Below are 56,767 nucleotides of genomic sequence, written 5' to 3' on the forward strand. Positions count from 1 at the left end.
CGCAGGATACGGCCGCCCTCGCCGCCGCCGCCGAACGGCTGCTGGCCGATCCGGAGACGCGCCCGCGCAGCATCGTCTTCGCCACCCGCGATTTCGGCCTCGACACCCTGAGCTATTCCGACGGCGGAGGCGGCTACGCCCGCCAGGACGGGACCGTGGTGGCGCGCTGGGCGGACAAGTGGGAGCGCCCCGAGGCCTGGCTGTTCGACCTGCATCACCACCTTCTCTCCGGCGACACCGGCGAGATCGCCGCCGGTGTCGCCGGCCTGGCCGGGCTGGGCTTCGTGGTTACGGGCCTGATCCTGTGGTGGCCGCTACGCCGGAGCTTCGAATTCCGGGCCTGGCCGAAACGGATGGCGCGCTTCCCCATCCTGCGCCATCACCGCGACTGGGGCGCCCTGCTCTCGCCGATCCTCGCAGTCTCGCTGATCACCGGGACCATCATGATCTTCCGGCCCGTCGCGGATCTCGTCCTCGGCCCCGGCGCCGCCGCCGAGGTGACCGCCGCGTTCAAACCACCGCCGCCGCACAAGGCCGCCCTGGCCGACGCCCCCGACTGGGCCGGCATGATCGCCACGGCGCGGGAGCTCTATCCCGACGCCGAGGTGCGGATACTCTCCCTTCCGCGCGGCGACGCCGGCTATGTCAGCCTCAGGATGCGACAACCTCGGGAATGGCTGCCCAACGGGCGCACCACGCTCTGGTTCGCCGCCGACACGGGCGAACTGGCCCACGTCCGCGACGCGCTGAAGCTCGCGCCCCGGGCCCAGGCCTACAACGCCCTCTATCCGGTCCATGCGGCCAAGGTCGGCGGCCTGCCCTATCGCCTGGTCATCACCTTGTGCGGTCTCGCACTGGGCGCCTTCGGGACGCTGACGGTCTGGACGTTCTGGTTCACCCGGCGAACACCGAAACGCCGGCTTGCCCCGGCGTGAGGTCTGGAGGACCGTGTCGCCCGCGCCTGACACCATCGTGAACGCCGCAAGGGCGGCGCTTGTTTTCAAGCTCGGCCAAGCCGGGGCAGGATGGGGGCAAGGAGTCCAGCGTATGCGTCCGATCTCGATCTTCGCCGTAGCGAGCCTCGTCGCGGCCGGCCTCGCCGTCGCCCTCCCGGCGGCCGCCCAGCCCCAGCCGCGCGTTCCGTCCATCGTCATGGATCACCTCCGGGGCCTGGAGGCGCGATGCCGCGCCGCCGGAGGCCAGCCGGGAGGCGGGCGGTTCATCGTGGCGCAGGATTTCACCGGCGATCGGCGGCCTGACTATCTGGTTTCGGAAGGCGACTACGTCTGTACCGGCCGCCCCAACCTGTTCCGCGAGAACGGCGAGGCGCGGGTGGACATCTTCGTCACCAACCCCAGCGGCCAGGCCCCGCGCGTGTTCTCGGACAAGCTCATCGGTTTCCGCGTGCTGGCGGGAACGCCGACCAAGATCCAGATCGCCCGCCGCGGCGCCCTCTGCGGCGCGGGCGCGGGCCCGACGACGCAATGCGCCACCCAGCTCGTGTGGAACGGACAGTCGTTCGGCGCCGGTGTCTCGGTGAGCGACGCCGACCGCGCCGGTCCTGCGGCCGCCGCAGCGCCTGCCGTTAGCGCCTCGGGCGCAGCCCCGGCCGGCGAGACCGAGACCGCCTTCCTCGCGCGCTGCCGGAAGGAGCTGATCACCCGCGACGCCGGCGCCGCCCGCTGGGCCGACGAGGAGTGCGGCGATCGCTGGAAGCATATCGTGGCGTCCCGTCCCGCGGCCGATGCGCTGATCGCCGCCCTGCCGGCTCCGGGACAGCGGCCGTCCGCCGCCGAACTCAAGGCCCGCATGACCGGCGTGCGCTGGGCGGCCCAGGCTCCGCGGGGCATGCTCGCCACCGGCCGTCTGGGCGGGCTCGAGGCGTTCGTCGAGGGCGTCGGCGCGCCCACGGGCATCGGCGTCTCATGGAACGCGACCGGCGCGGAAATCCCCTACGACGTGGTGGGCGCGCTGCGGACGCGCGGCGTCCAGGTCACCGAGATGGCGTGCGAGAAGCAGGGCGTCGGCGAAGGCGAACGGCGCTACGCGGGCGTCCTTTCGGGCCGGGCGCCGTTCACGGTCACGGTCAGCCAGCGGACTGCGCCCACCGGCGCCGCCATGAGCTTCTACAGCGCCACGCTGTCGTTGGACGGTCGCCATCCCGCGCGCGGGAGCACAGCAGGCTGCGACTTCTAGCGTCGGCCGCCCCTTCCCGTAGCTTGGGACCGCCAAACTTCGGCCCGCTGTCTCCGGCAAACCCCGTCTCGTCCGGCATGACCGGCCCCAGACCGCATGGCAAGCCTTGGAGCCCCTCATTTCCCGCACGCCGCCCGAGGGTCAGGATGGCCGCCTCTCCGCCGCCATAGGCGTCGCGCGCGTGTTGTGCGTCCTGGGGATCGTCTACGTCCATGCCTGGACCGGACTGGACGGCGCGGCCCTGGCCCGGCTCAATGATACGTCGCAAGGCCTGATGCGGTGGGCGTTGATCGAACTCCTGGGCCGGGGCGCGGTCCCCCTTCTCAGCATCATCGCCGGGTGGCTGGTCGCCGCGTCGCTGGCGCGGCGGGGATGGGAGACGTTCCTCGCCGACAAGGCGCGCTCGATCGTCGCGCCGATGGTCCTCTGGAACGCCCTGGCGATGATCCTCGTGTCGGGAGCGGCCTTCGCCGGGTGGATTCACGCCCCGACGCCGTCGAGCTGGTGGTGGACGATCGACGAACTCTTCTGCCTGGCCACCCCGAACGATATCAACGTCCAGACGCCGTTTCTGCGCGACCTCTTCGTCTGCATGATGCTGGCGCTCGGACTGGTCCGGCTGCCCAGCCCCGCACTGCTGGCGGTCGCCGGCATCACGCTCGCCTGGTCACTGTCGAGCATCTCGTTCCTGCTGTTGCTGCGCCCCTCGATCCTCCTGTTCTTCATCCTCGGAATCCTGGCGCGCCGGCACGGCTTCGCGATTCCTCTGGCGACCACGCCCCTGCGCCGGGTGACGATCGCCTATGTCGTCCTCGCCGGTCTCCAGGTCTGGCTGAAGACGTCCGGGATCGACGCCGGTGTCGATCACCCCGCGTTGCTGGCCGCCGTCGATCTGGCGACGCGATTCACGACCGCGCTGTTCTTCTGGTCACTCGCCTGGCGCCTCGCGACCAGCCGGGCCGCCGACACCCTTCTGCGCCTCGAACCCTACGCTTTCCTGATGTTCTGCTCCCACCTGATCCTGATGTGGCTGACGGGACCGGCGATCGGGGCGCTGACCGGGCCGCTGGGATCGCCCCTCTATCCTGCGTTCCTGTTGCTTCAGCCACTGCTCGTCCTGGCGGCGACACGGCTCCTGGGCGCCGGCCTCCAGGCCGCAGCGCCGCGCGCGGCGAAGCTCCTCAGCGGCGGCCGGCTCGCTTCCGCCGCACGGACATAGGGCGTGACAGGCTGGCGACGCCCCTCTCGCAGGCCAAGCATCTCCCAGCCGGGCTGGTCGGGCCATCAGCCAGGAAGAGCCAACCTTGGAATCGTGGCGGAGAGGGAGGGATTCGAACCCTCGATACCCTTGCGAGTATGCCGCATTTCGAGTGCGGTGCTTTCAACCACTCAGCCACCTCTCCGACGGGCTGCGCGGCGCGGGGTCACCGCGCCGGCTGAGCGAGCGGCGGAACTAACCCATCCATCCGCGGGGGGCAAGCGGCGGATCGTCACCCGCGTTCCGCCCCGACCCGGCCCACTCCAACCCGGCGCCCGACGATGAACTCTGGCGGCTCGCGCATCCGCCCCCACGACTTCACCGTAACAACGCCATCTGGCACGGCCCGTGCAGCGTGGCGGCCGAAGTGCACGCGTATTGTCTCAAACCGGAACGGGCTCCGCTGGGGGGCCGGCTCAATGACACGGACCTGAAAAAATGAAGATCCGCAATCTCCTGCTCGCCGCCGTCGCCGTTTCGGCCATCGCCGGCACGGCGTCCGCCGCGGTCTCGGTGAACGTGACCAGCTATTTCGACCCCGACCTGCTGCCGACCGGCCAGGTGCTGCTGGCCGACTTCAACGACCCGGGCAACCCCGAGGCCGTGCTGCTGGCGGGCTACACCCTGCAACTCAACGGTGCGACTGTGGGCGTGGGCGAGGGCGACGCCGGCTATTCCGGCACTCTGCCGAACAACTCGACCAACTATCTGACGGTCCCCGGCGCCGCCACGGCGACCTTCACCTCGGCCTCGGGCTTCAAGGCCTTCAGCCTCTACATGGGCTCGCCCGACACCTACAACTCGATCCGCTTCATCGGCGACGGGTTCGACGAAACCGTCTCCGGCGCCAACCTGTTCGGCGGCGACTCCAGCCAGGACTGGAACTGGGGCGCCCGGGTCAACTTCAGCTTCGGCGGCGCCGTGGTGAAGCAGGTCATCCTGAGTTCGGGCGCCAATTCGTTCGAAGTCGACAACGCCGCCGTGGCCGCTGTGCCGGAACCGGCCACCTGGGCCATGATGATCATGGGCTTCGGCGCCGCCGGCGCGGTGCTGCGTCAGCGTCGCCGCATGGTGGGCGCGACCTTCGCGTAAGCATTCCGAGTGTGCCCGTCGGCCGGCTTCTCTCCCCGGCCGACGCTTCCAGGACCCCCCGCCAGAGCCCGGCGGGGGGTTTCTCGTCTTGGGTCAGTCGCCGTTGCGCACCAGGTCGAAGAACTCCTGGCGTGTGCGGGGATCGTCGCGGACGTCGCCCAGCAGAGTGCTCGTGGTGAGTTTCGAACCTGGCGTGTTCACGCCACGCATGGTCATGCAACTGTGCTCGGAGACGATGACGACACCGACGCCCTTGGGCTTGAGCACCTCCTGGATCGCCTCGGCGATCTCGGCGGTCAGCTTTTCCTGGATCTGCAGTCGCCGCGCGAAGCCGTGGACCACGCGGGCCAGCTTCGAGATTCCCACCACACGATCGTTCGGCAGGTAGCCCACGTGCGCGCGTCCCAGGAACGGTAGCATGTGGTGCTCGCAGAAGCTCACCACGCGAATGTCCTTGAGCAGCACCAGCTCGTCGTATCCGCCCACCTCCTCGAAGGTGCGCTCCAGGTAAGCGCGAGGATCGGTTCCATAGCCGGCGAAGAGTTCGCCATAGGCCTTCACCACACGACGCGGCGTGTCGAGCAAGCCCTCGCGATCCGGGTCGTCGCCCGCCCATTCGATCAGCGTGCGCACCGCGGCCAGGGCGTCGGCCTCGGTGGGCTTGCCCGTCTTGTCCTCAGCCATCGTTCCTCCGGCTTCAAAGTCTCAAACGAACGGCCCCGGCCAAGGTTCAGAGGTGCGTGACAGCTTGGGCCGGGATCACTAGGTTCCGCGCCTTTCCGACCCCTCACATCCAGTTTAAAGGCTTGGCCATGGCCGATGACGCGACCGCCCACTCCGACGTCCTGAACGCGACCGCCCAGGGACAGCTCAAGAGCATCATCGAGCGCGTGGAGCGGCTCGAACAGGAAAAGGCCGAGATCGCCGAGCAGATCAAGGAGGTCTTCGCCGAGGCCAAGGGCAACGGCTTCGACGTCAAGGTCCTTCGCAAGGTCATCCGCATCCGCAAGCAGGACCGCGCCAAGCGCCAGGAAGAGGAGGCGATCCTCGACCTCTATCTCTCGGCGATCGGAGAGATTTGAGGAAGAAGCCTCCCGCTTCGCCCCTCGAGGCCCGGAAGGCGGCGACCCGGCGCGCCGCCCTCAACGCCCTGAAACGCGCCCGCCGCGCCGCCGACAAGGCCGGCGTCGAACTCTCCGACTGGGAGGGCGAGTTCCTCACCGACGTGGGCGAGCGGGTGAAGACCTACGGCCGCGCCTTCGGCGATCCCGAGAAGGGCGCGCCCGGCCAGGCGCTCTCGCTGATGCAGGCCCGCAAACTCAAGGAGATCACCGCCAAGGCCAAGGGCGTCGCTGCGCCGGGCCGCCCCGCCCGGCGGCGCCCGCCGAAGACCTGAACGCGCGTTAACCGGCCTCTTTCACCAAGTCTTCGGCGCCCGCGCGCTAAGCTGGCGCGGATGGTGGCGTGTGGAGAGGCCTTGACGGTCCGGAACACCCTGATGGCGGCGCTGGCGCTGTGCCTTCTGGCGGGTCCCGCCGCGGCGCAGAGCGGCGGTGCGCACGCCCGCTTCGCCGCGATCATGGACGAGGTGTTCGGCCCGGGCGCGTGGCGGATGACCGGCGGCTATCGCACCCCCGAACGCGAAGATCAGCTCCGAGCCCAGGGCGCCGCCACCGTTCGCCCGGGCGGCGTGTCGCGCCATTCCCTGGGCACCCCGGCCGCGCCGGGCGCCTATGATCTGGTGGTGGCCGGCCTCAGCCCGCATGAGGCGGCGGAACGCCTGCGGCGCGCCGGCGCGCCCTTCGCCCGTTACCAGCCCAAGGGCGCCCACGGGACCCAGGGGGCGCATCTCCATCTGGAACCCTGGTCCTTCGATCTGCGCGCGACCGGTCCGGTCGGATGGCCGCCGATCCTCCAGGCCCGACACACCCCGTCCCGATCGCATCGCGCCGACGTGACCCCCGGCTTTCCCGTCGTGACCGAAGGGCTTCGCCGCACAGCCCGCGCCCCGGAGGTCGACGTCGCGGCGGAGCCGGCCGTGGACGCCTCCGCATCGCCGCTGTTGGCGGTGCTTCGGGTCCGCGCACTGGGGGACGATCCCGACGCACAGATCCGGCTCGCACGGGCCTACGCCGAGGGTGACGGCGCCCCGAAGAATCTCGCCGAAGCCATGACCTGGCTGGAACTGGCCGCCGGCAATCCCAGGGCCACCGCCGAGGCGCAGACGGAAGCCCGCAACGCCCTGGCGCGGATGAAACGCCGCCGCCAGGCCGACCGCGACGCCGACCTCCTTCATGTCGCCCAGGCCGGACCGGGCCAGGGAAGCGTCACCTCGGGTCGTCGGGGCGTCATCGTCATCCCCTGACAATCGTCGCGCCCTATTGTCAGGCCCTGCGATCCCGGCCTTCTTTCGGGGCATGACCCTGAGGATTCTCCTCGTCGCACCGATGGCGCTCGCGATGTCGGCCGCGGCGGACGCCGCCACGACGGACCAGACCTGTCGCCTCCCCGCGCGGGTGGAGCCGGCGCCGGCCCGGCCCACGCCCGCCCACGAGGTTTCGCGTACGCGAACAGATCACTATCAGCTCGCCCTGAGCTGGTCCCCGGAATGGTGCCGGGGACGGTCCGACCGCCTCCAGTGCCAGGACAACAGCTTCGGGTTCATCGTCCACGGCCTGTGGCCCAGCGCCAGCCGTGGGCCCAATCCGCGCTTCTGCGCGCCCGCGCCGCCGCTGGACGCCGCCACCGTTCGCCGCCGGCTTTGCATGACGCCCTCGCCGACGCTGATGCAGCATCAGTGGGCCGCGCACGGCGCCTGCGGCTGGCGCAGCGCCGAGGCCTATTTCGACCGGACCGCCGCCCTCTGGTCCGAACTGCGGCCTCCGCGCCTCGCGGCCCCCACAATGACCGCGGGCCAGATCCGCGAGGCCTTCGTCGCCGCCAACCCCGGCATTCCACGCGCCGCGCTCCAGGTCCGCGTCGCCGCCGGCAACCGGTTGAAGGAAGTGGGGATCTGCTACGACCTGACGTACCGTCCCACCGCCTGCCCGCGCGGCGTCGGAACGCCCGACGGCGTCGTCGTACGCATCACCCCCCGACGGGCGTAGAAGGTCGGGCAGTCACGAAAGGCACGAACGGCCACAAAGTGAGCCGCCCGCCGACTCAGGCGGCGTCGGCGTCCGCCTCGCCGGCGCCCTTGACCAGGCCCTCCAGGCCTTGCTCGCGGACCTTGCGGTACAGGGTGGAGCGGCCAATGCCGAGACGTCGGGCCACTTCGCTCATATGGCCGGCGTAGACCTCGATGGCGAGCTGGATGAGGTCGCGCTCGATCTCTTCCAGAGTCCGCAGATGGCCCCGCCCGTCCAGGATCCGCACAGGCTGGTCCGCAGCCGGGACTCCGCCGTCCGTCGATGGCGTCGGCAGGGCCGGCGTGGACGCTGCGGGAGCTACCGGCGTCTCGAACTCGGGTGGCGGAGCCGCGACACCCGAGATCGCCGGGAAGTCGTAGGGCTGAAGATAGGGCGCGTCGGACAGGACGATCGCGCGATAGACCGCGTTTTCAAGCTGGCGCACGTTGCCCGGCCAGTCGTAGGCCGAGAGGCACGCCAGGGTCTCCGGCGCGGCGCCCACCACCGATTTGCCCTCCTCCACGTTGAAGCGACGGACGAAGGCGTCCAGCAGGGCGGGGATGTCGTCCTTGCGCTCGCGCAGCGCCGGCGCTTCGATCGGGAACACGTTCAGGCGGTAGTAGAGGTCCTCGCGGAACCGGCCTTCGGCCACGGCCTGGGAAAGGTCGCGGTTGGTGGCCGAGACGATGCGCACGTCCACCTTGATCGAACGCTTGGCGCCGATCGGGTCGATCTCGCTCTCCTGCAGCGCGCGCAGAAGCTTGACCTGGATGTCCAGCGGCAGTTCGCCCACCTCGTCCAGGAACAGGGTGCCGCCATTGGCCTCCTGGAACTTGCCCAGATGCTTGTCTGTGGCGCCGGTGAAGCTGCCCTTCTCGTGGCCGAACAGGATGCTCTCGACCAGGTTTTCGGGGATGGCGCCGCAGTTGACCGCCACGAAGGGCTTGCCGGCCCGGTCGGACGAGCCGTGGACGGCGCGCGCGATCACCTCCTTGCCGACACCGCTCTCGCCGGTGATCAGGATCGGGATCGAGGACTTCGCCGCGCGCTCGCCCAGACGCTTGACCATCAGCATGGCCGGCGAGGCGCCGATCAGGTCGTCGAAGGTGGTGCGGCCGTTCGCATGCTTCTTGAGCCGGTCCACCTCGCGCTGGAGCGAGCCCATCGAGAGCGCGTTCCGGATCGAGACGATGATGCGTTCGGGACTGGCGGGCTTCACGAAGAAATCGCAGGCGCCGGCCTGCATCGCCTGCACGACCGTGTCGATCCCGCCCGTGGCGGTCAGCACGATGACCGGCTGGTTGAAGCCGCGCGCGCGCATCTCGACCAGAGCGTCCTGGCCGGGAATGCCGGGCATGACGAGGTCGAGAAGGATGACGTCCACGCCGGCTCCGGCGTTGAGATGCTGGATCGCCTCGTCGCCGCTCTGGGCGTGAGCGACCGCGAACCCTTCCCGTTCGAGAACCGCCTGGATCAGGCGGCGCTGCGTCGGGTCGTCGTCGACGACCAGGACCGTTTTGGCCATATGAAAACACCCACCGATTGGGCTCTCGCCTGTTCTGGGCGAGGCCTCGTTCTTGTCCCCCTTTGGTACAGGGCAAGGGTAAAGGCGGCGTTTCGCAACCCTGAGTCAGGCGTTAACGGGCGTGGTTTCCAAGTCGGCCCCCACCCCGGCGCTCCTGTGCAGGTATGCCAAGGCCGCCGCCCGAAAAGTGGCCCCTGGATTCCGGTCCACTTTGGCGCCATGTGGCGCCATGAGCCCGCGCCGGATCGGTCCCGCCTCCCTCAGCCGCCTGCTCGGCGCGTGGCGCGCCGAGCGTGGGTCGGCCTATCGCCAGCTCGCCGACAGCCTGCGGCTGCTGATCCTCGACGGCCGCCTGCCGCTGGACGTGGTGCTGCCGGGCGAACGCGAACTGGCCGCGACCCTGGAGATCAGCCGCACCACCGTGACCGCCGCGCTCGCCCGCTTGCGGGACGACGGCTTCCTCGAACGCCGCCAGGGCGCCGGCGCACGGACGCGCCTGCCCGCCGGCCCAGGCGATCGCGGCTCGAGCCCCTTGATGCTGGGTCCTTCGACCGAGGGGCTGCTGGACCTGGGCGCCGCCGCGCCGCCGGCCTCCGAGGTGGTGCCCCAGGCGTTCGCCGCGGCGTTGGGCGATTTTCCGGCGCACCTGTCGAACCACGGCTACCTGCCGCTGGGGCTGCCCGTGCTGCGCGCCGCCATCGCCGCGCGCTACGGCCGCCGCGGCCTGCCGACGCATCCCGACCAGATCATGGTCACGAGCGGGGCGCAGCACGCCCTGGCCCTGATGCTGCGGCTGACCTGCGGGCCGGGCGACCGGGTGGTGATCGACCATCCCACCTATCCGCACGCCATCGACGCCATCCAGCGCAGTTCCTGCCGCCCGGTCCCGGTGGGCCTGCCCGGCCAGGGCTGGGATGTGGACGGCGTCGCCGCCGCCCTCCGCCAGGCGGGGCCGCGGCTGGCCTATTTCATCCCCGATTTCCATAACCCCACCGGCCAGTGGATGGGCCTCGATACGCGCGCCGCCATCGCGGCGGCGGCGGCGGCCTCGCGCACCGTCGCCGTCTTCGACGAAACCCTGATCGACCTCGCCCTGGACGGGCCCGTGCAGCCCTACGGTTTCGAGGAGCCCGAGGGCCTGGTGCGCCTGGGATCGATGGGCAAGAGCTTCTGGGGCGGCCTGCGCCTGGGCTGGATCCGCGCCGACGCCGCGACCATCCAGGCTCTGGCTGCGCGCCGCGTGTCGCTGGACCTCGGGACCCCGATCCTGGAGCAGCTCGCCGCCGCCCGCCTGCTGGCCGACGACGAACCGGCGCTGACCGCCCGCCGCACGATGCTGGCCGAACGGCGCGACGCCTTGCTGGCCGCCGTGCGCACCCATCTGCCCGACTGGCGCGTCACCCGCCCGGCGGGTGGCCTGTCCCTTTGGGCCGAACTGCCCGCCCCTGTCTCCAACGCGCTGGCCGCGACGTCGGAGCGCTTCGGCGTACGGCTGGCCGCCGGGCCGCGCTTCGGGGTCGACGGCGCCTTCGAGCGCTTCGTGCGCCTGCCCTATACGCTGCCGCCGAAGGATCTCGCCGAGGCCGCACGCAGGCTCGCCCAGGCCTACGCTCGCCTGCGGCCGACGCCGGGCCAGCCCCGCCTGACCGCCGGCGCCGTCATCTGAGGCGGCGCCCGCCGCCTGCGTTCCGCCGCGACAGGCTTGCGGGGGCCGGCGCGCGGGGCATAGTGCGTGCCGGAACGCCGATCGCCCGAACGAAATCGGCTGCTGGGGAGGGCTGCATGAAGATCGTCCGTCGGGGTGTCGCCCCTCTGGGTATCCGCCTGGGCCTGGCGCTGGTCGCCGCCGCGAGTCTCGCGGCCTGCCAGAAGCCGGCCGGACATGTCGACAGCGAGCGCCTTCTGGCCGCCGCCGCCAACGCCGAGTGGCTGTCCTACGGCAAGGATTATTCCGAGCAGCGCTTCAGCCCGCTCGACAAGGTCAACGCGTCCAACGTCAAGGACCTGGGCCTGGCGTGGTACGCCGAGTTCGACACCGACCGCGGCCAGGAGGCGACGCCCCTGGTGATCGACGGCGTGCTCTACACCTCCACGGCCTGGTCCAAGGTGTTCGCCTTCGACGCCAAGACCGGCGAGCGCCTGTGGGCCTACGATCCGCGGGTCGAGGGCGCCAAGGGCTTCGACGCATGCTGCGACGTGGTGAACCGCGGCGTCGCGGTCTGGAAGGGCCGCGTCTACGTCGGCACGATCGACGGGAGGCTGGTGGCGCTGAACGCCAAGACCGGCGCGGTGGACTGGGAGGTCCAGACCACCGACACGTCCAAGCCGTACACCATCACCGGCGCGCCGCGGGTGGTGAAGGACAAGGTTCTGATCGGCAACGGCGGCGCCGAGTACGGCGTGCGCGGCTACATCTCGGCCTATGACGCGGCTACGGGAAAGCTGGCCTGGCGCTTCTTCACCACGCCAAACCCTACCGGCGCGCCCGACGGCGCGGCCTCGGACAAGGTGATGGCCGAGAAAGCCGCGGCCACCTGGAGCGACGGCGCCTGGAAGGAGACCGGCGGCGGCGGCACCGTGTGGGATTCCATGGCCTACGACCCCGAGCTGGACATCATGTACTTCGGGATCGGCAACGGGACGCCCTGGAACCACATGAAGCGGTCGGGCGGGAAGGGCGACAACCTCTTCCTGTCGTCGATCCTGGCGTTGAAACCCGACACCGGCGAGTACGTCTGGCACTATCAGACGACGCCCGGCGAGAGCTGGGACTACACCGCCACCCAGCACATCATGCTGGCCGAACTGAACATCGACGGCCAGCCACGCAAGGTGCTGATGCAGGCGCCGAAGAACGGTTTCTTCTACGTGCTGGACCGCGCCACCGGGAAGCTGATCTCGGCCAAGAACTACGTGCCGATCACCTGGGCCACCCACGTCGATCTGGCTACCGGCCGGCCCGTGGAGACCCCCGGGGCGCGCTATGAGAAGAACCCGGTTCTGGCCCTGCCGGGACCGCTGGGCGGCCACAACTGGCAGCCGATGGCGTTCAGCCCCAAGACCGGCCTCGTCTACATTCCGACGCAAGCCACGCCGTTCCCCTATACCGACGAGAAGGGCTTCGCCGTCCGGGCGGGCGCCTGGAACACGGGCACCGACTTCCTGGCCAATTCCCTGCCCACCGACCAGGCGCAGATCAAGGCGATGATGGCGGCGATCAAGGGCACGCTGGTCGCCTGGGACCCGGTGGCCCAGAGAGAGGTCTGGCGGGTGGAGCATCCGCACTTCTGGAACGCGGGCGTCCTGTCGACGGGCGGCGGCCTGGTGTTCCAGGGCAACGCCCAGGGCGAGTTCACCGCCTATGACGCCGCCAAGGGCGCCCCGCTCTGGACGGCGAAGACCGGCAACGGCGTCATCGCCGCGCCGATGACCTATGAGCTGGGCGGCGAGCAGTATGTGGCGATCATGGTGGGCGCCGGCGGCGGCGGTCAGATCTCTGCGCCCGGCCTGATGCCTGCGCGACCGCGCCTGCCGGGGCGGCTGCTGGTGTACAAGCTGGGCGGAACGGCCAAGGCGCCCGAGTTCCCTCAACCCGCCGCGCCCGCCATCGACCTGACGCAGGTCGCCTCCACCGGCGACGTGAAGAACGGCTTCGCGCTCTACCACCAGAACTGCCAGGTGTGTCACGGACCGAACGCGTCGGGATCGTGGCTGCCGGACCTCAAGGCCTCGCCCATGCTGCTGACCGCCGACAACTGGAAGGGCGTGGTGATCGACGGCGCCAGCGCCAGTCGCGGCATGGCCGGCTTCTCCCGCTTCTTCGACGCCAAGGGCGCCGAGGACATCCGCGCCTACGTCATCCAGGAGGCGCGAACGGCCCAAGCGGCGGCGGCCAAGGCCGCGGCCCCCATGGCGGCGGCGGGCCGATAGTCACGACGGCGCAGAGCGCGTCGTCCAGGTGACGACGCCCACGCCCGCCAGGATCAGGGCGAGCGCGGCGAAGGCCGGCCAGCCGGGCCGTTCGCCCAGCGCCGCCATGCCGAGCGCGGTGGCCAGGCAAGGGGCCAGGTAGATGGACATCGACATGAAGAGCGGCCCCCGCCGCTGGATCAGGAAGACGTAGCCCACCGTCGCGAGGCCGGTGGAAAAGACACCCAGGGCGGCGACCGCCAGCACGGCGGGCCAGGGCGGCCATGTGTCGGGGATCGGATCGAGAAGGGGCGCCGCCGTCAGGGCGAAGACCAGCGCCCACAGGCACATCATCAGGGCCCCCGCCGTCGAGGACACCTCGGGCGCGCGGCGGGTCGCGATGTTGGCCACGGCGTAGAGCGCCGCCCCGGACAGCGCTGCGACGACCGCCGCCGCCTCCACGGTCACGCCCCCGACCAGCCGCGGCGCCACCAGCGTCACCAGCCCCGCGAACCCCAGGCCGACGCCGAAGGCCTTGCGCCAGCTCAGCCGGTCCCCCGCCACGAAGAGATGCGCCAGCAGGGCGGTGAAGATGGGCGAGGCGCCGTTGCAGATCGCCACGACGGCCGAAGGCAGCTGCTGCGACGCGTAGGCGAACAGCACGAAGGGAAAGGCCATTCCGAAGAAGCCGATGAGAGCATAGGCGCGCCACGCGGGATGCCGCAGCGACGGCAGGCTCTGGCGCTGGAGGACGAGCACCACGGCCAGGGTGGCGGATGCGATGGCGATGCGGCCCACCGTGTTCCAGGCCGGATCGATGTGCGCCGTGGCGACCTTCAGGGCGGCGAAGCCCGAACCCCAGATGACCACCAGTGCGGCCAGCACCAGCCAGTCGAACGCGCTTCCCCGCATGGTTCCGTCCCCCAGGCCCCGGTTGGATCATATCGCCGCAGGCGCCGCCATGGCCGCTTCCGCGGAAACCGGCTTCCGCGACGGCGTGGACGTGCATTCCGGAAAACTTTTGCTTGCGCTCGAGATCAAACGAGAGCTTTTGGCGCGCGGGCCACGCCCCCCCAACGGGGCGCTGCCCATCTGCAAGGATGGGAGACATCGCAATGACCACCACGCCGAAGCCGGCGCTTCGCCCGGCTCGTCCCGAATTTTCTTCCGGCCCGTGCGCGAAGCGCCCCGGATGGACCCCCGAAAATCTCAGCAACGCCGTCCTGGGCCGCTCGCATCGCTCCAAGCTGGGCAAGGCGCGACTGAAGGACGCCATCGATCGCACCCGCGCGGTGCTGCAGGTGCCGGACGATTTCCTGATCGGTATCGTCGCCGGCTCGGACACCGGCGCGGTCGAGATGGCGCTGTGGTCCATGCTGGGGCCGAAGCCGGTCCAGCTCCTGGCCTTCGAGAGCTTCGGCAAGGACTGGGTCACCGACGTGACCAAGCAGCTCAAGATCGCGGCCGAGGTCCTGGACGCGCCCTATGGCCAGCTTCCCGACCTGAGCAAGGTTCGCAAGGACGCCGACCTGGTCTTCACCTGGAACGGCACGACCTCGGGCGTGCGCGTGCCGAACGCCGACTTCATCTCCGCCGACCGCGAGGGGATCACCATCTGCGACGCCACCTCGGCGGCGTTCGCCCAGGATCTCGACTGGGCCAAGCTCGATGTGGTCACCTTCTCCTGGCAGAAGGCGCTGGGCGGCGAGGCCGCGCACGGCGTCCTGATCCTCGGCCCCCGCGCCGTGGCCCGCCTGGAAAGCCACACCCCCGCCTGGCCGATGCCCAAGCTGTTCCGCATGACCAAGCCCAACAAGGAAGGCGGGGGCGGCAAAGTGAACCTCGAGATCTTCGAGGGCGCCACGATCAACACGCCCTCCATGCTCTGCGTGGAAGACGCCATCGACGCCCTGAAATGGGCCGAGAACATCGGCGGTCTGGCCGAGATGCGCCGGCGCGCCGACGCCAACCTGGCCATCCTCGCCGACTGGGTCGCGAAGACCCCGTGGGTCGAGTTCCTGGCCGAAGACCCGGCCGCGCGCTCGAACACCTCGGTCTGCCTGAAGGTGGTCGATCCGCGCGTCACCGGCCTGCCCGCCGACGCCCAGGCCGACTTCGCCAAGAAGCTGGCCTCGGTGCTGGAGAAGGAGGGCGTGGCCCTCGACATCGGCGGCTATCGCGACGCCCCTCCCGGCCTGCGGATCTGGTGCGGCGCCACGGTGGAGACGTCCGACGTCGATGCGCTGACGCCCTGGCTCGACTGGGCCTTCGCGTCCGTCGCCGCCGACCTCGCCACCGCCTGAACCGCCGTGCGTCCTTCCCCTCTGCGGGAAGGACCGACGGAGGGTGAAAAAACGCCCACTGTCACCCGCGCCAACACACACACACCTCGCCCCCGCCTCTGAGAGAGAGGGGAGATGGAGCCCGACATGCCCCGCGTTCTCATCGCTGACAGCCTCAGCCCCGCCGCCGTCGACATCTTCCGCCAGCGCGGCGTCGACACCGACATCAAGACCGGCCTCTCGAAGGACGAGCTGATCGCCGTCATCGGCGACTACGACGGACTGGTCGTCCGCTCGGACACCAAGCCCAACAAGGACGTCATCGCCGCCGCGAAGAATCTCAAGGTCATCGGCCGCGCCGGGATCGGCGTCGACAACATCGACATCCCCGCCGCCACCGCCGCCGGGGTGGTGGTGATGAACACGCCCTTCGGCAACTCGATCACCACGGCCGAGCACGCCATCGCGATGATGTTCGCCCTGGCCCGCCAGCTCCCCGCCGCCGACGTCTCCACCCAGGCCGGAAAATGGGAGAAGAGCCGGTTCATGGGCGTCGAGCTGTACGCCAAGACGCTGGGCCTGATCGGCGCCGGCAACATCGGCGGGATCGTCGCCGACCGCGCCCTGGGCCTGAAGATGAAGGTCGTCGCCTACGACCCCTTCCTGTCCGAGGAACGGGCCGTCGAGATGGGGGTCGAGAAGGTCGAGCTGGACGACCTGCTGGCGCGGGCCGACTTCATCACCCTGCACACCCCGCTCACCGACAAGACCCGCAATATCCTGTCGGCCGAGAACCTGGCCAAGGCCAAGAAGGGCGTGATGATCATCAACTGCGCCCGCGGCGGCCTGGTGGACGAGGACGCCCTCCGCGCGGCCCTGGAGAGCGGGCAGGTCGGCGGCGCCGCCTTCGACGTGTTCGTGAAGGAGCCCGCGAAGGAGAACGTGCTGTTCGGCGCGCCCAACTTCGTGGCCACCCCGCACCTTGGCGCATCCACCAACGAGGCGCAGGAGAACGTCGCCCTGCAGGTGGCCGAGCAGATCAGCGACTACCTGCTGACCGGCGCGGTGACCAACGCCCTGAACAGCCCCTCGGTCACGGCCGAGGAGGCCCCGCGCCTGAAGCCTTTCGTGGCCCTGGCCGAGAAGCTGGGCGCCCTGGCCGGCCAGATGCTGGACTACGGCATCAAGGCCGTGGACATCGCCTTCGAGGGCGAGATCTCCAAGCTGAACACCAAGCCCATGAGCGCCGCCGCCCTGGCCGGCGTGATGCGGCCCATGCTGGCCGAGATCAACATGGTCTCGGCGCCGGCGGTGGCCAAGGAACGCGGCGTGACCGTCTCGGAAAGCCGCCAGGAGGAGTCGCCGATCTACGACAGCCTGATGCGGATCACCGTGACCACCGAGAAGGGCCGGCGTTCGTTCGCCGGTTCGGTCATGGCCGGGGCCCCGCGGATCGTCGAGGTGAAGGGCATGGAGCTGGACGCGCCGTTCCTGCCGCGCATGCTGTACGTCAACAACCTGGACAAGCCCGGCTTCATCGGCGCCCTGGGCGGCCTTCTGGGCGAGGCGGGCGTGAACATCGCCACCTTCAACCTCGGCCGGATCGACGCGAACGACGACGCCATCGCCCTCGTGGGCGTCGACCAGGAGCCGTCGGCCGATCTGCTTGAGAAGATCCAGGCGCTGCCGCACGTGAAGGAAGCGCGCGTCCTGCGCTTCTAGCCGCCGCTCAGCGCCCCGAAGATCAGGACCTGGTCGCCGCCCCCGACGGGGGCGGCGACGGTTCGGGCTTCGTCCGGACCCACGAAGATCCGCATGTGGCGACGGATGCGATCCTGTTCGTCCACCACGCGGAACTTCAGGCCGGGAAACCGGAGGTCCAGGTCGTCGAGCACCGCCGCCACCGTCGCCCCCTCGGCCATCACCCGCGTGGCGCCGTCGGTATAGGCGATGAGCTGCGAGGGGATCGAAACCGCGATCATGGCCGGAGCGGGACCGCCACGACGGAATAGATTTCGGGGAGGTGGGCGGCGACCTGGCGCCAGGTCCCGCCTTCGTCGTCGCTCATCCAGATCTCGCCGCCGGTCGTGCCGATGTAGAGGCCGGCCGGCGCACAGGCGTCGCCACAGAACGCCTGGCGCTTGACGGTGAACCATCCCTGCTCGGCCGGGAAGCCGCGGTCCTGCCGTTCCCACGTGGCGCCGCCATCACGGGTGCGGTAGGCGGCGGGCCGACCGCCGGGGCTGACGCGGGGCCACACCTCGGTTCCGTCCATGGGCCAGACCCAGGCGGTGTCGCGGTCGCGGGGGTGGGGTACGACGGTGAAGCCGATATCGCCGATGTCGGCCGGCATGGCCTCGCCGATCCGCTCCCATCGTTCGGCGGGACGGTCCAGGCGATAGATCCCGCAGTGGTTCTGCTGCCAGATCCGATCAGGGTCCGACGGCGCCAGGGCGATATAGTGGCTGTCCTGGCCGAATTCCGGATACGGGTCGGGCAGGAAGTCGCAGCGGACGTTCTGGTTCAGGGGTCGCCATGTAGCGCCCTGATCATGGGTTTCGAGCACCCCGGCCGAACAGGTGGCCAGGTACATGTGCCGGGCGTCTCGAGGGTCGATCACCACCTGGTTCAGGATGGCGCCGTCCGGCGTGCCGCCCTCGGGCGGGAACCAGTCCATCGCCCGAGGGTGCAGGTTCAGGCCCTCGACGCTCTCCCAGGTGTCGCCGCCGTCGCCGCTTCGGAACAGCGCGGGGGGCGAGACGCCGGCCCACCAGACATCCGGTTCGGACGCGTGGCCCGGCTCCAGCCAGAAGGAATGATTCACGGAACGGCCATGGGGGTCGCCTTTCGGGAAGGCCGGCGGCCGCGTCGCCTCGGCCCAGGTCGCGCCACCGTCGGTCGAGCGCAGGATGGTGGGTCCGAGGTGGCCGGTGGAGGCGGCCATCAGCATCGTGCGGCCGTCACGCGGGTCGCGGACGAAGTGGTTGATGATCTGGCCCAGGAACAACGGCCCTTCCACCGACCATGATCGGCGGGCCGTGTCGCTGCGATAGATCCAGGCGCCCTTTCGGGACCCGACGAGCAATTGGATCGCGTGAGTCATCTGGAACCTCCCAATCCCAGGACGTTCGGGCGGAGCCTAGTCCGACAAACCCGGACAGCGGAAGCGCAGTTTCCGGACCTTGACTCCGGGCGCGCGAAGAATAGAACAAAAGACGAACAATCAGGAGTCTTTCTTTCATGGCCCAGGGGCCCGCGCCGCGGATCGCAGACCTGGCCGCCCGGATCGCCAGGATCGAGGGCGGTGCGCGGCCGGATGCGGGCGTCATCCCTCTGGGCGTCCCCGCGATCGACGCCTGCCTGCCGGGCGGAAGCCTTGGAGGGAGAGGATTGCCGCTGGGCCGCTGGCACGAAGTGGCCGCCGACGGGATGGAGACCGAGCTTTCGGCCGCGCCCGCCCTCTTCGCCGGCCTGGCGGCCTCGCCTCTCGCCCGGCGGGGCGAGGCGGTCTGGGTGTTCCGGCGCGACGACCTGTGGGCGCCGGGGCTGGCCGGGCTGGGATTTCCCGCAGCACGCCTGGTGCAGGTCTGGGCGCGGGACGAGGCCGAGGTGCTGGGGGTGATGGAGGACGCCCTGGCGACGCCCGGGGTCTCGGTGGTCTTCGGCGAGGCCGGAACGATCGACCTGACGGCCGGGCGCCGACTGCAACTGGCCTGCGAGCGACGGGGATCGACCGGCTTCGTCCTCGACCGACGCCCCTTCGGCGGAGAGGCGAAGCGACTGGGACCGGGGACGGCGGCGGCTACGCGCTGGCGGGTGGCCTCGGCCCCGTCCGCGCCGCCGGCCGAGGGGGTCGGCCTGGGCGCGCCGCGTCTGGCCGTGACGCTGGAACGGTGCCGGGGCGGGCGGCCCGGCGCCTGGATTCTGGAGGCCGCCTGCGTCTACGGCGGCGGGCCGGGCTTTTACAGGGAGGCCTCGGATGACACGCATCCTCTGCGCCTGGTCGCCCCGCTGGGCGATCGCCAACTGGCGACGGCGGGCCGCCGCGCGGCCTGAAGCCGCGTCGCCCAAAGCCCCATCGGCTGACGCGGAGACGCCGTTCGCCCTGGTGGAGACCGTTCGCCAGGCGCGGCGGCTGGCCGCCGTCGATCACCGGGCCGCGGCCCTCGGCCTGCAACCGGGCCAGAAACTCACCGACGCTCGCGCACGGGTTCCAGGCCTGATCGTAGCGCCAGCCGAACCCGAAGCCGACGCGGCGGCCCTGGAGGCGCTGGTCGACTGGTGCGTCCGCTATTCCCCGGCCGTCGCCGCCGATCCTCCGGACGGTCTGTTCCTGGACGTGACCGGCGTCGCCCACCTGTGGGGCGGCGAAGCGGATCTGATGGCCGATCTGCGGGCCCGGCTTTTCGCGAACGGCCTGCCCTTCCGCCTGGCGCTGGCCGACACGCCCGGTGCGGCCTGGGCCCTGGCCCGCCACGGCCGCGACGGGACCATCGCGCCGCCGGGGGAACAGGCGGCGCTCCTGGCGCCGCTGCCGCCTGCCGCCCTGCGGCTCGAACCCGAGGCCACGGCCCAGATCGAACGTCTGGGCCTAAGCCGGCTGGGACAACTCCTGGACATCCCCCGAGCGCCGCTGGGACGACGTTTCGGAGCTCGCACCCTCATGCGGCTGGACCAGGCGCTGGGCCGAGCGCCCGAGGCCTTGAGGTTCCGACGACCGCCGACCCCTTGGATGGCGCGGCTGGCCTTCTTCGAGCCCGTCTCGGCGCCCGAGGACATGGCCCGGGTGACACAGGACGTGGTGGCCGAACTGTGCCGCCGCCTGGAAGCCGGGGGACGGGGCGCACGGCGCTTCGCCCTCGCCTTCCACCGGGTGGACGGCCGGGCGCTGCCGCTCGAGGCCGGGCTGTCGCTGGCCGGACGCGACGCGGCGCGGATCGCCCGGCTGTTCCAGCCCCGTCTGGAGACCGTGGACCCGGGCTTCGGCGTGGAGGCCATCACCCTGTGCGCCTATGAGGTGGAGGCCGTCCAGGCTCTCCAGACTCGGATCGAGGCCGGCGAGACGCCGGCGGCCGAGGACGGGCTGACTCCGCTCGTGGACCGCCTGGTCAACCGCCTGGGCGCCGACCGGGTCTGGCGCGCCGCCCCGATGGAAAGCCACATCCCGGAGAAGGCGGTCGCGCGGATCGCCGCGATCGGAGCCCGGACCACGGCCGCGCCGTGGGATTCCCGGACGCCGCGGCCCGTGCGCCTGTTCCGTCGGCCCGAGCCTCTGGAGGGCGTCTACGCCCTTCTCCCCGACGACCCGCCGCGTCGCTTTCGCTGGCGGGGTCGCGTCCACGACGTCCGCCGCGCCGAAGGCCCGGAACGGATCGGCGAGGACTGGTGGCTGCGCGACATCGAGGACGTCTCGCCCGTTCGCGTGCGCGACTACTACCGGGTGGAGGACCAGGACGGCGCCCGCTTCTGGCTGTTCCGCGCCGGTCTCTACGCCGACGCGGGCGCCCCTCCGCAATGGTGGATGCACGGGGTGTTCGGATGACCAAGCCCTCCCGCCGCCCCGACGTTCCCGAGCGCCAAAGGAGACTTCATGAAACCCAGGATCAGCCTGATCACCCTCGGCGCGCGGGATCTGCCGCGCATGATCGCCTTCTACCGCGACGGCCTGGGCTTCCCGACCCACAACTACGCCCCGGGCGACGACATGGTGATGTTCCGGATGGAGGGAACGTGGCTCGGCCTCTTCCCACGCGAGGAACAGGCCCGGGACGCCCAGGTGTCGCCGGACGGCTCGGGGTTCGGCGGCGTGGTGCTGTCCCGCAACGAGCCTTCGAAGGCCGAGGTCGACGCCACCTTCGCCGAAGCCCTGGCCGCCGGGGCGACTGCCGTGAAGCCGCCGCAGGACGTCTTCTGGGGCGGCTATTCCGGCTACTTCGCCGACCCCGAGGAGAATCTCTGGGAAGTCGCCTGGAACCCCTTCACCGACCTGACGTGAGCGGGCGGCTTCCTCTCATTCCAGGAAGGAGCGCGGGCCACGAACCCCCACGCAAAACACGAACAGGTCGTGGCGGGGTGCGCCGGCGTCCAGTCCTGCGAGGCCGCGAAGCGGCGCCTCTCGAACGTCAGGGAGCCACGGATGCGCACGGAGACACACGGATGGCGCGGCGGCCATCATCCGTGTCGATCCGTGTGCATCCGTGGACAAAGGACACTGAGCCTCCGCTCACGCGAAGGCTGGGGATGACCCGTCCGTTCGGGTCTTTCGTGTGGGCTCGTGGCCAGGACACAGGACGCCTGCGGCGCCCAGCGCGCCGGAAGGCCGCGCCATGACCCGCTATGTCGAGCTGCAGGCGGCGACGAACTTCTCGTTCCTGCGAGGGGCGTCGCATCCGTGGGAGCTGGTCACCCGGGCGGCGGAGCTGGGGATGGCCGCCATCGGGATCTGCGACCGCAACAGCCTGGCCGGCGTGGCGCGGGCATGGCGGGCGCAGCAGAAACTCAATCATCAAGGCGTGACTGTGCGCGCCCTGACGGGCTGCCGCCTCGACTTCGTGGACGGAACGCCCAGCCTGCTCGTCTACCCCACCGACCGGGAGGCCTACGGCCGCCTCACCCGTCTGCTCACCGCCGGCCAGCGCCGGACGGAGAAGGGGGGCTGCGAGCTGCACTGGGAGGATTTCCTGGGCCATGCCGAAGGCCAGCTCGTGCTCGCGATCCCGCCCGAGGACCTCGACCAGGCCTTCGAGGGCGACCTTCGTCGGCTGGCGGGAGAATTGCCCGACGTCTGGTTGGCGGCTGCGCGGCGCTACGGCGCGCGGGACCTGCACCGCATCGGCCGGCTGGCGGCCCTCGCCGACCGGGGCGGCCTGCCGTTGGTGGCCACGAACGACGTCCTCTATCACGCGCCCGACCGGCGGCCGCTGCAGGACGTGCTCACCTGCATCCGCGAGGGCTGCACGATCCACGAGGCGGGGCTGCGATTGCTGGCCAACGCCGAGCGGCATCTGAAGGCGCCCGACGAGATGGTCCGCCTCTTCGCCGAGTTTCCGGGCGCGGTCGGGCGCAGCGCCGAGATCGCCGACCGCGTGGCGTTCGACCTGGGCGACCTCCGCTACGAGTATCCGGACGAACCGGTCCCCCCCGGCAAGACGGCGATCCAGCACCTGCGCGACCTGACCTGGGCCGGGGCCGCCGAGCGCTATCCCGGCGGCCCGTCGCAGGATGTCGTCCGCATCCTCGAGCAGGAACTCGACCTGATCGAGCGGCTCGACTACCCGAACTACTTCCTCACGGTGCACGACATCGTCCAGCACGCGCGACAGGAACTGCGCATCCTGTGCCAGGGACGCGGCTCGGCCGCCAATTCGTGCGTCTGCTACTGCCTGGGCGTCACGGCCGTCGATCCGGCGAAGCCGGGCCAGGAACTGCTCTTCTCGCGCTTCCTTTCCGAGAACCGCGGCGAACCGCCCGACATCGACGTGGATTTCGAACACGAGCGCCGCGAGGAGGTGATGCAGTACGTCTACAGGCGCTACGGCCGCCACCGCGCCGCCATCGTCGCCACGGTGATCCACTATCGACCGCGCATGGCCATCCGGCAGGTGGGCAAGGCGCTGGGCCTGACCGAGGACATCACCGCCGCCCTGGCGAACACCGTCTGGGGCAGCTACGGCGACGCGGTTCCGGACGCGCATATCCGCCAGGCCGGCCTCGATCCCGAGGCCCCCGAGATCCGCCGCGCGACGACCTTGGCCGAGCAGCTGCTGAAGTTCCCCCGCCACCTGTCGCAGCACGTGGGCGGTTATGTCCTGACCAGGCGCCGGCTGGACGAGACGGTCCCCATCGGCAACGCGGCGATGGCGGACCGCACGTTCATCGAATGGGACAAGGACGACATCGACGCCCTGGGCCTGATGAAGGTGGATGTCCTGGCGCTCGGGATGCTGACGGCGCTGAAGAAGGCTTTCGATCTCCTGCCACCGCTGCCGAACGGCCGGCGCATCGTCGAGATCGCCGATGTTCCGCAGGAGCAGGACGCCGTCTACGACATGCTCTGCAAGGCGGACTCCATCGGCGTGTTCCAGGTTGAGAGCCGGGCGCAGATGTCGATGCTGCCGCGGCTGAAGCCCCGGATTTTCTACGATCTGGTGATCGAGGTGGCGATCGTTCGTCCTGGTCCGATCCAGGGCGACATGGTGCACCCCTATCTGAAGCGAAGGGAGAATCCTCGTCTCGTCGACTATCCGCGGCCGGGGCCGGATTACCCGCCGGACGAACTGGAAAAGATCCTGAAAAAGACCCTGGGCGTGCCGCTCTTCCAGGAGCAGGCGATGAAGATCGCCATCACGGGCGCCGAGTTCTCGGACGACGACGCCGACGGCCTGCGTCGGTCGATGGCCACATTCCGCAACCTGGGAAACGTGGGGGACTACGAGGAGAAGTTCGTCGGCGGCATGACCCGCCGCGGCTACGACCGCGACTTCGCCGAGCGGTGCTTCAAGCAGATCGAAGGCTTCGGCTCATACGGCTTCCCGGAGAGTCACGCGATCAGCTTCGCGCTGCTGGTCTACGCGTCGGCCTGGGTGAAATGCGTCCATCCCGACGCTTTCCTGACGTCGCTCCTGAACAGCCAGCCGATGGGCTTCTACCAGCCGGCGCAACTGGTCCGCGACGCGCGCGAGCATGGCGTCGAGGTGCGCCCGCCCGACGTGATGTTCAGCGCCTGGGAGACCACCCTGGAAGAAAAAGACGATCCGCGCGAACGGCTGCGCCCGGTCCGGCTGGGTCTGCATCAGGTGAAAGGCCTGAAGAAGGAGGCCGACGGCGCGGCGCTGGCCAGGGCGCGGGCGGCCGGCGCGCGCACGGTGCGGGACTTCGCCCGGCTGGGCGGTTTCGGCCGGCGGTCGATGGAATTGCTGGCCGAGGCCGACGCCTTCCGCAGCCTGGGGCTCACCCGCCGCGAGGCGCTTTGGGCGGTGAAGGGCCTGGCGGGGGAATGGAACGCCGAGACGTCGGCCCCGCTCCTGCTGCGCCAGGTGGTGAAGGAGGCCCAGGTCCCCCTGCCGTTCATGACGGCCGCCCAGGGCGTGGCCGAGGACTACCGCACCACCAGCCTGTCGTTGCGGGCCCACCCCATCGACTTCTTCCGCGGCGACCTGGCGGCGATGGGCGCGCGGCCCTGCGCCGATCTGAGGGCCGCTCGCGACCGGGCGCGCCTGTCGGTGGGCGGCCTGGTCCTGGTGCGGCAACGGCCGGGGACCGCCAAGGGCGTGATCTTCATGACCCTGGAGGACGAGACGGGCGTGGCCAACATCGTCGTCTGGCGCGACGCCTTCGAGGCCGCCCGCGGGGTGGTGATGGGGGCCGGCTTCGTGGTCGTTCACGGCCAGGTGCAGAAGGAGGGCGACGTGATCCATCTGGTGGCCGAGCGGTTCACCGACCTCTCCCACCGGCTGGCCGAACTGCGCGACGACGGCGAGCCGATCTCGGCCCGTTCGAAAGTGACCGGCCGCCTGATCCGCAGCCGGGATTTCCACTGAGGCGGGATCGGCCGAAACCTGGGCCCGCGCCCAACCTAGGTCGGCGGCCCGCCGCCGCCCGCGCCGAAGTCGAAGCCGGGATCGCGCGCGCGACCGCCGCCGAAGGTGTAGGTGAAGCCGACGAACACGCCGCGCTGGCGGGGCCTGTAGGTCTGAACCTCGCGCAGATCCGCTGTCTCGATCACCCGCCGGTCGCGGAAGGTCGCAAAGATGTCCTGCACCGTCATCACGGCCGAGAGCTGGTCGTCCACCTTCCGCCGATAGCCCAGGTTCAGCATGCCCGTGGGCTGGGAATACCCTTGCGGCGTCAATCGCTTGCCGTTCAGGAAGCCGCTAAGCTGGACGAAATCGCGGCTGGAGGCCTGCCAGCTCAGGCTGGCCCGCCCGAAGGCCGTCGCCGTGTCCCGCTTTCCGCTGCCGAAGCCCAGGTCGCGCGCATCGATCTCGCTCCAGAGCAGGTTTCCGCTGACATTGTAGGTGAGACCCTGCGCGAGGCGGCCGTTGGCCACCAGCTCCAGCCCGGCCGACCGAAACGCGCCCACGTTCTCCCGCGTGGTCAGCAACACGCCGCCGCCGACGTCGCGGGTGACGTCGTTCACCGCATCGCGCCCGTCACGATAATAGGCCGTGGCCAGCAGGGTCCGGCCGGACCGGCGATGCTGGGCGCCCACTTCGAAGGAATCCAGCACCTGCGGCCTAAGGTTTGGGTTGCCGGCGCGCAGGTTCCGTTCGTCCTGGTAGACCACGAACGGGTTGTAGTCCTGCGGCTGGGGCCGCTGGATGCGTCGGCTGTAGCTGGCCGACAGGCTGCCCGTTTCGCCGATGCGCCGCCGCAGGTGGAGCGAGGGATAGACGTCCGTCGCCTCGGAGCCGCCGCGGATCGCCTGGGTCACCTGGTTGACGTCGATGCGCACGGTCTCGCCGCGCAGGCCCGCCAGCACGGTCAGGTCGCCGAACGGCCGCTCATAGGACCCGAACACGGCATAGACGTCCTGGTGGAAGCGGAAGAGGTTCGTGCGGCCGGGATCGAGGGTGACCGCGCCAGCGGCCGGACCCGTCTCGCCCAGGTTGTCGAAGACGCTGTCCTCGGCGTCGAGGCTTGCGCCCAGCTTCAGCTTGGCGCCCGAGGCGAAGGGACGTTCGTACGTGATGTCGACATCCGTCTCGTCGGTGCGGCCGTCCTGGCGGAACCGCTCGAAGAGATCGGGGCCGGCCGGGATGCGGCTCCGCGTCAGAAAGCGGCGCTCGAGGGTGTTCTCCTCGCGCTCCCGGCTCACGTCGATGTCGAACGTATGGCCTTCGCCGAAGGTCTTGCGGAACCGGACGGCGCCTTCGGTTTCGGGGCGGGCCTGCCGCACCTGCCCCGACCGGTCGAATGCGCGCGTGGCCGCGCCCGCCGCCGTTTCGCCGAACGCCTCGACATAGTCGAAATCCACCTCGATCTCGCGATGGCTCGCCTCGACGGTCAGACGCGTGGTGGGGTCGAGGTCGTACTCCACGGCGCCGCGCAGCATGGTCAGGTCCACCGCGCCGGTGTTCACGCCGTCCCGGCCCGACGTCCGCACCACGCCGGTGGCGGGATCGCGCGTCTCCCGGATCTGGGTCGTGGACTGTCGCATGGAGTCATGGCGCAGGAAGCCGTCGCCGCTGATCGCCACGGGCCCGTTCCGCCACGCCGCGCTGCCGCCGCCATTCCAGCGGCCGCCGTCGCCCAGATTGCCGCGGACCGACCCGCCGACGCCGGGCGTCCGGGTCTTTCGGGTCACGAGGTTGACGACGCCGGCGCTGCCGTTCGGGTCGAACACGGCGGAGGGATTGGTGATGACCTCGACCCGCTCGATCTGGTTGGCCGGCAGGCTCTGCAACGCCTGGCCGCGCCCCTCGCCCCGGAACATGCCGGACGGCTTGCCGTCGATGAGGATGGTGACGTTGGGATCGCCGCGTAGGCTCACGTTGCCGTTCACGTCCACTTCCAGCGACGGCACGTTGCGCAGGGCGTCGCTGATCGCCCCCGTCGTCGCCTGGAGATCGTTGGCCACGCTGTAGCTCTGACGGTCGATGGACGACCGCACGGCGACCGGCGCGCCCTGGACCGTCACCTCGCCGACGGTGGGGGCCGGAGCGGGGGCGGGGGCGGGGGCGGGCGCCGAAGACGATGGCGTCTGCGCGAACGCCCCCGACGCCAGACATGGCGCAAGCCAGATGGCCGAGGCGGCGGAAAGCCGCTGTATGCGTCTCTGCAAGGCGATGTTCCCCCGGCGCGACGCCCCCGCATCGCGCAAGCTGGAGTGTTCGACTCGCGAAGCGGCGAGTTTATGGCGCAGGCGGTCACGTCGACGGAGGCGACGGTGCGGGTTGCCGTCTGGGCGAAATGACCCGCTAATCCCGCCGGATCGCCAGGAGGACGGACGATGGGCATCGGCGGGATGTGGCGCGCGGCGGTTCTCGCGGGCGCGGTCTGGTGGGCGGGCGCGTTTCACGCACAGGCCGAGCCTGTCGCGTTGAGGACGCCTCAGGGCGTGCTCGTCGGCGAGACGACCGACCGCGCTCTGATCTTCCGCAACATCCCCTTCGCCGCGCCGCCGGTGGGGCCTCTGCGCTGGGCGCCGCCGCAACCTGCGACCGGCTGGGACGGCGAGCGCGACGCCGTCCGGCCCGGCCCCTCCTGCCCCCAGCCGATGAACGCCGACGGATCGCCCAACCTGGGCGGCGCCAACGGGCCGATGTCCGAGGACTGCCTGCAGCTCAACGTCTTCGCACCGAAGCTGGCGAAGCGCGCCCCGGTCATGGTCTGGCTCCACGGCGGGGGTCATCGCACCGGCGCCGGCTGGGTCTACGACGGCCAGAATTTCGCCCGCGACGGCGTGGTTCTGGTGGCGATCAACTATCGCCTCGGCGCGCTGGGATATTTCGCGCACCCCGCCCTGACGAAAGAGGCCGTACCGGTCCCTACGGGCAACTTCGGGCTCATGGATCAGATCGCGGCGTTGAAATGGGTGAAGGCCAACATCGCCGCCTTCGGAGGAGATCCGGGCAACGTCACGGTCTTCGGCGAGTCGGCCGGCGGAATGAGCACGCTGGCCATCCTGGCGACCCCAGGAGCGGGAGGCCTCTTCCACAAGGCCATCGTCCAGTCGGGCCTGGGCTGGTTTCCCCCGTCGTCCCTGGCCGCGCGCGAGGCGGCCGGCGTCGCCGCGGCGAAGACGCTCGGCCTGAACGAGACGGCCACGGCTGCCGAACTGCGCGCCCTGCCTGTCGAGGCGCTGGCGACGCTGGACGGCGACTATCAGCCCTTCGTGGACGGCCGGCTGCTCGAGCGCACGCCGACACAGGCGCTGGCGCGCGGCGGATTCGCCGACGTGCCCCTGATCATCGGCTGGAACTCGGGCGAGGATTCGCTCATGGGGCCGCGCGTGACGCCACAGCAGATCGCCCTGATCCCGCCGGCCGCACGAGCCGTCTACGCCGAGGAGGCGGCGGCCGGTGACGAACCGCTGGCCCGCGCGATCTTCACCGACCGGATGTTCGGCGGCCCGGCCCGCTGGGTGGCGGCGAACGCCGCGGCCGGGAAACCGGCGTGGCTCTATCACTTCTCGTATGTCGCCACGCGCATGCGCCCGCGCGTGACGACGGCCGCACACGCAGCGGAGATCCCGTATGTCTTCGAATACTGGGGCCGGCGCACGCCGATGAGCGTGGTCAGCGCCGAGGACCGGGCGATGGCCGACCGGATGCACGCCTGCTGGGTCAGCTTCGCACGGACCTCCGCGCCGGCGTGCGCAACCGAGGCCTGGCCGACGTACGACGCCCGCAACGACGCCCTGATGGAGTTCGGACGGGAGAGCGGCGTGCGCCGCAACTTCCGCAAAAGCCGGCTCGACGCCCAGACCGCGGCGGTGGTTCCGACGCTCGGCCTGAAGTGAACTCGACGATCCGCCGAGACGCCCGATTGGCAGCGGGGGCCGCATCGCGGTAAGCGGAGGCATGGCTGCTTCCGTCGTCATCGCCCCCTCCATCCTCGCGTCCGACTTCGCGCGCCTGGGCGAGGAGGTGCGCGCCATCGAGGCGGCGGGCGCCGACTGGGTCCACGTGGACGTGATGGACGGCCATTTCGTGCCCAACATCACCATCGGCCCCGACGTGGTGAAGGCGCTGCGCCCGCACTCGAAGCTGCCGTTCGACGTCCACCTGATGATCGCGCCGGCCGATCCGTATATCGAGGCGTTCGTGAACGCGGGCGCCGACTATGTCAGCGTGCACCCCGAGGCCGGGCCGCACCTGAACCGGACGCTGAAGCAGATCCGCAAGCTGGGGGCCAAGGCGGGCGTCGTGTTCAACCCGTCCACCGATCCCTCGGTGATCCAGTGGATGATGGACGAGATCGACCTGATCCTCGTCATGTCCATCAACCCGGGCTTCGGGGGGCAGACCTTCATGCATTCGCAGCTTCGCAAGATCGAAGCCCTGCGTCGGATGATCGACGCCGAGGGGCGCGACATCCCGCTCGAGGTGGACGGCGGCGTCACGCCCGATACGGCGCCGCTGTGCATCGCCGCCGGGGCCACGGCGCTGGTGGCCGGAACCGCCGTCTTCCGCGGCGGGGCGGAGATGTACGCCGCCAATATCGCCGCGCTTCGCGGTTGACCGGCCGGCGATGGCGGGAAGACCATCGCCGCGCCTTCCCGGGGGCGAGTTCGCCCGGGCGTTCGCGGTCGGCGCGGGTCGGATGCTGGCCGAGGAGTGGCGCGCGTCCGGCCCCTGGCGGTGGATGATCTCCGGGCCGCGCCCCGAGGGCTTCGCGATTCAGCCCCGCGACTTCCGCCCGGCCGATCCCGAGATCGGCCGCGCCATCCTGACCGGCGTGTTCGTGATGGAAGGCGCGACCCTCGCCGTCGGCGTGCGGGGCGACCCCTGGGACCGGCCCTGCCCCAGCCAGGCGTTCGCCCGGGCCCTGCACGGCTTCGAATGGCTGCCCCACCTTATGGCCGCCGGGCCCGAAGGCGCCGCCGAGGCGCTCCGTCTCGTTCTGGAATGGCGGCGGCTGTTCGGACGCTGGAACAGCTTCGCATGGAGCCCGGAGGTGATGGCCCGCCGGGTCCACAACCTGGCCTGTTTCGCGCCGAGGCTGTCGGCGCGGGCGTCCGAGGCCGAGACCGCGCAGATCGCCGCCGATCTGGCGCGGCAGGCGCGCGACCTGCTGTTCCCCGGCTCGGTGAAGACGGCGGCCCGGCGCTACGCCGCCGCAGCCGTGGCCGGCGCCGCCCTGCGCGGAAAGGCGGGCCGGCGGCTGCTGGGCAAGGCTCTGGACAGGCTGTCGCCCGCCCTGGACGCCGCCGTGTCGCCCGAGGGCGAACATGCGTCGCGCCGGGCCGACGTCTCGCTGGAACTGCTGTTCGACCTCCAGACCCTGGACGAGGCGCTGATCCAGCGGGGCCAGGCCGCGCCGGACGCGGTTCAGCGGGCCATCGACCGCCTGGCCGGCGCGGTCCGGTTCTTCACGCTCGCGGACGGGACCCTGGCGACCTTCCACGGCGGGCGCCGGCGCACGCCCGCCTATGTGGCCGCCGCCCGCGCCCAGGACGAGGCCGGCGACCGGCCGACCCCCGGCGAACTGGGGGGCTACCAGAGGCTCGACGCCCGCCGGGTGCAGATCGTCCTCGACGCCGGGCCGCCGCCGGGCGGACCCTGGGCCGCCGACGCCTGCGCCCAGCCCCTCGGCTTCGAGCTGCTCGTGAACGGCCGCCGCCTGTTCGGCGGTTTCGGCCGCGACATCGCCGACGGAGCGACGGTGGAGGTGGACCAGGCGGGGTTCGCACGCCGCCTGGCCGGCTGGCCCGCGCGCGTGCTGGGCGAACGGCTGGCGGACGCCGACTTCGCGGTGGACGTCGAACGGCACGGCGCGCCCGACGCGCTCTGGCTGGACGCGGCCCATCACGGCTGGGCCCGCCGCCACGGCCTGTTGCATCAGCGCCGGCTCTATCTGGACCTGCGGCTGGGCGAAGTGCGCGGCGAGGATCGCCTCACGCCCACGGCGCGCGCCCAGGGGCCGGACGGCCGCCATTTCGTGCCCTACGCCCTGCGCTTTCCCCTGGCCGAGGGCGTCCACGCCCTGGTTTCCCAGGACCGGCGCAGCGTCCTGCTCAGACTGGACGGCGAAAGCGGCGGATGGGTTTTGCGCAACGACGCCCTGGACGTCGCGCTGGAACCTCACCCGCGGTCCGGACGTCCCGGCGTGCAACTGGTTCTGCGCGGCCAGCGCCGCGCCGACTCCGGTGCGCGCGTGCGCTGGAAGCTGGCCCCTGCGGCGGGTTGAGGCGCCGCGATTGACGGGCGCCGCGGGGAGGCCTAAGCCCGCGCCATCCCGCGTGACTGGCGAATGAGGTGGGCGACCACCGGGGAGCGCGGCGACCATATCCTGCCGCTCGCCTGGGCATCTCTCTTGAACCCTTGAGGAGAATGCCGTGCCCGCCGCCCCAGACTTTCCGCCCGCCCCCGAAAAGGTCCAGGTCCGCCGCGCCCTGATCTCTGTCTCGGACAAGACCGGCCTGATCGAGGCGGCGACGCAACTCGCCGCGCTGGGCGTGGAGCTGGTGTCGACCGGCGGCACGCGGAAGGCCATCGCCGACGCCGGGCTGCCGGTGAAGGACATCTCGGACCTCACCGGTTTTCCCGAGATGATGGACGGACGGGTGAAGACCCTGCATCCCATCGTCCACGGCGGCCTGCTGGGCGTGCGCGACGCGCCCGAGCACAGGACGGCGATGGAGGCGCACGGGATCGGCGCGATCGACCTGGTCTACGTCAACCTCTACCCGTTCGAGGCCACCGTGGCCGCGGGCGGCGACTATGAGACCTGCGTCGAGAACATCGACATCGGCGGGCCGGCGATGATCCGCTCGGCCGCCAAGAACCACGGCTATGTCGCCGTCTGCACCGAGGCGGCCGACATGGCCGAGGTGCTGGCCGAACTGGCGAACGGCGGCGCGACGACGCTGGCCCTGCGCAAGCGGCTGGCGGCCAGGGCCTACGCCCGCACGGCGGCCTACGACGCGGCGATCTCGGCCTGGTTCGCCCAAGTGCTGGACACGGATGGCCCGCCCACCCGCAAGGCGATGGCCGGCGACCTCGTCCAGACCATGCGATACGGCGAAAATCCGCATCAGGCGGCCGCCTTCTACCGTTTCCCGAACCCGCGGATCGGCGTCGCCACGGCCCGGCAGCTCCAGGGCAAGGAGCTCAGCTACAACAACATCAACGACACCGACGCGGCGTTCGAACTGATCGCCGAGTTCGACCCCGCCCAGGGGCCCGCCTGCGCTATCATCAAGCACGCCAACCCTTGCGGCGTGGCCACGGGCGGCTCGCTGCTCGAGGCGTACGAGCGGGCGCTGGCCTGCGACCCGACCAGCGCGTTCGGCGGCATCGTGGCTCTCAACAGCCGCCTGGACGCGGCGACGGCGGCCAAGGCGCTGGAGATCTTCACCGAGGTGGTCATCGCGCCCGACGCCGACGACGAAGCCGTGGCCCTGTTCCGCAAGAAGAAGAACGTACGCCTGCTGGTGACCGGCGGCCTGCCCGACCCCCAGGCCCCCGGCGAGACGTTCCGCTCGGTGGCGGGCGGCTTCCTGGTGCAAGGTCGAGACACCGCCAGGCTGACCCCGGCCGACCTGAAGGTGGTGACCAGACGCGCGCCGACCGAGACCGAAATCCGCGACATGCTGTTCGCCTTCACGATTGCGAAGCACGTGAAGTCCAACGCCATCGTCTACGCCCGCGAGGGACAGACCCTGGGCGTCGGCGCGGGACAGATGAACCGCAAGGACTCGGCGCGCATCGCCGCGCTGCGGGCCGCCGACTTCGGCCTGGACCTCAAGGGCTCGGCCTGCGCCTCGGAAGCGTTCTTCCCGTTCCCCGACGGGCTGATCCAGGCGGCCGACGCCGGCTGCACCGCGGTGATCCAGCCGGGGGGCTCCATCGGCGACGACAAGGTGATCGCCGCCGCCGACGAACGCGGCCTGGCGATGGTCTTCACCGGCGTGCGGGTGTTCCGGCACTGAGCCGCGACGAGCGGGCGCGCCGGCCGGCGCGCCCGGGTCGCGTCGGTCAGGCCTTGGCGCCGAGACCGAGACGACGCGGCGTCGTGGGCGCCGGCTCGGCCTTGTATTCGGCGAGCGCCTCGTCCAGGCGCGCCAGCTCGGCGGTCAGCGCCTCGCGCCGGGCCTCCAGCTTGCGGACGGCGCAGTCGCGGCCACGGCCGTCGTCGTCCTCGATCATCAGCACCTCCTCAATGTCGGGGAGGGAAACGCCGGCCTTGCGGAGGCGGGCGATCCACTCCAGCCGACGACGGGCGGCGGGATCGTAGTAGCGGGCGTTCAGCCGGTCCCGGCGGGCCTCGACCAGGCCCTTTTCCTCATAGAACCGCAGGGCGCGGGCGGTCAGGCCATAGAGGCGCATGGCGCCGGCCATGCCGAGACGGGGAAGATGGTGGATGTTCTCGACGGTCATGGGCGTTGTCCGTTCGGGTGTCCGATCAAGCGTTCCTCAGGCGCCCGTCGACGCAAGCCTCACAGGACAGCGAATTTGCGCTGACACGGTGGAGGGCTCACGCTCGGTGAGGCGCAGATCGCAGGGAGCCTTGTTTTCCTTCGTATCTCAACTGAACTCGTGCGAAGAGTTGGCTCCGCTCGCCCGTCAGTTTGTGAAATTGTGAAATGCGCTACAAGCTGTTCGTCGGTCCGAAGGTACGCCAGCTTCGCGCGCGGCGGGGCTGGCGGCTGGAGGCCTGCGCCCAGAAGCTGGGGATTTCGGTCAGCTACCTCTCCCAGATCGAGGCCAACCAGCGGCCGGTCACCGACCGGGTGCTGGTGGGCCTGATCGAGACCTTCGAGGTGCCGGCCGCGACGTTCGAGGCCGACGAGGGCCAGCGGCTGGTCGCCGATCTGCGCGAGGCGGTGGCCGACACCGGGACGGGGGAGGAGCCCATCCCGCTCAGCGAGCTGCGTCAGATCGCCCAGCAGGCCCCGGCGCTCGCTCGCCGGTTCCTGGATCTGCACCGCGCCAATCACCGCCTGGCCGAACGCCTAAAGCTGACCGAGGAAGCCGTGTCCCTGGACGAGGCGACGGCGGCCAGTTCGCTCCTCCCCTACGAGGAGGTCCGCGACTTCTTCCACTTCAAGGACAACTACATCGACGCCCTGGATCGCGCCGCCGAGGATCTGGCCCAGGAGATCGGCCTCGACGCCTCGGGCCCGGCCGACATGCTGATGGAGATGTACCTACGCGAGCGCCTGGGGGTGCGCGTGCGCTACGGTCCCCTGGGCGACGTCATGCGGCGCTACGATCCCACCACCCACGAGCTCTGGCTGAACGCCAGCCAGCCGGCGGCGACGCGGGCGTTCCAGATGGCCTACCAGGTGGCCGTGGCCAACCTGTCCTCGGTCATCGAAGGCGAACTGGCGGAAGCGCGGTTCCGCAGCACCGAGGCCGTCGACGTCTGTCGGGTGGGCCTCGGCAACTACGCCGCCGGAGCCCTCATCACCCCATACCGGCGCTTCGCCGCCCAGGCGCGGGCGCTGCGCCACGACGTCGAGCAGCTCGCCGCCCATTTCGGGGCCAGCCTGGAGCAGGTGTGCCACCGGCTCTCCACCCTCCAGCGGCCCGGCCACCGGGGCGTCCCGTTCTACTTCGTGCGCCTGGACTACGCCGGCAACATCACCAAGCGCCACAGCGCCACGCGCTTCCGCTTCGCGCGCTTCGGGGGCGCCTGCCCGCTGTGGAACGTGCACGACGCCGTGGCCGCGCCCGACAGGTTTCTGGTGCAGGTGGCCGCCATGCCCGACGGCGTCCGCTATCTCTGCGTGGCGCGCGCCGTGGTGAAGCGCTCCGAGAACTATCTCACGCCCGACCGCCGCTACGTCCTGGGCTTCGGCTGCGAGATCGAGCACGCGCACGAGCTGGTCTATTCCGAAGGCCTGGACCTCAAGGGACCGGCCGCGCCCATCGGCACGAGCTGCCGGATCTGCGAGCGCAACGACTGCGCCCAGCGCGCCTTCCCGCCGGTGGACCGCCGCCTCAGCGTCCCCGCCCACGAACGCCGCACGGTCCCCTTCCGGCTGGGGAGCTGATCGGATGGCTCCGGCTCAGGACCCGTTACGGGCCGCCTGACCAGCCTTCCGTCGGCCGCCGGCGGCTTCGGCGGCGAGTTCGCGGAGCGCGGCGTTCGCGATGGTGAGCTTGGCGAAGGACCAGTCGCCCCCACCGGCCTCGACCTCCTCGATGGTCCGCACGGCCGCCAGCGCCGCATCCGACCGCAGCGCCGCCCAAGACGCCACGGCCTTGTCCGCCCGCTCGGGATCGTCGCCCGCCTGCGCGCCCCCCGCGAAGGTCATGATGGCCCGGGTGAGCTGCGCCTGTCCGGCCAGCAGATCCTCGATCAGGCGCCGAAGCGCCGTCCGCTCGAAGATATCGCCCGCCCTGAAGCCGCCGGCCGCGGCCCGCAGCCGGTCGAAGGCGAACGCCGCGCCGGTTGCGTAGTAGAGGCGCGCCACGTTCGGCAGCGGCCAGCTCGAAGCCTCGGCGAGGTCGACAAGGTCGGCGCCGTTGGTCAGCGGGCCGAGCACCGCCGCCGCCCGGGCATGGGCCTCGGGCGCGCCAGCCGCCGTCAGCGCCGTCACCTGGGCGTCGACGGCGGCGCGCTCGGCCGCCGACAGCACATCGGGCATCAGGGCGCGCAGGCTGTGGAACCCCGGGGCGTACCGCGCCTCCAGCGCGGCCACATCGAGCCCCTCGCGCCCCGAGCGCCGGGCGAGCCAGAAGGTGGCGCCCCGCAGCCCCGAGACCAGCCGACGGAAAAGGGCCATCTGGCCCGCCGCCGGAATCTTCAGGTCCAGCGCCTCCACGTCCGCCCAGAGCGTCTCGAAGCCCAGCGCCTGCTTGGCGGCTTCGTAGCCGGCGGTGAGCGCGACGACGTCGCACCCCGCGGACGTCATGGTGCGGGTCGGAAAGCTGGGTCCGCAGCGGTTGACCATGTCGTTGGCCACCACCGTCGCGATGATGTCGGGCCTGAGCCGGTGGGCGCGGATCGGCGCCTCCCAGGCCTTGCGCACCTTCTTGGGGAAATAGGCCTCCAGGCGCTGTTCCAGGAACGGGTCGGCGGGCGCCCGGCTGGCGACGATCATACGCTTCAGCTCCAGCTTGCCGTAGGCGAGCAGGACGGCGAGCTCGGGGCGCGACAGGCCGCGGCCCGCCTTGAGGCGCTCGGCGATCTTCGGCGCGTCGGGCAGGCCTTCCACGGCCCGGTCGAGGCGTCCGGCATGCTCCAGGTCGGCCATGAAGCGCGCATGCGGGTCGAGTTCGCCGACCGTGTCCATCTCCAGCAGCGACAGCGCCAGGGTCTGTTCGTAGTTGTGACGAAGGACATGGGCGGCCACGTCGTCGGTCATCGCCTTCAGGATCGTGTCGCGGCGGCGGCGGGTGAGCTGGCCCTGACGTTCCAGCATGCCGGCGGCGATCTTGATGTTCACCTCGTGGTCCGAGGAATCCACACCCGCCGAGTTGTCGATCGCGTCGGTGTTGATACGCCCGCCCGCTTCCGCGAACTCGATGCGGCCGGCCTGCGTCAGCCCCAGGTTCGCGCCCTCGCCGACCACCTTCACGCGCAACTCGTCGCCGTTGACGCGCACGGCGTCGTTGGCCTTGTCGCCGGCGTCCATCTGGGTCTCGTGACGCGCCTTCACATAGGTGCCGATGCCGCCCAGATAGAGCAGCTCGGCCGGCGCCTTGAGGATCAGGTTGATGACCTCGGCGGGCGACAGCGCCTCGGCCTGCGTCCCAAGGAAGGCGCGGACTTCGGGGCTGAGCGGAATGGATTTCAGAGACCTGGCGAAGACGCCGCCGCCCTCGCTGATCCTGGCCCGGTCGTAATCGTCCCACGAGGACCGCGGCAGGGCGAAGAGGCGCTCGCGCTCGGCGTAGCCGGCCGCCGGGTCGGGGTCGGGGTCGAGGAAGACGTGGCGATGGTCGAAGGCGGCCTGCAGGCGGATCTGGCGCGACAGCAGCATGCCGTTGCCGAACACGTCGCCCGACATGTCGCCGCAGCCGACGACGGTGAAGGGCTCGGACTGGATGTCCTTGCCCATCTCGCGGAAGTGACGCTTCACCGCCTCCCAGGCGCCGCGGGCCGTGATGCCCATCGCCTTGTGGTCGTAGCCGGCCGACCCGCCCGAGGCGAAGGCGTCGCCCAGCCAGAAGCCGTAGGATTCGGCCAGTGCGTTGGCGATGTCCGAGAAGGTGGCCGTGCCCTTGTCGGCCGCCACCACGAGGTAGGGATCGTCGCCATCGTGGGCGATCACCGCGTCGGGACGCACCACCTTGCCGGCGGCGTCCAGGTTGTCGGTGAGGTCCAGCAGGCCCGACAGGAAGGTCGTGTAGGCGGCGATCGCCTCGGCGCGCACCGCCTCGGGTGAGCCGCCCTTGGGAAGCTGCTTGGGATAGAATCCACCCTTCGAGCCCACCGGCACGATCACGGCGTTCTTGACCTGCTGGGCCTTCACCAGCCCGAGGACTTCGGTGCGGAAGTCGTCGCGCCGGTCGCTCCACCGCAGGCCGCCGCGGGCCACCGGGCCGAAACGCAGGTGGACGCCCTCGACCGCCGTGGACCAGACGAAGATCTCGCGGAACGGCTTGGGCGCCGGCAGGTCGGCCAGCACGCCGCTGGCCACCTTGAACGAGATATAGGGTTTGGGCGCGCCGTCGGGCGCACGCTGGTAGAAGTTGGTGCGCTGAATGGCGCCCACCAGCAGGGCCAGGCGGCGCAGGACGCGGTCGTCGTCCAGGCTCTCGACGGCCTGCAGCGCCTGGACGATCTCGTCCATCACCGAGGTGGCCTGGGCCTGGCGCGCCTCCAGCCCGACCGCCAACGCGGGGTCGAACCGGATGCGGAACAGGTCGAGGATCAGCCGGGTCACGCCGGGATGGTTCGACAGCGCCTCTTCCTGCACCCGCTGCGACGGGTCGAGCCCCGACTGCTGGCGGTATCGCGCCAGAGCCCGCACCAGGGCCACGTCGCGCCAGGGCAGCGACAGCTCCATGACCAGCCGGTTGAACCCGTCGTTCTCGGTGCGCCCGCTCCAGACGGCGGCCACGGCGTCCTCGAAGACGCCCTTGAGTTCGGCGAAGATCAGGTCCCCGCCCCGCGGATCCTCGATCTCGAAGTCGTGGACCCAGACCGTCTCACCGTCGGCCGGCGTCACCGCGAACCCGGCCTCGGCCATCGCCTTCAGGCCCATGTTCTCCAGGATCGGCAGCACCTCGGCCAGCGGCGCGGGCTGGCTCTTGCGGTAGAGTTTGAAGCGGAACTGAAGGGCGTTGTCGCCGTCCGTCCGGTAGGCCCGGACCCGGATCGACGCATCGCCGAACCGGTCCAGCACGGCCAGGTCGGCCAGGGCCTCGCCTGCATCGAAGCGGTCGCGGTAGCCCGCCGGGAACGCGTCGCGATAGCGGGCGACGGTTTCGCCCACGGTCTCCGGGTCCTGGGCGCCGGCGCGCACCGCGGCTTCGAAGCGATCTTCCCAGGTGCGCGAGGCCTCGGCGATTTCGGCCTCGACGCGGCTCAGGTCCGGGGCCCGGTGATGGCCCGGCGTGAACCCGATGATGAAGTGAACCCGGGCGAGCGGCGTGTCGTTGAAGCTGGGGTAGTAGGCCGACAGGCGGCCGCCGTACGCCGCGGCCAGGATCTCGCCCGCCCGCTTCCGAAGATCGGAATCGTAGCGGTCGCGCGGCACGAACAGCAGGATCGACGCGAAGCGGTCGAAGGGGTCCTTGCGCTCGAACAGACGCACGCGGGGGCGATCCGACAGGTGCAGGACGCCCAGCGCGATCCGCAGCAGATCGTCCTCGCTGATCTGGAAGAGTTCGTCGCGCGGATGGTTCTCGACGATGTTCTTGAGGCGCTTCTCGTTGTAGCTGCCGGGCGCCGCGCCGGCGCGGGCGAGGACACGCGCCACCTTCTCCCGGACCAGCGGAACGGTCCCGGCGGGCTGGTCGTAGGCCTCGGCGGTGAACAGGCCCACGAAGCGCACCTCGCCCGAGGGACGACCGTCGGCGCCGTACCGCTTGACCCCCACATAGTCCATGTAGCCACGGCGGTGGACGCGGCTCTTGACGTTCGACTTGGCGATGGTGAGCGCCGGGTCGCGGACGATACGGTCCTTCATGGCGCCCATCAGCACGGCCGGCTCGTTGGCGCGCCGCAACACCGTGCGGTCGGGATCCCGCAGGACGCCCAGGCCATCGGTGGGCTGGTACAGCGGCTCGGCGGCCGCGTAGTCGCCGTTCTTGAGGCGGGGATACTCGTAGACGCGGGCGCCCAGGAACACGAAGTGCTGGGCGTGCAGCCACTCCAGGAAGGCCACCTCGTCGGGACGCGCCTTGCCCGACGCCCGAAGCTCCTCGACCGTGCGGCCCATCAGATCCAGCATGGCGGGGAAATCGTCCACCGCGGCGCGGACGTCGGCCAGGGTGTCCTTGACCCCCTCGATCAGCGCGGCCTCTCGGTCGACGCCGATCGGCTCGAGCATCACGGCGATCATCGACTCGCGGCGCGGCGTCCCGCCCGGGGCGCGATAGCCGGCGCGGTCGCGGGCCACCTCGACGATGGGGTGGAACATGGCCCGCACGTTCAGGCCCTGGTCGGCGATCTCGCCCATGACGCTGTCGACGAGGAAAGGCGCGTCGTCCTGCACGATCTCCAGCCGGTCGAGCTCGGCGTCCAAAGCGGGGGCGATGCGCACCTGAGGACTGCGGCCCCGCCGCCGCCCGGCGAAGCGCCAGACCTCGGCGAGGTTGCGCGCCAGGCCCGCAGCGCCGAGCTCGGCCAGCTCGTCGGGTTCGGCGTCGGCAGCCACCTGGCGGGCGAACGCCTTGACGCCGACGGCCTCGGGATCGTCTCGCAGCTCCGCCAGCAGGGCGCGAGAGAGGGCCAGGCCTACGCGGGGCGGATCGCCGGCGGACGCCGTGCGGGGCGAAGTGTTGCGGGTCTTGGCCTGAGGTTTGCGGCTCATCGGACGGCGCCCGCTGTGAAACGGCCCCCCCCGGATGCGAGAACGCCGCCGGAGGAGAGTGTCCGGCGGCGCGTGGTTCCGCCGTGGGGGAGCGGCGGAACGCGGGGTGCTCGCTGCGCCCGCGGGGTTGGGGGACGGGCGCACCTGTCGGACGAACTCGCCGTCCGACACGCTTCATGTAGGAATGCGATCCTCACGATTGAAGCCCCTGCTCTCAAGAACTTGATCGTCGCCTGGCGGGCGGCTTGCGGGCCGGCCTGGATGCTCTGGTCGCCTTGGCCACTTCCTCCGGAGCCGGCTCCGTTTCTCGCCGCAGCTCGCCGGGATCGCCGTCCTCGGACAGGATCACCGCGATCCAGCGCGTGCCCGCGAACTGCGCGAGGATGACCATCATCACCGTGGTCAGCGGCGTCGACAGGAAGGCGCCGGTCAATCCCCAGACGACCGTCCAGAACGCCAGGGCGAGCAGCAGCACGATGGGGTCGATATTGAGGCTCCGGCCCTGCATCCGCGGCAGGACGACGTTGCCGACGAAGGTCGTGACCGCCTGCAGGACCACGAACAGGACGATCGCCTGCCAGAGGGTGTCGAACTGGAGCAGGGCGAAGATCGGCGGCGCGGCGACGGCGATCACCCCGCCCACGAAGGGGATGTAGGAGGCGATGAAGATCAGGATCGCCCAGAAGAGCGCGTTGTCGAGGCCCACCGCCACCATCGCCAGCCAGGAGGCGACCGCGATCATCAGGCCGGTGACCGTCTGCACCCACAGGTACTGCTCGACGCCGTTGCGGATGCGCAGGAAGGCCGAAACCGCCTCCTGCCGCTCGTCCCGCGTCGCGAACAGGTGGATGGCCTTGCGCTCCCAGCCGCGCCGGGAGGCCAGGATGAAGCCCAGGTAGACCAGCACGAAGACGGCCGTGGAGACGAAGCTCTGGAGGCTCTGGGCGACCTGGCCCAGGTAGCTGGCGGGATTCAGCTCCTGCACGAGCTGGGTCAGGGACGGCGGGGCGTCCATGCCGGCCAGCGCCGCCAGCCGCGCGATGAGACCGTTGAGCTTCGGCGCGTAGGCGACGAGCTGGGTCGCGAACGAGGTGGCGTTGTCGGCGATGAAGAACGCCGCGGCGCCGAAGATGAACACAGACAGCACGATCGCCAGCGGCATGGCGAACCGCTTGGAGACGAAAGGCGCCCGCTGTTCGAGCACGCGGGCGAAGCTGTCGATCATCACCGCGAGGAAGAGCGCGAGCGCCAGCGGCGTCAGGATGTCGGAGAGGACGTAGAGGATCGTCCCGCAGGCGATGGTCGCCAGGATCACCACGGCGTTGCGGGAAACGGCGTCGGCCGTCGGGGGGCCTTGGGCTGGCATCGGCGCTCTCGTTCGACTCGGCGGGACTTTCGGCGGCGCCGCAAGTGACGTCAAATCGGGTTCGCTCTACCCTGGTTCCCATCGGGTTTGGAGGTATTTTGCCACGGGCGTGCAAAATCCGGCACGAAGCGTCACCTTAGGCTGGCGCGCGATCCTCCGGTTTCTCCGTTGATCTGGGGGCGAAAAACACGAAAGAACGCAGGGTGCGCGAGGCGTCGTCCGGCAAGGGGCGCACCTCGGCGGCTTTCGTGATCTTCGGGTGTCCGTGTGGCGGCGCCGGCGGACGGAGGAGTGGCTGGGAATGAGCGAAAACGGCGTTCTGATCGGGGTTTCGGACCACCCCGAGCATCTGTTGCTGCATCGCGCCAACCGGCACGGGCTGGTGGCCGGTGCGACCGGCACGGGCAAGACGGTGACGCTCCAGATCCTGGCTCAGGGCCTCTCGGACGCCGGGGTGCCGGTGTTCTGCGCCGACGTGAAGGGCGACCTGTCCGGCATCGCCGCGGTCGGAGCGCCGAACGACAAGATGCTCGCCCGCGCCGAGAAGATGGGCCTGGCGCTGAATCCCGTCGCCGCCCCGACCGTCTTCTGGGACCTGTTCGGACAGCAGGGCCATCCGATCCGGGCCACCATCTCGGAGATGGGTCCGCTGCTCCTCTCGCGGATTCTGGAACTGAACGACACCCAGGAAGGCGCGCTCTCGGTGGTGTTCCGCGCCGCCGACGAGGAAGGCCTGCTGCTCATCGACCTGAAGGACCTGCGCGCGGCCCTGAACTGGGCCTCCGAGAACGCCAAGGCGCTGTCGGCGAAATACGGCAACCTCTCGGGCACGACCGTCGCCACGATCCAGCGCAAGCTCCTGGTCCTCGAGGACCAGGGCGGCGGGCACATCTTCGGCGAGCCGGCGCTCCAGCTCTCGGACCTCATGCGCACGGACGGCTCGGGCCGGGGCTATGTGAACGTGCTGGCGGCCGACAAGCTCATCACCTCGCCGCGGCTCTACGCCACCTTCCTCCTGTGGCTGATGAGCGAACTGTTCGAGGAGCTCCCCGAGGTGGGCGACCCGGAGAAGCCGCGCCTGGCCTTCTTCTTCGATGAGGCGCACCTCCTGTTCCGCGATGCGCCCAAGCCGCTGCTGGAAAAGGTGGAGCAGGTGGTGCGCCTGATCCGGTCCAAGGGGGTCGGCGTCTACTTCGTCACCCAGAATCCCGCCGACATCCCGGACGTGGTCCTGGGCCAGCTCGGCAACCGTATCCAGCATGCGCTGCGCGCCTATACGCCGGCCGAGCAGCGGGGGCTGAAGGCGGCGTCCGGCAGCTTCCGCGTCAACCCCGCCTTCGACACCGCCGAGGCGATCCAGGGCCTGGGCGTCGGCGAGGCCCTGGTCTCGGTGCTGGACGAGAAGGGCGCCCCGACGGTGGTGCAGAAGACTCTCATCCGGCCTCCCGCCTCGCGCCTCGGCCCGCTGACGCCGCCCGAGCGCGCGGGCGTCATGGCCCAGAGTCCGGTCCGCGGGCTCTACGACGAGGCCAAGGACCGCGAGTCGGCGTTCGAAGTGCTCCAGGGCCGCGCAGTCCAGGCGTCGCAGGCCGCCGCGACGGCGCAGGCCGAGACGGCGGCGGCGGCCCAGCGCGAAGCCGAGGCCAGGGCGGCGGCCAAACAACCCGCCGCCAAGGCGCCCAAGGCGGCCCGGGCCTCGTCGCGCATGACCATGACCGAGGTCTTCACCAGCACCCTCGTGCGAAACGTGGCCAACCAGGTCGGGCGCGAGCTGATCCGCGGCGTCCTCGGCGGCCTCACCGGCGGCAGCCGGGCGACGAAGCGGCGATGACGCCGCTTCCGGATCTTTATTGCGATTGACTCGCAACAAGGGCCGCCGCACTGTTCTTGCGACTTAATCGCAAGAAGGGCGCGCGCATGTCGGTATCCAGGGATCGGGCGGAGCCTGACGCCGGCGAACCCTCCGCGTGCAAGGTGGGGCTGACTCCCGCTGAACGCCTGCTGTTCGCCGGGGTGCGCGCCTGGGCCCGCATGCGGATTTCGGGGCATCGACCGCATCAGGCGGTGGCCGCGGCCCTGGGCCGCAGGGTGTCGGCGCGCACGGCCACCCTGTTCATCGCCTGGATCCAGGCGGTGGAGACCGGCAGCCGCCGCCCTCTGGCGCTGACCTGCCCCGACTGCGGCGGGGTCTCCACCGACGCCCAGCGCCTGATCGTGGCCTGTGGCTCGGCGCCGGTGGACGGCGCCCTGGCCTACGCGCTGCTGGAGCCGATCCTGCGCGACCCTTCGATCGTGATCGGCCTGGGCGTCCGGCTCAACCGGGCGATGGCCGCCGAGGGCTGGCCCCTGCCCGCCCGGTGCGTCGAGGGCGAGAGCCAAACGGTCCACTGAGCGCAGTCGCGACGGCGGCCCCCGCCTGTACGAAAAGGGGCTCAACAAAAAGGGCCCGGTCGACACCGGGCCCCTTCGGTCGTCGGAGATCGCGTCGTCCTACCGGGGCGCCATCCGGATGGCGCCGTCCAGGCGGACGTCTTCCCCATTGAAGTAGGGGTTGGTGATCATCTGGAGCGCGAGCGACGCGTAGTCCTCGGCGTTGCCCAGGCGCTTGGGGAACGGCACCGAGGCGGCCAGCGCCTCCTTCACCTGGGGCGGGGCGGCGTTCATCAGCGGCGTGTTGAAGATGCCCGGCAGGATGGTGTTGACGCGGATGCCGTCGCCGGCCAGGTCGCGGGCGATGGGCAGGGTCATGCCGACCACGCCGCCCTTCGACGCCGAATAGGCCGCTTGCCCCATCTGGCCGTCCTCGGCCGCCACGCTGGCGGTGTTGACGATCGCGCCGCGCTCGCCGTCCACCGGCTCGAGGTCCAGCATGCCCTTCGCCGACTTGGCGATGCAGCGGAAGGTGCCGACGAGGTTGATCTGGATGATCCAGTTGAACGCATCCAGCGGGAAGTGCTTGGTCTCGCCCGTCTGCTTGTCGCGGCCCGCGGTCTTGATCGCGTTGCCGGTGCCGGCGCAGTTCACCAGGATGCGCTCCTGGCCATGCGCCTCGCGGGCCTTGGCGAAGGCCGCGTCCACTTCCTCTTCCGAGGTGACGTTGACTTTGCAGAAGACGCCACCGATCTCCTTGGCGACCGCTTCGCCCTTCTGTTCGTTCATGTCGAAGATGGCGACCTTGACGCCCTGGGCGGCCAGCGCGCGGGCGGTGGCCTCGCCGAGGCCCGAGGCGCCGCCGGTAATGACGGCCGCGACGGAGGAATCGAGTTTCATGGAACAACCGCTCCCATATGATGGCGGAATGAAATCGGCAGAGGCTTTAGCCCGATGAGCGGCGGCAAAAAAGCGTCACCTGACGTCAGCTTCGATGCGATGGCTCCGATCGCGCCCGAGCGCGCGCTCGTGCCCTCGGTCATGCAGGTCAACGAACGGCGGGTGCGGGCGGGCTTCTGGCCCAAGATCGCCCGGGTGGCGGCGAAGATTCCGTTCGCCCGCGACGCTCTGGCGGTCTGGTACTGCGCCCGGGACGACGATACGCCCCTGGCGGCCAAGGGAATGATGTTCGCCGCCCTGGCCTACTTCGTCATGCCGGTGGACGCGGTGCCCGACTTCATCGCAGGGCTCGGCTACACCGACGATGCGGCGGTCTTCACCGCCCTGCTGGCGATCATCGGCAAGAACCTCAAGCCGCAGCACCGGGCGGCCGCCCGGCGCGACATCGAGCGGCTGCGGGGCGACGACTGAACCCGGTCAGCGCCCGTCGGGCTCGGCGCTGAGCTTCGCCGACCGCGCCAGCCGCTGTTCCCGCCAGGTGATGAGCAGCGTCGAGCCGGCCACGATCAGGGCGCCGGCCATGGTCCAGACGGTCGGGACCTCGGCGAACACGAAGAAGCCGATCACGGCGCTGAAGATCAGGCGCGTATAGTCGATGGGCGCCATGGCCGCGGCGTCGCCCAGCGACATGCCCTTGATGTAGCAGGCCTGGTTGACCACGCCGATGGCGCCCATCGCACAGAGCAGGACAAGGTCGGTCGGCTCCGGAACGCGCCAGGTCAGGGCTGCGCCCGGAATGGCGAACAGCAGGCCGAGGAAGGTCGACCAGACCAGGATCACCCGGGGCGCATGATCCCGCGTCAGCACTTTCATGCCCGTCACCGTCAGTGCGAACAGGAAGGACGACGCCAGCATGGCCAGCGCGGGCGCGCCCACGGCGAACTCGCCCCCCGCGCCGGGCCGCACCATCAGCAGCACGCCGAGGAACCCCACGACCGCCGCCCCGATCCGCAGAGGTCCCACCTTCTCCTTCACGACGAAGATCGCCAGCGGCACGAGCCAGAGGGTGCGGGTGAACGAGAGCGCGTTCGCATCGGCCAGCGGCATATGCTGGAAGGCGTAGAACGACAGGATGATCCCGATCGTCCCGGCGCTGGCCCGGAAGAGCAGGATGCCCGGGCGGCGGGTGGCGAACGCCGCTCCGCGGTGACGCAGAATGACCGGCAGCAGGATCACCGCGCCGGCCGCCTGGCGATAGAAGGTCTGGAGCGAGGCCGGATAGTCCTCGCCCAGGAACTTGATCAGCGTGGCCATGATCGAGAACGTCACGGCCGAGAGCAGCATCCAGAGCGCGCCCTGGATGTTCGGAGACAGGTTCGAGGCGACGCCGCGCGTCACGCGGGCGGGGACGAGGCCAGCGCCTCGCCGAACATCTCCGCGAAGGGCGATGGCCCGCTCTGGTCCCAGGCGTGCCGCGGGCCCACCGTGATGCCGCCATCGACGACGATGTGCGTGCCGGTGACGAAGGCGGCGGCGTCCGAGGCCAGAAAGAGCGCGGCCTGGGCGATGTCGTCGGGCACGCCCGCCTTGTGCGTGGGCTGGACCTTGGCGGCGTTCTCGGCCACCCGCGCCGCCATCTGGTCGGCGACCGCGCGTGGCAGACCCAGCGAAGCGCCGAAGATCGAGGTGGCGATCAGTCCGGGGCAGATGGCGTTGACGCGGATTCCCTGCGGGCTGAGCTGGGCGGCGGCCACCCGGCTCATGTGGATCACGGCGGCCTTCGCGGAGGAATAGGCGATGGGGCCGAAGCCCGCCTGGAGGCCCGCGATCGACGCCGTGTTGACGATCGAGCCGCCGCCGCGGGCCAGCATGGCCGGGACAGCGTGCTTCATGCCGAGCGCCGGGCCGCGGACGAGGACGTCGTAGATCCAGCTCCAGGTCTCGGCCTCGATGGCCGGGATTTCGCGCATGCCGTCGGAGATGCCGGCGTTGTTGAAAAGGATATCCAGGCCACCGAACTCCGAGACGGCCAGCCCGATCGCCGCGGCGATCTCGGCCTCCTTCGTCACGTCGCAATGGGCGTAGCGGACGACGCCGGGGAACCGCGTCTCCAGCATGGCGCCCTTCTCGTCCTGGATGTCGGCGGCCACCACCTTCGCGCCCTCGGCGACGAACAGCTCCACCGTCCCGAGCCCGATGCCCGACGCCCCGCCGGTGATCACCGCCACCTTGCCGTCCAGCCTGCCCATCGTGTCGCCCTCCCGTATCTTATCGGCGGTTACTAGGCCCGCTCCCGGGGACGTGGCAACGGCGTCGCGCGAACGAAATCTTCAGCGCTGCCGGAATACGCCCGACGACACACAGGACGGCAGGGCATGAGTCTCCGAATATCGCCGACACCGATGTCGATACGCCGTCCCGGCAAGTGGGCGGCGGCGCTGGCCCGTGCGGCCCTCGCCGACCCGGCCGCCTCGAATCCGGCCCTGGGCGCAGCTTCCGCGCTGATCGTGTTCGCCGCGGCCGTGCCGTTCGCCGGCTGGACCCTGCCCGCGATCTGGCTCGCCGCCATGCTGGTCCTGGCGCTGAGCGAAGCGGTCTGGCCCGAGGCGGGGCCCAAGGGACCGGACGCGGTCCGGCCCTGCATCTGGCTGACCAGCGCCGGCTATTCCCTCGCCGGCCTCTACCTCACCATTTTCCACACGGGCGCCGCGCAGACCTTGGGGGTCACGCTGTTTGGCGTGGTGATGTTCCAGATCCTGGCGCGAGACTATGAACGGCCGCGACGCCTCTGGCTTCATCTCACCGCCCCTCTTTTGGCCGTCGTGACGGTTCAGGTCGCCGCGGGTGCGGATCTGCTGCTGGGCGGGGAGCCGTGGCGGCTCGTGACCTTGCTGGCCAGCCCCTACGTCGTCTACCGGGCCCTGCGCGCCGTGCATCACAACCTCGACGGCAGCCGGCGTCAGGCCGAGGCCGCGCTGGCCCAGCTCGGAGAGAGCGAGGCGCGCTATCGGCAGCTCGCCGAACGCTCGCCCGACATCATCATCCGCTACGACGTGGAAGGACGCCTCGAATACCTGTCGCCGGCGGCGAGCCGCTACGCCGCCGATCCCTCGGATCTGATCGGGCGCAACGTCCGCGAGTTTCTCGACCCCTGCGAACTCGACCGCAACGCCGCATTTCTGCAAGACCTGGCCGCGGGCCAGCCGGCGGCCGCCACGGATCAGAGCGTCTGGCGGACGTGGACCCCTGACGGCGAGCTCATCTTCCTGGAAGGCGCCACCTCGCCCATCAGCGACGACGACGGCCGCCACGTCGGCGCTATGGCGATCCTGAGGGATGTCACCGCGCGGGTGGCGCTGGAGGACGAACTGCGCCGCAAGACGGCCGAGGCGGAGGCCGCGACGGTCGCCAAGAGCCAGTTCCTGGCCAACATGAGCCACGAGATCCGCACACCCCTGACCGGCGTCATCGGGTTCGCCCGGCTGCTGAGGACGATTCCGGGCCTTCCGGCCGACGCCGGCCGCTACGCCAGCCGCATCCACACCAGCGCCGACGCCCTGCTGGCGGTGGTCAACGACGTGCTCGACTTCTCCAAACTCGAGGCCGACCAGGTCCAGCTCGATCCGCAACCCCTGGACCCGCGGGCGTTCGTCGAGGAGATCGCCGATCTCGTGCGCGACCAGGCGGCGGCCAAGGGCCTGAGCCTCACGCTCGAGACCGACCACGACCTGCCGGCCTGGATCGCGGCGGACGGCGCGCGACTTCGGCAGATCGCTTTGAACCTTCTCACCAACGCCGTGAAGTTCACGGCCGAGGGCGGTGTCACGATCTCCGCGGAGACATCCTCCGACCGTTCCAGCCTCAGGATCGCGGTGCGCGACACGGGGATCGGCGTACCGGCCGAGGTGGCCGGACGGCTGTTCCAGCGCTTCTCACAGGTCGACGGATCGGCCACCCGCCAGCACGGGGGCACCGGACTGGGCCTGGCGATCTCGAAAGGGCTCGTCGAGATCATGGGGGGCCGGATCGGCGTGGAAAGCACGCCCGGGGTCGGCTCGACGTTCTGGTTCACCATCCCCATCGCGCACGCTACGGCGCCCGCCGAGACCGCGGTCTCGGACCCGACGGCCGGCGCCGAACTGTCGGCAATCCGCATTCTGATGGTCGACGACGTGTCGGTGAATCGCGAACTCGTCGCCGCGATGCTGGAGCCCTTCGACCTGACGGTCGTCGAAGCCGCCAGCGGCGCCGCCGCCGTCGAGGCGGCGCTGCATTCGCGGTTCGACCTGATCCTGATGGATCTCCAGATGCCCGGGATGGACGGACTGGCCGCCACCGCGGCGATACGGGCCAACTGCGACCTCAACCGCCTCACGCCGATCGTGGCGCTGTCGGCCAATATCCTGCCCGAGCAGGTCCAGGCCTGCCTGGCCGGCGGTATGAACGACCACATCGGCAAGCCGATCGACGCCGGCGAGCTGCTCGGCGCGATCGGCCGCTGGGCGGCGCGGCGCGACGCCGCCTGAGGCGTCTAGACCGTCACCACCACCTTGCCCATCGCCTTGCGGCTGGCGAGGTGCGCGATGGCCTTGGGGGCGTCGGCCAGGCTGAAGGTCTCGGAGACGTGCGGCTTGATCTTGCCATCCACGTACATCTGCATCAGCTCGGCCACGCTCTCCTGGTGCTTCTTCGGGTTCTTGCCCACCCAGGCGCCCCAGAACACGCCCACGATCTCGCAGCCCTTCAGCAGGGCCAGATTGAGCGGGATCTTGGGAATCTCGCCAGCGGCGAAGCCCACCACGAGGTACTTGCCCTCCCAGGCGATCGAGCGCAGCGCGGGCTCGGCGTAGGCGTCGCCGATGGCGTCGTAGATCACGTCGGCGCCGTTGGGGGCCGTGGCGTCCTTGAACAGGCCGGCCAGCGCCTTCTGCCCGTCGCGGTCGAACGGGCCCTTGGGATAGACCACGCCCGAGGCCGCCCCTCGGCTGATGCAGAGATCCACCTTCTCCTGGCTCGAGGCCGCGGCGATCACCGTCGCGCCCATCGCCTTGCCCAGTTCGACCGCCGCCAGGCCCACGCCGCCCGCGGCGCCCAGCACCAGCAGGGACTGGCCCGCCTGGAGGTTCGCGCGGTCCTTCAGCGCGTGCCAGCTCGTGCCGTAGGTCATGATGAAGGCCGCCGCGTCGTCGAACGGCATGGCGTCGGGGATCTTCACCAGACGATGCGCCTCGAGCGCGATCTGCTCGGCCATGCCGCCCCAGCCGGTGTTGCCCAGCACGCGGTCGCCCGGCTTCACGTGGGTGACGCCCTCGCCCACCGACTTCACGATCCCGCTGATCTCGCCGCCGGGCGAGAAGGGCCGCTCGGGCTTGAACTGATACTTGTCCTCGATGATCAGCACGTCGGGGAAGTTGACCCCGATCGCCTTCACCTCGACCACCGCATGACCGGGCTTGGCCACGGGATCGGCCACCTCTTCCAGCACCAGGGTCTCGGGCCCGCCGACAGCCTTGCTCAACAGCGCTTTCATGGACGCCTTCTCCCGCGTTCTCGAATGATTGGGGCGCGACCCTAGCGGGGTCGAACGGATGTTTGAAGTGCCTGTCGCGTGTCGAATTTGGTGACGGCCTCTCTCTCCCCTATATTCGCCGCCTTCCAGAAGGATCCGAACCTTGGGCGTGACCCTCGATCTCAGCCGTGCGCCGGCCCGGCCGGTGACGCCGACCAACCTGACGGGCCTTTCCCGCCAGGAGCTGGCCGACGCCCTGGTCGAGGCGGGTGTCTGTCCGCGCGAGAAGGCGAAGATGCGCGCCTCGCAGGCCTGGCGCTGGATCCATCACTACGGCGTCACCGACTTCGCCGCGATGACCGACATCGCCAAGGACACGCGCGCCGCGATGGTCGCAGCCTTCACCCTCGCCCGCCCGGAAGTGGTCGAGCGTCAGGTGTCGAAAGACGGCACCCGCAAGTGGCTGATCCGCATGGGCCCCGGGATCGAGGTCGAGACCGTCTACATTCCCGATGTGGGCCGGGCCGGCGCGCTCTGCGTCAGCTCCCAGGTCGGCTGCACGCTGAACTGCACCTTCTGCCACACGGGCACCCAGGCCCTGGTGCGCAACCTGACCGCCGCAGAGATCGTGGCCCAGGTCCAGGTGGCCCGGGACGACCTCGGCGAATGGCCCTCGCCGAAGGAGGACCGACGCCTGTCGAACATCGTGTTCATGGGCATGGGCGAGCCGCTCTACAACCTCGACAACGTGGCCAAGGCCATCGACATCATCGCCGACAACGAGGGCATCGCCATCTCGCGCCGGCGGATCACGGTGTCGACCTCGGGCGTGGTCCCCCAGCTCCAGGCGCTCGGCGAGAAGACGCAAGCGATGCTGGCCATCTCGCTGCACGCCACCAACGATGAGCTGCGCGAAAAGCTGGTGCCGCTCAACAGAAAGTATCCGCTTGCGGAGCTGATGGCCGGCATCCGCGCCTATCCCGGCCTGGGCAACGCCCGCCGGGTGACCTTCGAGTACGTCATGCTGAAGGGCGTCAACGACAGTCCGGCCGAGGCCAAGGCCCTGGTCCAGCTCCTCAAGGGCGTTCCGGCCAAGATCAACCTGATTCCGTTCAACCCCTGGCCCGGCACGGACTACGAGTGCTCCTCCTGGTCCACGATCGAGCAGTTCGCGGCGATCCTGAACCGCGGCGGCTACGCCTCGCCCATCCGCACGCCGCGCGGCCGCGACATCCTGGCCGCCTGCGGTCAGCTCAAGAGCGAGAGCGAGAAGCAGCGGGCCAGCGCCCGGCGCCGGGCCGAGGCGGGCCAGGCCGAAACCGGGAAAGCCGGGGTCGAGGACACCCCCGTTTCCGGGTAGAAGCTCGGCCGTGCTAAGGCTCCGCCCGCAGTATCGGGATTCCACGCATGCCCACGACCTCGCCTGAGATCCAGGCTTTCGCCGCCGGTTTCCCGATCTTCCTGGCGCATGCGAGCGTCACCATCGTGATCCTGCTGATCGGTGCGGCGGCCTATGTCCTGCTGACCCCGCACAAGGAGATCAGCCTGATCCGCGAGGGCAACACGGCGGCGGCCGTCTCGCTGGGCGGCGTGCTGATCGGCCTCGCCATCCCGCTCTCGGCCTCGCTCAAGGCCTCGGCCAACGTCATCGAGATCGGCCTCTGGGGCGCCGTCACGGTGGTGGTCCAGCTCCTCGTCTTCCGCCTGGTCGACATCATCCTGCGCGGCCTGCCCAGGCGCATCCAGGAGGGTGAGATCTCGGCCGCGGCCCTCCTGGTGGGCGCCAAGATCGCGACGGCCCTGCTCGTGGCCGCCGCGCGCAGCTAGGCCGAGCGGCGGCCATGCGCTTTCCACGACTCCCCGACTGGGCGATCTACGCCGCCGTCGTCGTGGCCGTGCTGTTCGCCGCTCTGGGGCGGGACGAGCGCGCCGATGCGCCGCCGCCGCCGCCCAAGGGTTCCGAACCGCTGGGCGAGGTGGTGGGGCCGGCCTCGCCCTTCGACCCCTCGGTGGTCGTGGACGTGCCGAAGAAGACCGGGCCGGCCGCCGGCACCGCGTTCTCCATCGCCCGCTCCGGAGTCTGGCTCACCGCCCGCCACGTGGTGGACGGCTGCGACAAGCCGGTGATCGTCGTCGGCCCTTCGACCGGCGTGGCCGTCGACGTCCGGGTCGACCCGCGCAGCGAGGCCGCATTGCTGTTCACCGAGGGCGGTTCCGACGCCCTCCCGCTCAGCCTCACCGAGCCGTTGCGGCGCGGACAGCGAGCGTTCCATCCCGGCTTCCCGCAGGGCGAGCCGGGCGAAGCCAGCTCGCGCCTGCTGGGACGCGAGACCCTGGTGGTGCGCGGCCACGGCGCCCGTAGCGAGCCGGTCCTGGTCTGGGCCGAGACGGGCCGAACCGACGGGTTGAAGGGTTCTCTGGGCGGACTGTCCGGCGCCCCGGCCCTCGACGCCCAGGGCCGGGTGCTGGGCGTCACCATCGCCGAGAGTCCGCGGCGCGGTCGCATCTACACCACCGCGCCCGAGATGGTGCGGGAGACCCTGTCGTCCAACGGGCGCCGGCCGGACGGCGCCGGAACCGCGCGGCAGACGATCACCCCGCAGAACTACTTCTATGTCGCCGACGACCTGCGCCGCGAGCTTCAGGTGGCTCAGGTGCTCTGCCTGGATTGAGCGTCCCCCGGCTCCCCGCGGGCCGGTTCTCCACTGGCCTCCGGTCCCCCAGGGGCCTCGGGCTGTCGCCCGGCGACCATGAACGCCAGCACCACGGCCGCGACGCCCAGCGCCGAGGAATACATGAAGAAGAGCACATAGCCCGCGCCCAGCGCCGCCGGGCTGACCTGGGATTTCTCCATCGCCCCCGCGAAGGCTTCGGGCGGCAGCCCGGCGAACAGCGCCTTCAGGCCCGAGATCGGCCCCCCCGCGTCCGCCGCGGCGGCCGACGATTCCACGATGCGCCCGGACTGTGAGGCGATCAGCTTGCCGGGCAGGGCGTAGAGCGACGAGAACAGTGCGTACTGGGTCGCCGTGAACCCGGCGGACGTCAGGCTCGACATGTAGGCGATCAGGCAGGTGCCGGAGATTCCACCGGCCACGTTGTCGATGCCGATGGCGACGAACAGGGCCCAGAGTTGCGGCCCCTGGGTGGCGAGCCAGGCGAAGGAGAGGTTGCTGACCGGTCCCGCGAAGGCGCCGATCACCAGCGCCCGCATCAGGCCTAGCCGCGCCACCAGGAAACCGCCCAGGCCCACCCCCAGCACGGTCATCACCACGCCGAACACCTTCCGCGCCTCGGCGATCTCGATCTTGCTGAAACCGAGGTCGGCGTAGAACGGGTTCATGATGTTGAGCACGAAGTCCGACAGCCGATAGAGGCAGATCAGCGCCAGGATCAGCGCCGCCACGCCGCGGTAGCGGACCAGGAAGTCGCGGAACGGATCGCCCAGGGCCGCGAAGAGATAGACGCCCGGCCGTGTCCGGACGCCCGGGATCGGCAGGATCGCCAGCACGATCACGCCCAGGCCCACGGCGACGGACAGGAGTTGAAGATACACGCCCTCCGGCCGGGCCGCCCAGGCCGCCCGCACCGCCTCGCCCGCGTCGGGCGCGCCGGCGCCGGCAAGCAGGGCCGCCAGCAGCGAGGCGTCGGCGGCGAGGCCCGAGCCGAGCAGCAGCGCGCCCAGGCCGAAGACCGCGAAACGCGCCAGCCACTCGGGCAGTTCGAGCAGGGGCCGGCTGGGCACGCCCTCGGCGTGGATCGGGCGGACGGCGTGCGCCTTCTCGCGGGGCGCGCCGAGCACCCCCGCCACGCCCGCCAGCATGAGGGCAGCCATGACGGCGTAGGACGCGCTCCAGCCATAGGCTTCGGCCAGGATCAGCGGCACGGCGCCGGCGACGATCATGGCGATGCGGTAGCCCCACTGGTAGGCGGCGGCCATGGCCCCCTGCTTCTCCACCTCGGCCGCCTCGATGCGCCAGGCGTCGATGACGATGTCCTGGGTCGCCGAAACGAAGGCCACCAGGGCGGCGAAGGCGGCCATCAGCGCCAGGTCGCGGGCCGGATCGACGCCCGAGATCATCCAGAGGCCCAGCATCAGCAGGACCTGGAGCACGATCATCCAGCTTCGCCGGTGGCCCAGGAGGCCGGTGAGCAACGGCACGCGGGTGCGGTCGATGAGCGGGGCCCAGAGGAACTTCAGGGAATAGCTCAGCGTGGCGAGCGCGAAGATCGAGATGACCTGAAGAGACAGGCCGGCCTCGCGCAGCCAGAGCGACAGGGTGTCGAAGATGAGCAGGTTCGGGAGGCCCGAGGCGAAGCCGAGCGCCAGCATCACCAGCGCCCGGCGTTCCACGAAGACCGCGAGGGCGGCCACGGCTCCCCGTTGGGCTAGGGCGCCGCGTCCAGGCGGCCCGCCTCGTTTGGGTTCCGCGGCGTCCGCGTTCAAGACGGGTCTCCGGAGCGAAGGCGCCCCCGCGCCCGACCTTCTAGGTCACCCGACCTTGGCGCGCGCCGCGGGCTTCGTCCAGCCGGGGCTGGTCCAGCGCGTGAGCGCGCCGCGCAGCGCGTCGGGAGACAGCGGCTTGACCAGGAAGTCGTCCATGCCCGCCGCCAGGCACGCATGGCGGTCGTCTTCGAAGGCGTTGGCGGTCAGGGCCACGATCGGCGTGGTCACGCCGTCGGCGCGCAGGCGACGCGCAGTGTCCTCGCCCGAAAGGCCGGGCATCCGCATGTCCATCAGGATGATATCGTAGGCGCCCACGTCGGCGGCGACCAGGGCTTCCTCGCCACCCACCGCGTGCTCCACCTCGCAGCCTTCGCGGGTCAGGAGCGCCTTGGCCAGAAGCGCGTTGATGGGATTGTCCTCGACCAGCAGCACCCGCACGCCGGGCGCGGCCGCGGCGGCGATCCGCTCGTCCTCGCGCGGCGCGGCGTCGGCGGCCGGGGCGGCGCCCGCGGCGATCAGCACCCGCTCGGCCAGCGAGGCCCGGCGCAGCGGCTTGATGAGGTAGCCGGCGAAACCCGCCCGACGGTAGCGGGCGATGCGCTCGCGCTCGTCCGGCGCCAGCAGCACGATGGCGCGCCGTTGGGACGGCGCGCGAAGCGATCCGTTCGCCGTCGCGAAGGCGGCGTCGACCAGCACGACGTCGCCCGGACGGGTCATGGCAGCAGCCTCCGCGGCAGTCGGCGCACACGCCGCCTGGCCGCCGCAGGCCTCGATCTGCAGACGCGCGGCGTCGCGCACCACCGCACTGGGCGAGGCGACGCCGATCGTCCGTCCCGCCAGCGCCGGCTCGGTCACCGCGGCCGGCAGGCCCGGGAGGGCGGCCTCGAACCAGAAGCAGGCGCCGCCCCCGGCTGCGCTCTCGACCCCAACCTCGCCGCCCATGGCTCGCGCGAGACGGCGCGCGATCGCCAGGCCGAGGCCCGCGCCGCCCAGGTCGGCATGGCTCGCATCGGCCTGGGCGAAGGCCTCGAAGATTCGATCGCGGTCCGACTTGGACACACCGGGCCCGGTATCCTCCACCGCGAATCGGACGCGTCCCGGCTCGGGTGCGTCGGCGGTGATCAGGACGCCGCCCGTCTCCGTAAACTTCACGGCGTTGCCGGCGAAGTTCAGCAGGATCTGCCGCAGGCGGCCTTCGTCGGCGTGGATCTGTGCGGGCGTCTGCGGCGCGGCCCAGGCGATCTCCAGCCCCTTTTCGCGCGCCCGCGGCGACAGCAGCTCGGCCACGCCGCGCAGCAGCCCCTCCAGCTCCATGGGCGCCGCATGCAGCTCGACGCGGCCGGCGCCCAGCTTGGCGAAGTCGAGGACGTCGTTCACCAGGGTGAGAAGATGCTCGCCGCTGTCGTGGAGCGCGGCCACGTAGGCGCGCTGTTCGGCGGTCAGGCGGGTGCCTTCCAGAAGCCGCGCCATGCCCAGCACGCCGTTGAGCGGCGTGCGGAATTCGTGGCTGAGCGAGGCGAGCTGCTCCGCGCTGATCTGGGCGCGGGTCGGCCGGCGCTCGGATAGGGGACGTGGCGTTCTGCGCATGGCGCGCAAGGCTTAGGCGCAACGCCTTAACGGCGAGTCAAGCGGCGCCACAAGCGGCGACAAAACAACGCGAGGCGAAAGAATCCACGCGTCAAAGTAGACGTAGCGGCAAAGCCGTCGTTTACTGGAGACCAAGGACCGGAGTGCGTTGTGACGGACGTCATGAACCCTGTCGATGCGTTGACACAGCGGGAACGTGATTGCCTGCGGCTCGTCGACCAGCATCTCAGCTCGAAGCAGATCGCCCGACAGCTCGGCATGTCCAAGACATCCGTCGATACCTACTGCGACCGCGCGCGGCGGAAACTGGGCGTCGATGACCGCTTCCAGGCCGCCCGCATCCTGCGCGAACTCGACGCTGTCCTGATCGCGTCAGGACAAGACGCGATCAGGACAGACAGCCCCTCGGAAAACTGGCCGCATGGCGTGGCCAACGAGGGAGCTTTCGATGGGTCATCATCCGAACTTCGAGAACCGAGCGGTCGTCGGGAGGGCGCTACGCCTTCGCCGGGAGATCGACGACTTCGAGGCGCGCTGGCCGGCCCTGACGAAGCGGGAAGAGCTGATCCCGAGCTTCTCCTGGATGCAACTCGAGCGGCAACT

Annotated in this window: 44 protein-coding genes, 1 tRNA gene, 1 pseudogene and 1 riboswitch (2 of these 47 only partly in view); of the genes and pseudogenes, 30 read left to right on the forward strand and 16 right to left on the reverse strand. The window is 70.6% G+C overall.

Annotation, left to right across the window (positions count from 1 at the left end; all coding sequences use genetic code 11):
- The 3 genes from ABS78_RS05080 to ABS78_RS05090 all read left to right on the forward strand — a co-directional run.
- Window positions 1-935, forward strand: the 3' portion of a protein-coding gene (locus ABS78_RS05080; protein WP_293375688.1) for a PepSY-associated TM helix domain-containing protein. 136 nt of this gene lie to the left of the window's left edge; the window shows 935 of its 1,071 coding nt (coding positions 137-1,071); the start codon falls outside the window, past its left edge; its stop codon occupies window positions 933-935.
- Between the two features lie 112 nt (window positions 936-1,047).
- A complete protein-coding gene (locus ABS78_RS05085; protein ID WP_293375690.1) occupies window positions 1,048-2,196 on the forward strand; it encodes a hypothetical protein in 1,149 nt (382 codons plus the stop codon).
- A 106-nt stretch (window positions 2,197-2,302) separates the two neighbouring features.
- Window positions 2,303-3,415, forward strand: a complete 1,113-nt coding sequence (locus ABS78_RS05090) for an acyltransferase (protein WP_293375692.1) — start codon at window positions 2,303-2,305, stop codon at window positions 3,413-3,415.
- A gap of 94 nt (window positions 3,416-3,509) precedes the next feature.
- Here ABS78_RS05090 and ABS78_RS05095 read toward each other — a convergent pair.
- A tRNA-Ser gene (locus ABS78_RS05095) sits at window positions 3,510-3,599 on the reverse strand.
- Between the two features lie 293 nt (window positions 3,600-3,892).
- On the opposite strand from ABS78_RS05095, the gene ABS78_RS05100 reads away from it, so the two are divergent.
- Window positions 3,893-4,546, forward strand: coding sequence for a PEPxxWA-CTERM sorting domain-containing protein (locus tag ABS78_RS05100; protein ID WP_293375694.1), 654 nt, complete (start codon window positions 3,893-3,895; stop codon window positions 4,544-4,546).
- A 93-nt stretch (window positions 4,547-4,639) separates the two neighbouring features.
- Here ABS78_RS05100 and folE read toward each other — a convergent pair whose 3' ends face one another.
- On the reverse strand, window positions 4,640-5,230 hold the full coding sequence (folE, locus tag ABS78_RS05105) for a GTP cyclohydrolase I FolE (RefSeq protein ID WP_293375696.1): 591 nt from the start codon (window positions 5,228-5,230) through the stop codon (window positions 4,640-4,642).
- Between the two features lie 128 nt (window positions 5,231-5,358).
- Between folE and ABS78_RS05110 the strand changes: the two genes are divergently transcribed.
- The 4 genes from ABS78_RS05110 (at window position 5,359) to ABS78_RS05125 (ending at window position 7,653) form a co-directional block, all read left to right on the forward strand.
- Window positions 5,359-5,628: a DUF2312 domain-containing protein gene (locus tag ABS78_RS05110; protein WP_293375698.1), complete on the forward strand. Its 270-nt coding sequence runs from the start codon at window positions 5,359-5,361 to the stop codon at window positions 5,626-5,628.
- Complete coding sequence (locus tag ABS78_RS05115) at window positions 5,625-5,942, forward strand: hypothetical protein (RefSeq protein WP_293375700.1); 318 nt, start codon at window positions 5,625-5,627, stop codon at window positions 5,940-5,942. The genes ABS78_RS05110 and ABS78_RS05115 overlap by 4 nt, the downstream gene beginning before the upstream one ends.
- 81 nt (window positions 5,943-6,023) lie before the next feature.
- Window positions 6,024-6,911, forward strand: coding sequence for a hypothetical protein (locus ABS78_RS05120; protein ID WP_293375702.1), 888 nt, complete (start codon window positions 6,024-6,026; stop codon window positions 6,909-6,911).
- A gap of 52 nt (window positions 6,912-6,963) precedes the next feature.
- The gene (locus ABS78_RS05125) at window positions 6,964-7,653 is read left to right on the forward strand and encodes a ribonuclease T (RefSeq protein WP_293375704.1); all 690 of its coding nucleotides are present in this window, start codon (window positions 6,964-6,966) and stop codon (window positions 7,651-7,653) included.
- Window positions 7,654-7,708: 55 nt separating this feature from the next.
- Here ABS78_RS05125 and ABS78_RS05130 read toward each other — a convergent pair whose 3' ends face one another.
- Window positions 7,709-9,199, reverse strand: a complete 1,491-nt coding sequence (locus ABS78_RS05130) for a sigma-54 dependent transcriptional regulator (protein ID WP_293375706.1) — start codon at window positions 9,197-9,199, stop codon at window positions 7,709-7,711.
- A 229-nt stretch (window positions 9,200-9,428) separates the two neighbouring features.
- Between ABS78_RS05130 and ABS78_RS05135 the strand changes: the two genes are divergently transcribed.
- Together ABS78_RS05135 and ABS78_RS05140 are read left to right on the forward strand one after the other, a co-directional pair.
- Entirely contained in the window at window positions 9,429-10,865 is a 1,437-nt protein-coding gene (locus tag ABS78_RS05135; RefSeq protein ID WP_293375708.1) for a PLP-dependent aminotransferase family protein, read from the forward strand.
- 116 nt (window positions 10,866-10,981) lie between these two features.
- Window positions 10,982-13,129, forward strand: a complete 2,148-nt coding sequence (locus ABS78_RS05140) for a PQQ-dependent dehydrogenase, methanol/ethanol family (RefSeq protein ID WP_293375710.1) — start codon at window positions 10,982-10,984, stop codon at window positions 13,127-13,129.
- Here ABS78_RS05140 and ABS78_RS05145 read toward each other — a convergent pair whose 3' ends face one another.
- Entirely contained in the window at window positions 13,130-14,020 is an 891-nt protein-coding gene (locus ABS78_RS05145; RefSeq protein WP_293375712.1) for a DMT family transporter, read from the reverse strand.
- Between the two features lie 203 nt (window positions 14,021-14,223).
- Between ABS78_RS05145 and ABS78_RS05150 the strand changes: the two genes are divergently transcribed.
- A complete protein-coding gene (locus ABS78_RS05150; RefSeq protein WP_293375714.1) occupies window positions 14,224-15,411 on the forward strand; it encodes a phosphoserine transaminase in 1,188 nt (395 codons plus the stop codon).
- A 126-nt stretch (window positions 15,412-15,537) separates the two neighbouring features.
- Window positions 15,538-17,112, forward strand: a complete 1,575-nt coding sequence (serA, locus tag ABS78_RS05155; protein WP_293375716.1) for a phosphoglycerate dehydrogenase — start codon at window positions 15,538-15,540, stop codon at window positions 17,110-17,112.
- Here the strand turns inward: serA and ABS78_RS05160 are convergent.
- Entirely contained in the window at window positions 17,109-17,372 is a 264-nt protein-coding gene (locus ABS78_RS05160) for a MoaD/ThiS family protein (protein ID WP_293375718.1), read from the reverse strand. The genes serA and ABS78_RS05160 overlap by 4 nt on opposite strands.
- Window positions 17,369-18,493 (reverse strand): glycosyl hydrolase, encoded by a 1,125-nt coding sequence (locus ABS78_RS05165; protein ID WP_293375720.1) that lies wholly within the window; start codon window positions 18,491-18,493, stop codon window positions 17,369-17,371. The genes ABS78_RS05160 and ABS78_RS05165 overlap by 4 nt, the downstream gene beginning before the upstream one ends.
- A gap of 137 nt (window positions 18,494-18,630) precedes the next feature.
- Between ABS78_RS05165 and ABS78_RS05170 the strand changes: the two genes are divergently transcribed.
- The 4 genes from ABS78_RS05170 to ABS78_RS05185 all read left to right on the forward strand — a co-directional run bounded on the left by ABS78_RS05170 (window position 18,631) and on the right by ABS78_RS05185 (window position 24,929).
- Window positions 18,631-19,446 (forward strand): protein imuA, encoded by an 816-nt coding sequence (locus tag ABS78_RS05170; RefSeq protein WP_293375722.1) that lies wholly within the window; start codon window positions 18,631-18,633, stop codon window positions 19,444-19,446.
- Window positions 19,370-20,932: a DNA polymerase Y family protein gene (locus ABS78_RS05175; RefSeq protein ID WP_293375724.1), complete on the forward strand. Its 1,563-nt coding sequence runs from the start codon at window positions 19,370-19,372 to the stop codon at window positions 20,930-20,932. Before ABS78_RS05170 ends, ABS78_RS05175 begins: the two co-directional genes overlap by 77 nt.
- 48 nt (window positions 20,933-20,980) lie before the next feature.
- Window positions 20,981-21,385, forward strand: a complete 405-nt coding sequence (locus ABS78_RS05180) for a VOC family protein (protein WP_293375726.1) — start codon at window positions 20,981-20,983, stop codon at window positions 21,383-21,385.
- Between the two features lie 331 nt (window positions 21,386-21,716).
- Complete coding sequence (locus ABS78_RS05185) at window positions 21,717-24,929, forward strand: error-prone DNA polymerase (protein WP_293375728.1); 3,213 nt, start codon at window positions 21,717-21,719, stop codon at window positions 24,927-24,929.
- Window positions 24,930-24,964: 35 nt separating this feature from the next.
- Here ABS78_RS05185 and ABS78_RS05190 read toward each other — a convergent pair whose 3' ends face one another.
- Window positions 24,965-27,172, reverse strand: a complete 2,208-nt coding sequence (locus ABS78_RS05190) for a TonB-dependent receptor (protein ID WP_293375730.1) — start codon at window positions 27,170-27,172, stop codon at window positions 24,965-24,967.
- A 168-nt stretch (window positions 27,173-27,340) separates the two neighbouring features.
- On the opposite strand from ABS78_RS05190, the gene ABS78_RS05195 reads away from it, so the two are divergent.
- The 4 genes from ABS78_RS05195 to purH all read left to right on the forward strand — a co-directional run bounded on the left by ABS78_RS05195 (window position 27,341) and on the right by purH (window position 32,986).
- A complete protein-coding gene (locus tag ABS78_RS05195; protein ID WP_293375732.1) occupies window positions 27,341-28,852 on the forward strand; it encodes a carboxylesterase family protein in 1,512 nt (503 codons plus the stop codon).
- Window positions 28,853-28,913: 61 nt separating this feature from the next.
- Window positions 28,914-29,573, forward strand: coding sequence for a ribulose-phosphate 3-epimerase (gene rpe / locus ABS78_RS05200; protein ID WP_293375734.1), 660 nt, complete (start codon window positions 28,914-28,916; stop codon window positions 29,571-29,573).
- Between the two features lie 10 nt (window positions 29,574-29,583).
- Window positions 29,584-31,242 (forward strand): heparinase II/III family protein, encoded by a 1,659-nt coding sequence (locus ABS78_RS05205; protein ID WP_293375736.1) that lies wholly within the window; start codon window positions 29,584-29,586, stop codon window positions 31,240-31,242.
- A 42-nt stretch (window positions 31,243-31,284) separates the two neighbouring features.
- Window positions 31,285-31,368, forward strand: a riboswitch (ZMP/ZTP riboswitch).
- A 22-nt stretch (window positions 31,369-31,390) separates the two neighbouring features.
- Window positions 31,391-32,986: a bifunctional phosphoribosylaminoimidazolecarboxamide formyltransferase/IMP cyclohydrolase gene (gene purH, locus ABS78_RS05210; RefSeq protein ID WP_293375738.1), complete on the forward strand. Its 1,596-nt coding sequence runs from the start codon at window positions 31,391-31,393 to the stop codon at window positions 32,984-32,986.
- 46 nt (window positions 32,987-33,032) lie between these two features.
- On the opposite strand, the gene ABS78_RS05215 is transcribed toward purH, so the two are convergent.
- A complete protein-coding gene (locus ABS78_RS05215; RefSeq protein WP_293375740.1) occupies window positions 33,033-33,434 on the reverse strand; it encodes a MerR family transcriptional regulator in 402 nt (133 codons plus the stop codon).
- 206 nt (window positions 33,435-33,640) lie between these two features.
- On the opposite strand from ABS78_RS05215, the gene ABS78_RS05220 reads away from it, so the two are divergent.
- Window positions 33,641-35,053: a short-chain fatty acyl-CoA regulator family protein gene (locus tag ABS78_RS05220; RefSeq protein ID WP_293375742.1), complete on the forward strand. Its 1,413-nt coding sequence runs from the start codon at window positions 33,641-33,643 to the stop codon at window positions 35,051-35,053.
- Window positions 35,054-35,068: 15 nt separating this feature from the next.
- Here the strand turns inward: ABS78_RS05220 and ABS78_RS05225 are convergent, their stop codons facing one another.
- Together ABS78_RS05225 and ABS78_RS05230 are read right to left on the reverse strand one after the other, a co-directional pair.
- Window positions 35,069-39,988 (reverse strand): NAD-glutamate dehydrogenase, encoded by a 4,920-nt coding sequence (locus tag ABS78_RS05225; RefSeq protein WP_293375744.1) that lies wholly within the window; start codon window positions 39,986-39,988, stop codon window positions 35,069-35,071.
- A 214-nt stretch (window positions 39,989-40,202) separates the two neighbouring features.
- The gene (locus ABS78_RS05230) at window positions 40,203-41,354 is read right to left on the reverse strand and encodes an AI-2E family transporter (protein ID WP_293375746.1); all 1,152 of its coding nucleotides are present in this window, start codon (window positions 41,352-41,354) and stop codon (window positions 40,203-40,205) included.
- Window positions 41,355-41,655: 301 nt separating this feature from the next.
- On the opposite strand from ABS78_RS05230, the gene ABS78_RS05235 reads away from it, so the two are divergent.
- Together ABS78_RS05235 and ABS78_RS05240 are read left to right on the forward strand one after the other, a co-directional pair.
- Complete coding sequence (locus ABS78_RS05235) at window positions 41,656-43,185, forward strand: helicase HerA-like domain-containing protein (RefSeq protein ID WP_293375748.1); 1,530 nt, start codon at window positions 41,656-41,658, stop codon at window positions 43,183-43,185.
- Window positions 43,186-43,271: 86 nt separating this feature from the next.
- Window positions 43,272-43,745, forward strand: a complete 474-nt coding sequence (locus tag ABS78_RS05240) for a hypothetical protein (RefSeq protein ID WP_293375750.1) — start codon at window positions 43,272-43,274, stop codon at window positions 43,743-43,745.
- A 99-nt stretch (window positions 43,746-43,844) separates the two neighbouring features.
- Here the strand turns inward: ABS78_RS05240 and ABS78_RS05245 are convergent, their stop codons facing one another.
- Entirely contained in the window at window positions 43,845-44,624 is a 780-nt protein-coding gene (locus ABS78_RS05245; RefSeq protein ID WP_293375752.1) for an SDR family NAD(P)-dependent oxidoreductase, read from the reverse strand.
- A gap of 54 nt (window positions 44,625-44,678) precedes the next feature.
- On the opposite strand from ABS78_RS05245, the gene ABS78_RS05250 reads away from it, so the two are divergent.
- On the forward strand, window positions 44,679-45,095 hold the full coding sequence (locus tag ABS78_RS05250) for a YkvA family protein (RefSeq protein ID WP_293375754.1): 417 nt from the start codon (window positions 44,679-44,681) through the stop codon (window positions 45,093-45,095).
- 6 nt (window positions 45,096-45,101) lie between these two features.
- Here the strand turns inward: ABS78_RS05250 and ABS78_RS05255 are convergent, their stop codons facing one another.
- Window positions 45,102-46,022: a DMT family transporter gene (locus tag ABS78_RS05255; protein WP_363082704.1), complete on the reverse strand. Its 921-nt coding sequence runs from the start codon at window positions 46,020-46,022 to the stop codon at window positions 45,102-45,104.
- A complete protein-coding gene (locus tag ABS78_RS05260) occupies window positions 46,019-46,873 on the reverse strand; it encodes an SDR family oxidoreductase (protein WP_293375756.1) in 855 nt (284 codons plus the stop codon). Before ABS78_RS05260 ends, ABS78_RS05255 begins: the two co-directional genes overlap by 4 nt.
- 126 nt (window positions 46,874-46,999) lie before the next feature.
- On the opposite strand from ABS78_RS05260, the gene ABS78_RS05265 reads away from it, so the two are divergent.
- Window positions 47,000-49,150 (forward strand): ATP-binding protein, encoded by a 2,151-nt coding sequence (locus ABS78_RS05265; protein ID WP_293375758.1) that lies wholly within the window; start codon window positions 47,000-47,002, stop codon window positions 49,148-49,150.
- A 5-nt stretch (window positions 49,151-49,155) separates the two neighbouring features.
- Here the strand turns inward: ABS78_RS05265 and ABS78_RS05270 are convergent, their stop codons facing one another.
- A complete protein-coding gene (locus ABS78_RS05270; protein ID WP_293375760.1) occupies window positions 49,156-50,154 on the reverse strand; it encodes an NADPH:quinone oxidoreductase family protein in 999 nt (332 codons plus the stop codon).
- A 142-nt stretch (window positions 50,155-50,296) separates the two neighbouring features.
- On the opposite strand from ABS78_RS05270, the gene rlmN reads away from it, so the two are divergent.
- The 3 genes from rlmN to ABS78_RS05285 are packed head-to-tail and all read left to right on the forward strand — an operon-like array spanning window position 50,297 to window position 52,805.
- Window positions 50,297-51,493, forward strand: coding sequence for a 23S rRNA (adenine(2503)-C(2))-methyltransferase RlmN (gene rlmN, locus ABS78_RS05275; RefSeq protein WP_293375762.1), 1,197 nt, complete (start codon window positions 50,297-50,299; stop codon window positions 51,491-51,493).
- Window positions 51,494-51,540: 47 nt separating this feature from the next.
- Window positions 51,541-51,960, forward strand: a complete 420-nt coding sequence (locus ABS78_RS05280) for a DUF350 domain-containing protein (RefSeq protein ID WP_293375764.1) — start codon at window positions 51,541-51,543, stop codon at window positions 51,958-51,960.
- Window positions 51,961-51,974: 14 nt separating this feature from the next.
- The gene (locus ABS78_RS05285) at window positions 51,975-52,805 is read left to right on the forward strand and encodes a serine protease (protein WP_293375766.1); all 831 of its coding nucleotides are present in this window, start codon (window positions 51,975-51,977) and stop codon (window positions 52,803-52,805) included.
- Here ABS78_RS05285 and ABS78_RS05290 read toward each other — a convergent pair.
- Together ABS78_RS05290 and ABS78_RS05295 are read right to left on the reverse strand one after the other, a co-directional pair.
- The gene (locus ABS78_RS05290) at window positions 52,784-54,505 is read right to left on the reverse strand and encodes an MFS transporter (RefSeq protein WP_363082707.1); all 1,722 of its coding nucleotides are present in this window, start codon (window positions 54,503-54,505) and stop codon (window positions 52,784-52,786) included. The two genes, ABS78_RS05285 and ABS78_RS05290, sit on opposite strands and share 22 nt — an antisense overlap.
- Before the next feature lie 117 nt (window positions 54,506-54,622).
- Entirely contained in the window at window positions 54,623-56,164 is a 1,542-nt protein-coding gene (locus tag ABS78_RS05295; protein WP_293375768.1) for a response regulator, read from the reverse strand.
- 162 nt (window positions 56,165-56,326) lie between these two features.
- On the opposite strand from ABS78_RS05295, the pseudogene ABS78_RS23885 reads away from it, so the two are divergent.
- Window positions 56,327-56,494, forward strand: a pseudogene (locus tag ABS78_RS23885) (helix-turn-helix transcriptional regulator); the annotation flags it as partial.
- A 118-nt stretch (window positions 56,495-56,612) separates the two neighbouring features.
- Window positions 56,613-56,767, forward strand: the 5' end (the start) of a protein-coding gene (locus ABS78_RS05300; RefSeq protein ID WP_293375770.1) for a hypothetical protein. 184 nt of this gene lie beyond the right edge of the window; 155 of the gene's 339 nt are visible here — the first part of the coding sequence; it begins with the start codon at window positions 56,613-56,615; its stop codon lies beyond the right edge, outside the window.

This window comes from Phenylobacterium sp. SCN 70-31, from assembly GCF_001724605.1.
Lineage (GTDB): Bacteria > Pseudomonadota > Alphaproteobacteria > Caulobacterales > Caulobacteraceae > Phenylobacterium.

What these genes read in the sequence shown, in the direction of transcription:
- ABS78_RS05085 (WP_293375690.1), top strand. Translation starts at nt 1,048, where the DNA reads ATGCGTCCGATCTCGATCTTCGCCGTAGCGAGCCTCGTCGCGGCCGGC.
- ABS78_RS05100 (WP_293375694.1), top strand. Translation starts at nt 3,893, where the DNA reads ATGAAGATCCGCAATCTCCTGCTCGCCGCCGTCGCCGTTTCGGCCATC.
- folE (WP_293375696.1), bottom strand. Translation starts at nt 5,230, where the DNA reads ATGGCTGAGGACAAGACGGGCAAGCCCACCGAGGCCGACGCCCTGGCC.
- ABS78_RS05110 (WP_293375698.1), top strand. Translation starts at nt 5,359, where the DNA reads ATGGCCGATGACGCGACCGCCCACTCCGACGTCCTGAACGCGACCGCC.
- ABS78_RS05125 (WP_293375704.1), top strand. Translation starts at nt 6,964, where the DNA reads ATGACCCTGAGGATTCTCCTCGTCGCACCGATGGCGCTCGCGATGTCG.
- ABS78_RS05130 (WP_293375706.1), bottom strand. Translation starts at nt 9,199, where the DNA reads ATGGCCAAAACGGTCCTGGTCGTCGACGACGACCCGACGCAGCGCCGC.
- ABS78_RS05135 (WP_293375708.1), top strand. Translation starts at nt 9,429, where the DNA reads ATGAGCCCGCGCCGGATCGGTCCCGCCTCCCTCAGCCGCCTGCTCGGC.
- ABS78_RS05140 (WP_293375710.1), top strand. Translation starts at nt 10,982, where the DNA reads ATGAAGATCGTCCGTCGGGGTGTCGCCCCTCTGGGTATCCGCCTGGGC.
- ABS78_RS05145 (WP_293375712.1), bottom strand. Translation starts at nt 14,020, where the DNA reads ATGCGGGGAAGCGCGTTCGACTGGCTGGTGCTGGCCGCACTGGTGGTC.
- ABS78_RS05150 (WP_293375714.1), top strand. Translation starts at nt 14,224, where the DNA reads ATGACCACCACGCCGAAGCCGGCGCTTCGCCCGGCTCGTCCCGAATTT.
- serA (WP_293375716.1), top strand. Translation starts at nt 15,538, where the DNA reads ATGCCCCGCGTTCTCATCGCTGACAGCCTCAGCCCCGCCGCCGTCGAC.
- ABS78_RS05160 (WP_293375718.1), bottom strand. Translation starts at nt 17,372, where the DNA reads ATGATCGCGGTTTCGATCCCCTCGCAGCTCATCGCCTATACCGACGGC.
- ABS78_RS05165 (WP_293375720.1), bottom strand. Translation starts at nt 18,493, where the DNA reads ATGACTCACGCGATCCAATTGCTCGTCGGGTCCCGAAAGGGCGCCTGG.
- ABS78_RS05170 (WP_293375722.1), top strand. Translation starts at nt 18,631, where the DNA reads ATGGCCCAGGGGCCCGCGCCGCGGATCGCAGACCTGGCCGCCCGGATC.
- ABS78_RS05175 (WP_293375724.1), top strand. Translation starts at nt 19,370, where the DNA reads ATGACACGCATCCTCTGCGCCTGGTCGCCCCGCTGGGCGATCGCCAAC.
- ABS78_RS05180 (WP_293375726.1), top strand. Translation starts at nt 20,981, where the DNA reads ATGAAACCCAGGATCAGCCTGATCACCCTCGGCGCGCGGGATCTGCCG.
- ABS78_RS05185 (WP_293375728.1), top strand. Translation starts at nt 21,717, where the DNA reads ATGACCCGCTATGTCGAGCTGCAGGCGGCGACGAACTTCTCGTTCCTG.
- ABS78_RS05195 (WP_293375732.1), top strand. Translation starts at nt 27,341, where the DNA reads ATGGGCATCGGCGGGATGTGGCGCGCGGCGGTTCTCGCGGGCGCGGTC.
- rpe (WP_293375734.1), top strand. Translation starts at nt 28,914, where the DNA reads ATGGCTGCTTCCGTCGTCATCGCCCCCTCCATCCTCGCGTCCGACTTC.
- ABS78_RS05205 (WP_293375736.1), top strand. Translation starts at nt 29,584, where the DNA reads ATGGCGGGAAGACCATCGCCGCGCCTTCCCGGGGGCGAGTTCGCCCGG.
- ABS78_RS05215 (WP_293375740.1), bottom strand. Translation starts at nt 33,434, where the DNA reads ATGACCGTCGAGAACATCCACCATCTTCCCCGTCTCGGCATGGCCGGC.
- ABS78_RS05220 (WP_293375742.1), top strand. Translation starts at nt 33,641, where the DNA reads ATGCGCTACAAGCTGTTCGTCGGTCCGAAGGTACGCCAGCTTCGCGCG.
- ABS78_RS05225 (WP_293375744.1), bottom strand. Translation starts at nt 39,988, where the DNA reads ATGAGCCGCAAACCTCAGGCCAAGACCCGCAACACTTCGCCCCGCACG.
- ABS78_RS05230 (WP_293375746.1), bottom strand. Translation starts at nt 41,354, where the DNA reads ATGCCAGCCCAAGGCCCCCCGACGGCCGACGCCGTTTCCCGCAACGCC.
- ABS78_RS05235 (WP_293375748.1), top strand. Translation starts at nt 41,656, where the DNA reads ATGAGCGAAAACGGCGTTCTGATCGGGGTTTCGGACCACCCCGAGCAT.
- ABS78_RS05240 (WP_293375750.1), top strand. Translation starts at nt 43,272, where the DNA reads ATGTCGGTATCCAGGGATCGGGCGGAGCCTGACGCCGGCGAACCCTCC.
- ABS78_RS05245 (WP_293375752.1), bottom strand. Translation starts at nt 44,624, where the DNA reads ATGAAACTCGATTCCTCCGTCGCGGCCGTCATTACCGGCGGCGCCTCG.
- ABS78_RS05250 (WP_293375754.1), top strand. Translation starts at nt 44,679, where the DNA reads ATGAGCGGCGGCAAAAAAGCGTCACCTGACGTCAGCTTCGATGCGATG.
- ABS78_RS05260 (WP_293375756.1), bottom strand. Translation starts at nt 46,873, where the DNA reads ATGGGCAGGCTGGACGGCAAGGTGGCGGTGATCACCGGCGGGGCGTCG.
- ABS78_RS05265 (WP_293375758.1), top strand. Translation starts at nt 47,000, where the DNA reads ATGAGTCTCCGAATATCGCCGACACCGATGTCGATACGCCGTCCCGGC.
- ABS78_RS05270 (WP_293375760.1), bottom strand. Translation starts at nt 50,154, where the DNA reads ATGAAAGCGCTGTTGAGCAAGGCTGTCGGCGGGCCCGAGACCCTGGTG.
- ABS78_RS05280 (WP_293375764.1), top strand. Translation starts at nt 51,541, where the DNA reads ATGCCCACGACCTCGCCTGAGATCCAGGCTTTCGCCGCCGGTTTCCCG.
- ABS78_RS05285 (WP_293375766.1), top strand. Translation starts at nt 51,975, where the DNA reads ATGCGCTTTCCACGACTCCCCGACTGGGCGATCTACGCCGCCGTCGTC.
- ABS78_RS05295 (WP_293375768.1), bottom strand. Translation starts at nt 56,164, where the DNA reads ATGCGCAGAACGCCACGTCCCCTATCCGAGCGCCGGCCGACCCGCGCC.